Source organism: Reyranella sp. (genome assembly GCF_004297265.1).
Classification (GTDB): Bacteria; Pseudomonadota; Alphaproteobacteria; order Reyranellales; family Reyranellaceae; genus Reyranella.
The window spans coordinates 1-57,020 of sequence record NZ_SCUT01000025.1 but is presented as its reverse complement, the minus strand read 5'-3'; the positions used below and the strand labels follow the sequence as shown (position 1 = coordinate 57,020).

The window sequence follows — 57,020 nt, the reverse complement described above, 5'->3', positions numbered from 1 at the left end:
GCACGCCGCACTGCTTGATCGAGAAGACGAGCGGCGCCAGGTTCCGCGGCGCAAGGCGACCGAGGAGATGCGAGCTCGACGGTGTCGAGACCGCCTGTCCCAGCCCGCCGATGAAGGCGCCGGCTGCGAAGAGCGGCAGCCAGCCCGCGGTCGTGATCGCGAGGCCGATGCCCAGCGCCGCCATGCCGACCTGCGTCATGCGCACCGCTCCGTACCGCAGGATGAATCCGCCGCAGCCCAACGTCGTGAGGAAGGCCGCGACGGAACCGATTGCGAGATAGACCCCGACCAGCGCCGCTTCGATGCCGAGATCGACCACGATGGCGGCGGCAATCAGCGGCACCGTCGACCGTCCCAGGGTGGCGAAGGTCTGCTGTACCGTCATGGCGCCGAGCGCGACGTAGAGTGGACTGGCGATGAGGCGGCTCCGATGAGGCGGTCATCAGAGTGCCGCCCACCGCTCAGAATGCAAACAGATTGTCTCGAAAATGCGCGTGCGCGTACGCAGTGCGAACCAGGCCGCGCCGCTGCAGTTCCGGCACGAGCCCGTCCGTAATCTCGGCGACATAACGGCGGCTGAGCGGGCCGTTGAACATGAAGCCGTCGCCGCCGACCTGCTCCATCGCCTCTTCCATCACGTCGGCGACGCGCTGCACCGTTCCGGCTACGGGATGCTCGAAGCCGAAGCTGTAGTTGCTCGCAACTTCGCGCAAGGTGCGGCCCTGCGCCAGGAAGCGCTTCAGCGTCCCCTGCTGGCCGTTGGTCGTGAGCTCGGCCAGCGGCGCGTCGAGATCGAAGGTCGAGAAGTCGATGTCCGTCAGGCTGCCCATCATGGCCAGCGTGATCTCCGGCGCTGTCGCGCGCTGCGCCTGTCGGCGACGGACACGCTCCTCCGCTTCCGCGTTGGTCTCGCCCAGGGTCGGGGTAACGACGAACAGCACCTTGCAGCTGTCGGGGTCGCGCCCCCGTGCAGAGAGGCGCGCGCGCATGTCGTCGCGAAACGCCTTCATCTCCGCGACCGTGCCGAGGGCTGCGATCACGATGTCCATGTGGCGGGCGGCGAAGGCCTTGCCCTGCGGCGAGCCACCGGCCTGGACGAGCACCGGCCGCCCCTGCGGCGGCTGGGCGGTGTTAAGCGGTCCGCGGGAGGAGAAGAACCGGCCCTTGAAATCGACGGCATGGACTTTCGCGGGATCGACGAAGGTGCCGGACGTCTCGTCCATGACGATCGCGTCGGCCTCCCACGACGACCAGAGCTGCGTCGCCAGTTCGACGAACTCGTCGGCCATCTCGTAGCGCAGGTCGTGTTCGAGATGCGCGTCGAGGCCGAAATTCTGCGCCGCGCGTTCCGCGGTCGAGGTCACGAAGTTGCAGCCGACCCTGCCCTTCGACATCAGGTCGAGCGTCGCGATCAGGCGGGCCAGCAGGAACGGCGGATAGAAGCTGGTCGAGATGGTCGGCACGATTCCGAGATGCTTCGTCGCCTGCGCGATCAGCGGCACCAGCGGCAGCGGATCGTTCTTCGGCGCGCGCAGGGCCCGCTCGAGGTAGAAATCCATCGAGCCGCCGTAGTTGTCCGGGACGAACAGCGAGTCCTCGAGCAGCAGGCAATCGAAGCAGGCGCGCTCCAGCGCCTTCGCCAGTTCGACGTGGAGATCGGGCTGCGCCCATTCGCGTGCATCGATGCCCGACCAGGGCTGGTTCCAGCCGTGCACGCCGAAACTGTTGCCGAGAAACCAGCCGAGATGGAACCGCGACGCCGCCAAGAATTTCCTCCGCCTTCGATCCCGGCGGAGATGCAATCGACGGACCAGCCGACGTGACGGACGATCAATGGAGCGCGCAACTCCAGTTGCGCTCGTACCTTGTCTATCGCCCCTGTTGAGCGCCACTGGAGTGGCGCGCTCCAATGAAGCGTCAGCCCTTCACCGTCATGTCGACGGTGCGTGCCTTGTGGGCGTAGAGGTCGATCTTCGCCCACATGCGGGCGAGCGCGACCTCGTCCGCTTCCTTCTCGGTCGCGTAAGGCCCATGCCAGGCCATCGTCTCGGGCACCGGCCTGTTCCAGTTCGCGCGGCGATCCTCGATCTCATACTCGGCTTCGAACACGAACCACATCCCCGCCATCGTCGGCTCCTGCTCTTTACGCGGCTTCCTTGTCCTTGCCCTCGCCCACGCGGGCGGCGAGCGAGGCGGCCATGAACTCGTCGAGATCGCCGTCGAGCACCTTCTGCGGGTCCGAGCGCTCCACGTTGGTCCGCAGGTCCTTCACCATCTGGTAGGGTTGCAGCACGTAGGAGCGGATCTGGTGACCCCAGCCGATGTCGGTCTTGTTGGCCTCGGCCTCCAGGCGCTCGGCCTCGCGCTTCTGCAGTTCCAGTTCGTAGAGGCGCGCCTTCAGCATCTGGATCGCCTTGGCGCGGTTCTGGTGCTGCGAGCGCTCCTGCTGGACAGCGACGGCAATGCCGGTCGGCAGATGGGTGATGCGCACCGCCGAGTCGGTCTTGTTGACGTGCTGGCCGCCCGCGCCCGAGGCTCGATAGGTGTCGACGCGGAGATCCTTGTCGACCAGTTCGATCTCGATATTGTCGTCAACCTCGGGATAGACCCACACCGACGCGAACGAGGTCTGGCGCCGCGCATTGCCGTCGAACGGCGAGATGCGCACCAACCGGTGCACGCCGCTCTCGGTCTTCAGCCAGCCATAGGCGTTGGGACCCTCGACCTTGTAGGCGCACGACTTGATGCCGGCCTCTTCGCCCGCACTCTCCTCGAGCCAGCTCACCTTGTAGCCGCGGCGCTCGGCCCAGCGCGTGTACATGCGGGCCAGCATCTCGGCCCAGTCCTGCGCCTCGGTGCCGCCGGCACCGGCGTTGATCTCGATATAGGCGTTGTTGGCGTCGGCCTCGCCCGACAGCAGCGTCTCGAGCCGCGCCGCCTTGGCCTCTCCCGTGGCCTCGCGCAGCGCCTTCTCGCACTCGGCGATGGTGGCCTCGTCCTTCTCGGCCTCGGCCATCTCGATCAAGCCGACATTGTCGTCGACCGCCGCGCGCAGGCGCTTGATCGCACCGATCGACGCCTCGAGCCTGGTGCGCTCGCGCATCACCTTCTCGGCTTCCTTCGGATCGTTCCACAGCGCCGGATCCTCGGCGCGCGCGTTCAGCTCATCGAGACGTACGACAGCACGGTCGTAGTCAAAGACGCCTCCTGAGGAGTTCGAGCGACTCCTCGATCTCGTTCACCATCGCTTGGGCTTCGGCGCGCATCACGGATCCGTTTCGAACTGACTAATAGGTCTCGCCGGTGCCCGAGAGACCCGGACGCCGGGGGCTGCCCGCCTGTTGCGGGCCCTGCGTGGGGTCTATAGCGGAATAAGGGGCCGATCCGTCAAGCGGTGTGACCATATAGCCGTCCGATCCCGGCTCGGTGTTCGGCTTGAACACCTCGTCGATCGTGCCGCCCTCGTAGCTGAAGCGGACCATGCGAAGGCCAGGCGGGACGCGGAACGGCGTCGGCGGCTTGCCCTTGAAGATCTCCTTGGCGATCGCTTCGTAGATCGGCACGGCGTTGCCGCCGCCGGTCTCCTGCGCACCGAGCGTTCGCGGCTCGTCGAAGCCGATATAGATTCCGACGGTGATGTCGGGCGTCGAGCCCAGGAACCAGTTGTCGTGCGCGTCGTTCGTCGTGCCGGTCTTGCCGGCGATCGGACGGCCGAGCGCCGCCAGGCGACCCGCCGTGCCGCGGACCGTGACGCCCTGCATCATGCTCACGACCTGGTAGACCGACGCCGGATCATGGAACGGCTTGCGCGAATCGACGAGTTCCGGCGCCGCGAGCGAGGTCCCGCCTGCCGTCTCGCCACAGCCGCGGCAGGTGCGCGGCTCGTGACGGTAAATCGTCTTGCCGTTGCGGTCCTGCACCCGGTCGACCAGCGAGGGGGTGATCTCGAGCGCGCCGTTGGCCAGCATCGCATAGGCCATGGTCATGCGAAGCAGCGTCGTCTCGCCGGCGCCCAGCGCCATCGGCAGGTAGGCACCCATATGGTCGGTGACGCCGAACTCCTTGGCGACATCGACGACGCGCTTCATCCCGATCTGCTGCGCCATGCGCACGGTCATCAGGTTGCGCGACAGTTCGAGGCCGCGGCGGACGGTGGTCGGTCCCAGCATGTCGCCGCCGTAGTTCTTCGGCGTCCACAAGGGCTGGCCGTAGCCCGGATCGTAGACGAACGGCGCATCGAGCACGATCGAGGCCGGCGTGAATCCGGCATCCATCGCCGCGAGATAGACGAACGGCTTGAAGGCCGAGCCCGGCTGGCGTGCGGCCTGGACGGCGCGATTGAACTGGCTGCGACCGTAGGACCAGCCACCCGACATGGCCAGCACGCGGCCGGCCTGGGTGTCCATCACGACGACGCCACCCTCGACGTTGGGCACCTGGCGCAGCGCATAGGTCTTCGGCGGATAGGGCTTGGCGTTGGCACCGGCCGGCTTCTCGACCTTCTCGACGACGATCACGTCGCCCACCGAGACGACGTCGCGCGGGCCGCGCGGCGCGCCGCCGAGCGTCTGGTTCTGCAGGGTCGGGCGCGCCCAGGTCATCTCGGCGAAGGGCACGGTGCCCTCGCCGCCGTCCGGCAGTCCGACCAGCTGGACGGACTGCGCTTCGACCTTGTTGACGACCGCGAGCTGCCAGGTCGCCGGGCCGGCCAGGGGACGGCGCTGGGCGATACGGGCAAACTCCTCCTCCCACACCGTCATGTCGGGGATTTTGGCGTAGGGCCCGCGCCAGCCGTGGCGGCGGTCGTAGGCGATCAGCCCGTCGCGCAGGGCATTGTCGGCGACGGCTTGAATGGCCGGATCGAGCGTCGTGCTGACGGTGAGGCCGCCCTCGTAGAGGCCCTTCTCGCCGTAGGCCGCCATGAGGTTGCGGCGCACTTCCTCGGCAAAGAAATCGGCCTGCGCCACTTCGGTCGTGCTGCGGCGACGATATTGCAGCTTCTCGGCCTTGGCCGCCTGCGCCTCGGCGGCGGTGATGTAGCCGTCCTCCGCCATGCGGTGGAGGACGTAGTCGCGCCGGGCGTAGGCGTCCTTCTCGTTGCGCACGATGTTGTAGCGGTTCGGCGCCTTGGGCAGGGCCGCGAGATAGGCGATCTCGGAGAGCGACAGTTCGTCGAGCGACCGATCGAAGTAGTTGAGCGCGGCCTGGGCCACGCCGTAGTTGCCCGAGCCGAGATAGATCTCGTTCAGGTAGAGTTCGAGGATGCGCTCCTTCGAGTAGGTCTCCTCGATGCGGAAGGCGAGGATGGCCTCCCGGATCTTGCGCGAAAGCGTCGCCTGGTTGGTGAGCAGGAAGTTCTTGGCGACCTGCTGTGTCAGGCCCGACGCGCCCTCGGGCCGCTTGCCCGGATTTGCGACATTGGCGATCACGGCGCGAACGACGCCGATGAAATCGATGCCCGGATGGGTGAAGAAGCGTTGGTCCTCGGCCGCGACGAAGGCCTCGAGCACGCGCTTCGGCATGGCGTCCACCGGAACGAAGACGCGCTTCTCGCGCGCATACTCGGCCAGGAGCTTGCCGTCGGCGGCATAGAGCCGGGTCAGGGTCGCCGGCTGGTAATCGGCGAGCTGCTTGTGGTCGGGCAGCCCGTGGCTGAAGTGCCAGAAGAGGCCTGCAACGGTGCCGGTGCCGACGATGAGGGCGGCGGTGGCGAAAGCCAGACTGATCTTGATGAAATTGAGCACGGTCACTTTCTACGCGGCGCCCGGAAGGCCTTCAATGTCGCAGGATCGCCCCTACTTACGCCTTTCTTGTGGCGCCGGTTCCGAAATAGGCGTCCACCGAGGCCCTGAGTGCCCGGGCGAGCGCCATCTGGTGCTGACGGACAGTCAGCAGCTTTTCGTCCTGTGGGTTCGACAGATAGCCCAGCTCGACCAGCGCGGCCGGAATCTCGGGCGAGGTCAGCACGGCAAACCCCGCCTGCCGGTGCGTTCGCGGCAGCAGGCGGACGCCGTTGCGGGCAAAGGTGGCGACCACCGTGTCAGCCAGCCGCCGGGAATCATTCACCGTGCCGCGCTGGCTCATCGCCACCAGGGTCTGCGCCACGTTGTCCGGCTGCTCCGACAACCTCATGCCCGAAATCACGGCACCGGCGCGATTCTCGCGCGCCGCGAGCGCCGCCGCCTCACGGTCCGTCGCCTCCTCCGAAAGCGTGTAGACCGAGGCGCCTCGCACATCGTGGTCGCCGTGGGCATCGGCATGCAGCGACAGGAACAGATCGGCTCTCGCGGCCTGCGCCCTCGCCACGCGCTCGCGCAAGGGCACGTAGCTGTCGGTGTTGCGCGACAACAGGACCCGGTAGCGATTGCCGGCCAGCAGCTCGCGCTGCAGGTCGCGTGCGATTGCCAGGACGACGGTCTTCTCCTGCGTGCCGCGGCCGCCGAGTGCGCCCGGATCGCGGCCACCATGGCCCGGATCGAGGAAGATCAGCTTCGGCTTGGCCATCGGCACGGCCGGCGTCGGCTTGGCCATCGACTTCGGCCGCCTCTTCGACGGGGCTGCCAGTGCCCCGCCCGAGCCCATTCCAAGCACGCTCACGCCGGCCAGAACGGCGAGCAGGTGACGGCGACGGAAGTCGGACATGGCAAACGCCAAGGATCAAAGAGGGATGAAAATCAATTGAATATGTTAAAGTAATATCAGAAACGCGCCTGTAATTCCAAATATTTTCAATAGCTTAAAAGAACGAATTCAGACGACACAATCTTTTGATTGTCGGCCTGTTTCGAACCCCGTATGTTGCGTTCGCGAGCAGTCGCCGTCGTTCGTAGCGCGCCTTAGGGTCGCGCTCCGACGGCAGTTTCCGAGCCAGGCTGGGTTCGCGCCTTTGCAGAAATGGGGGCGCGGCCGGTCTGCGGAGGGACTGTCAGGCAGGCGGTGGCTACAGGAAACTCGAGGTTGGCAGGACCCTGTCGTGGTCCGGCGGCGCGAAGCTTCCCCGTCTTGGCCGGAGTTGGCCGTTCGACGGGTCGATGACGCACCGCTCCCCTCGCACGACGGAGGCGGCATGGCCGCCGGTCGCTCGCACCGGTAGGGATCGGACGCCTCGGAGCGAGCCCATGGCAAGGCGTATGCTCATCGATGCAAGTCACCCGGAAGAGACCCGGGTCGTTGTGGTCGATGGAACGAGACTTGAAGAATTCGACTTCGAAACCGCGAGCCGCAAGCCCCTCAAGGGCAACATCTACCTCGCGAAGGTCATCCGCATCGAACCGTCGCTCCAGGCGGCGTTCGTCGAGTATGGCGGCAACCGGCATGGCTTCCTGGCCTTCTCGGAAATCCACCCCGACTATTATCAGATCCCCGTCGCCGACCGCGAACGGCTGATCGCCGAGCAGCAGCGGCTGCACGCCGAGGCCGAGGACGACGAGCCGCGCCAGAGCAACCGGGTCGATCGCACCGACATCGAGGAAGCCCGCGCCGACATCATCGAGGCGGCGGCGGACGACATCATCAAGGCTGCTTCCGTCCCTGACGAAGCCCCCGCGGCCGAGGATCCCGCCGTCGAAGCCGTCGCGGCAGAGACGCCCGCCCCCGAGGCCCCGGTCGTCGAGGCGGCGCCCGCCGATCCGATCGTCGCCGAAGCCGCGCCGGTCATTGAGGCGGCGCCGGTACCCGAGCCCGAACCGCAGGCCCAGCCCGCGGAAATCCCGGTCGAGCGCCTCGACGGTCCGGTTCATGTCGAGGCCGCCGAGGCCCCGGTTTCCGAGCCTGCAGCCGCCTCCGCGACTGACGGCGAGACTGCCACCGTTGCCGAAGGTGCCGAGCCGGCTTCCGAACGGCCTGCCGAGTTGAACGGTGAGGACTCCCCGTCCGAATCGACCGATCCGGCCGAGGCACCGCAGCCCGACGTAACCGTCGAGACGTTGGGCGGCGACGAGGTGGTGGTCGAGGAGCGCGAGACGCGCGAACGCCGCCGCCGCAACCCGATCCGCCAGTACAAGATCCAGGAAGTCATCAAGCGTCGGCAGATCCTGCTGGTGCAGGTCGTCAAGGAGGAGCGCGGCAACAAGGGCGCCGCCCTCACGACCTATCTCTCGCTGGCCGGCCGCTATTGCGTGCTGATGCCCAACGCCGGTCGTGGCGGCGGCATCTCGCGCAAGATCTCCAACCCGTCCGATCGCAAGCGGATGAAGGAGATCCTGAGCGACCTCGACGTGCCTCAGGGCATGGGCGTGATCCTGCGCACTGCCGGTCTCGAGCGGTCCAACATCGACATCAAGCGCGACTATGAATACCTGTCGCGCCTCTGGGATTCGATCCGCGAGATCACCATGCGCTCGACGGCGCCGGCGCTGATCTACGAGGAAGGCGATCTCATCAAGCGATCGCTGCGCGACATCTACGACACCGACATCGCGCAGGTCCTGGTCGAGGGCGAGGCGGGCTTCCAGGGTGCTGCCGAGTTCATGCGCCAGCTGGTGCCGCACCAGGCCAACAAGGTCGAATTGTACCGCGAGCCGATCCCCCTCTTCCATCGCTACCAGGTGGAATCGCAGTTCGACGCGATGCATTCGCCGACGGTGCAGCTCCGTTCCGGCGGCTACATCGTGATCAATCCGACCGAGGCGCTGGTCGCCATCGACGTCAACTCGGGCCGTTCGACCAAGGAACGGAACATCGAGGAGACGGCGCTCCGTACCAACCTCGAGGCGGCCGAGGAGATCGCCCGCCAGGTTCGCCTGCGCGATCTCGCCGGCCTGATCGTGATCGACTTCATCGACATGGAGGAGACCCGTCACCAGCGCCAGGTCGAGCACAAGGTGAAGGACTCGATGCGCAGCGACCGCGCGCGCATCCAGATCGGACGCATCTCCGCGTTCGGCCTGCTCGAGATGTCGCGCCAGCGGCTGCGCCCCAGCCTGCTGGAGCACTCGACGGAGGTCTGCCCGCATTGCGCCGGCACCGGCCGCATCCGCTCGCTGGAGTCCGCCGCGCTGCACGCGCTGCGCGCCATCGAGGAGGAAGGCGTGCGTCGCCGGGCCAGCGAGATCGCCGTCAGCGTCCCGCCGAACGTCGCGCTCTACCTGCTCAACCAGAAGCGCCATTCGCTGTCGGAGATCGAACAGCGCTACGGCTTCACGGTCATCGTCGAGGCCGACGAGGATCTTCATGCCGCCGATTGCGAGATCGAGCGCGTGCGCTCGCGCCGCGAGGATCATCGCAACAGCGACCGGCCGGCACCGGAACTGGCGCGCGCCAGCTACGAGGAGACGTCCGGCGACGAGGCGTCGGACGACGAAGCCGAAGGCAGCGAGGCCCGCGAGGGTGACGAGCGCGGCGAACGTGACGAGGAGCGCAACGCCGGCGAGGAAGGCGAAGGTCGCGGCCGAGGCCGCCGCCGCCGCCGCCGCCGCCGCGGTGGTCGCCGTGAGGATGGCGAAGGTTCCGATCGTCCGCAGGAGGCCGGCGAAGCGCGCGAGGGCGACGAGGCCCCGTCCGACGAGCCGCGCATCAATGGCGCTGCCGAGGACGATGCCGACGACAATGCGTCCGAGGGTGACACCGACACGGCCCGAGCCAGCGATGACGGCGCCGAGGGCGATCGTCCCGAAGGCGATGACCGTAACGGAAGCCGCCGCCGGCGCGGTCGCCGCGGAGGCCGCCGCCGCCGCCGCGAACCCGGCGAAGGCGAGGCGATGCAGGGCGATGGCCAGGCCGCGGAAGAATACGCCGACTCCCAGGGCGAAGAGCGGCCCGAGAACGGCCACGATACGAGCGAGCCGAACGGCAGCAGCCACGAGCCGCCGGCCTCGCCGCCGACGCCCCTGGAGAGCATGCCGGTCGAGCACATGCCGGTTGAACAGGCGCCCTTCGATCCGGGTCCGCCGGTGAACGTGGAAGCGGCTCCGCCACCCCCTCCGGCACCGGAGCCCGTGGTCGCCTCGGCACCGCAGCCGATCGCCATTCCCGAACCGGAACCGGTCCCCGCGCCGCCTCCGCCGCCGCCGGTCCCCGTGATCGATGCGCCGCCGGAGAAGCCCAAGCGCGGCTGGTGGCGCCGCTAGGCAGGACGCACGCCATGCGTCGCCGCTCCCTGATCGCCGGCGCCGTTGCGCTGCCGTTCAGCGGCGCGGCGAAGGCGGATGTTTTTCCGAACGGCCCGTTTCGTATCATCGTGCCGTTCGGTCCGGGATCGGCCACCGACCAGAGCGCCCGTAACGTCGCCGATGGCCTCAACAGGGCCTTCGGCGTCCCGGCCGTCGTCGAGAACAAGCCCGGCGCCAACGGCGCAATCGCGGCCGAAGTCGCCGCCAAGGCGAAACCGGACGGCCAGACGATCTTCGTCTGCTCCAACACCGCGGCGGCTTCCAACGTCGCGCTGATGAAGTCCCTGCCCTACGATCCGCTGAAGGATTTTGACCCGGTCACCATCATCGGCCGCGCGCCGGTATTCATGATCGTGAACCCGAAGGTCGAGGCGAAGACGGCCCAGGAATTCGTGGCCTTGTGCAAACGCCAGCCGGGCAGGATCAACTTCGGTTCGGGCAGCGCTTCGACTCGCATCTCGGGCGAGCTGCTCAAGGCCAAGGCCGGCATCGACATGCTGCACGTGCCTTACAAGAGCACGCCGGCGGCGCTGCAGGACACGATGGCCGGGCACGTGCAGATGTGCTTCGCCGACCCGGTGACCAGCCTGCCGCAGGTCAAGGCGGGAACCGTGCGCTGCCTCGGCGTCGGCAGCCGCGGCCGCTACAAGCTTACGCCCGACATCCCGACCCTGATCGAGCAGGGTATCCCCGATTTCGAGTTGATGACCTGGACCGGTATCCTGATGCCGCGTGGCGTGCCGCAGCCCGTCATGGCGAAGCTGCGCGAGGCCATGCTCAAGGCCATCAACGATCCCGCCTATGTCGAGCGCCAGGCCCAGGGCGGCTCGGAGATCGCGCCCTGCTCTCCCGACGAGATGCGCCGGATCATGATCGCCGAGATCGAACTCTATCGCGAGATGATGAAGGTCGCCGGCATCGAGCCGGAGTGACGGCGCGGCCGGGCTTGCCGTGCCCACCATATCGTTGTATTCAAAAAAGCACAACGATATGGCCACATCCCCGATGGACACCACCACGGCCGCAGGTCGTCTCCAGGCTCTCGCCAACCCGGCGCGGCTCAGGATCTACGAAATCCTCTCGCAAGCGGGCGAGGAAGGCCTCACGGTCGGCAGCGTCCAGGATCTCCTCGGGATCAACGCCTCGACGCTGTCGCATCACCTGAAGACGCTGGTTTTCGCCGGTCTGGTCACGCAGACGCGTGCGGCGACCAGCCTGGTCTGCCGTCCCAATCACGATGCGATGGACGGGCTCTTCAGTTATCTCGCCCGCGAGTGCCGCCCCGCGCCCAAGCGCAAGGCCACCTAGCCCGCCGGGCGAGCTCCCATCATCCCCCGGATCGTAAGGCTGGCCTCGGTCAACATTCTCTTCCTCTTCGTTATATTAAAATTTATATATCGAAAGTCGCAAATCGGCGAGCCGTTTCCCAACGAACTTCAAGGGGTCGCACCATGCAGCACGCGAAACAATTCTACATCGACGGCAAGTGGGTCGATCCCCTCAAACCCGCCCTGCTCGACGTCATCGATCCGTCGACCGAGGAGGCCTACGTCCAGATCTCCGTCGGCAGCGCCGCCGACGTGGACCGCGCCGTGGCCGCCGCCAAGGCCGCCTTCCCCGCCTTCTCCCGCACCAGTCGCAAGGAACGCCTCGACCTGCTGCGCGCCATTCTGGCCGAGTACAACAAGCGCCGGAACGACGTGGGCGACGCCATCTCGCGCGAGATGGGCGCGCCGCTCGAATTCGCGCGCACCATCCAGGCCGGCCGCGGCACGGCGCATCTGGAACGCATGATCTCGGTGCTCGAGACCTATCCGTTCGAGACGGTGGAGGGCACGACCCTGATCGCGCGCGAACCGATCGGCGTCTGCGGCCTCATCACACCGTGGAACTGGCCGACCAACCAGATCGCCTGCAAGGTCCTGCCGGCGCTGGCCGCCGGCTGCACCATGGTGCTGAAGCCGTCGGAAGAGGCGCCGATCGACGCCATCGTCTGGACCGAGATCATGCACGCCGCCGGCACGCCCCAGGGCGTCTACAACATGGTCCAGGGCGCCGGCTCGGTGGTCGGCGAGGCGATGTCGAGCCATCCCGACATCGACATGATGTCGTTCACCGGCTCGACCCGCGCCGGCATCCGCGTGGCCCAGGCGGCTGCGGTCACGGTCAAGCGCGTCGCCCAGGAGCTGGGCGGCAAATCGGCCAACATCCTGCTGCCCGACGTCGACTTCCAGATGGCCGTCACCAAGGGCATCAACAGCATGATGGTGAATTCGGGCCAGTCCTGCACGGCACCCAGCCGCATGTTCGTGCCGCAGGACCGTCACGACGAGGTGAAGCAGATCGCCAAGGCGGCGGCCGAGAAGTTCGTGGTCGGCAATCCGCAGGATCCGGCCACCAGGCTCGGCCCCGTCGTCAACGAAGCCCAGTTCAACAAGATCCAGGGCCTGATCCAGAAAGGCATCGAGGAAGGCGCGGAACTGGTGACCGGCGGCCCCGGCCGCCCGGAGAACCTGAACCGCGGTTTCTACGTGCGGCCGACCGTGTTCGCAGGCGTCACCAACGACATGACGATCGCGCGCGAGGAGATCTTCGGGCCGGTCATCTGCATCCTCCCCTACAAGGACGAGGAGGAGGCTATCCGTCTCGCCAACGACACGATCTACGGCCTCGCCGCTTACGTGCAGGGCAGCGATCTCGAGCACGCCCGCAAGGTCGCCGCGCAGATGCGGGCCGGCAACGTCCACGTGAACTATCCGATGGGTGACACCGCCGCGCCATTCGGTGGCTACAAGCAATCGGGCAACGGCCGCGAATACGGCAAGTGGGGACTGGAGGAGTTCCTCGAGACCAAGGCAGTCATCGGCTACAAGGCCGCCTGACACGTCAACGTCGAGCGGGCGGCCGGCGCGAGTCCCTCGCCCGGCCGCTCGGCAGCGCCCAGCGGTCGCACCTCGGTTGCTGGCATTCGCGGCGGACCATCTGCCATACTTCGGCGATGCAGCATTCCGAATCGCCCCCTTCGCCCGTCGATATTGCCATCGTCGGGGGCGGTGCCAGCGGCGTGCTGCTCGCCGCGCAGCTCGTCCGCAAGGCCCGCCTGCGCGTCGCGCTGATCGAGCGCGACGCCCATCCGGGGCTGGGGGTCGCCTATTCGACGCACTGCCTCGGCCACCTCCTCAATGTCCGCGCCAGCGACATGACGGCCCTCGCAGACGAGCCGGACCACTTCGTGCAATGGCTGGCACGCGACGGAAGAGGCTTCGGACGAACGGATTTCGTCCCCCGCGCCATCTACGGCCAGTATCTGCAGGACCTTCTCACCGACGCCGTTCGGCGCGCCGATGGCCGCCTCCAGGTGATCAGGGGCGACGTCGTCGCCATTCGACAGGAGAAGGACAGCGTCGAACTCGACATCGAGGGCCGTGCCCCACTCAGGGCGCACAAAGCCGTCCTGGCGACCGGGCATCGCCCGCCCTCGAGGGATTCCGGCGCCTATCGCGGAAATCCCTGGCGCGAAGACGCCATCGCGGGCCTCGCGCCCGATGCCTCGATCCTGCTGATCGGCACCAGCCTGACAATGATCGACGTCCTGATCTCGCTCCTCGAACACGGACACAAGGGCCCCATCGTCGCCCTGTCCCGGCGCGGCCTGGTCCCACATCACCATCCGACGGCGCCGATCCCCACGCCCGACGCCGACACGCGCGATCTCTTCACCGGCAGCCTGTCCCAACGCACCGCCCGGTTCCGCGCCAAGCTGCGGGCAGGCCTGGGCTGGCCGGGCCTCATGCAGCTGTTACGTCCGCACAACAACGAACTCTGGCATGGGCTCGACCTGGACCAGCGCCGGCGCTTCCTGCGTCACCTGCGCCCATGGTGGGACATCCATCGCCATCGCGTCGCGCCGCACATCGGCGAACAGATCGATGCCGCCCGGGCGCGCGGTCAACTCTCGATCGTCTCCGGGCGGATCGAGATCGGCCGCACGACGGACGACAAGGTCGAAGTCGCCATCATGCGTCGCGGCTCGACCGAGCGCGAACAGCGCAGCTTCGACCGCGTCGTCGACTGCCGCGGCCCGCGCAACGAGGTCGACGTCCGCGTGCCCCTCCACGCGCAACTCGTAAAGGACGGGCTGCTGCGACCCGATCCCCTCAATCAGGGCCTCGATATCGCCGAGGACGAAGCGCTCCTCTCCAAGGAGGGCACTCCCTCGAAGCACCTCTTCGTCCTGGGTCCGCCGACGCGCGGCCGCTACACCGAGATCGTGGCGATTCCCGATATCCGGATCCAGGCGGCCGTCGTGGCCGACCAGCTCATCGCGCAGTTCCGCGAGCCGTCTGGTCTTGCCGCCAGTCCCGCCGCATAATTCCGGAATGGGACGCCGACCAGCCAAAGCCGCAACCAAACCGGCCGACAAGACTTCCTTGCATCTCCGGATCGATTTCGGCGGCGAACGCTCGATCGGGCCCGGAAAGGTCCGCCTGCTCGAGCTGATCAACGAGACGGGATCGATCTCCGCCGCCGGCCGCGCGCTCGCGATGTCCTATCGCCAGGCCTGGCTGCTGGTCGACGAAATGAACCAGATGTTCCGCGATCCCGTGGTATCCGCCCAGACCGGCGGCGGCGGCGGCGGCGGAGCGTCAGTGACCGAGACCGGCAACGACATCGTCCGCCTCTATCGCGAGATGGAGCGGCGGGCCTACGGCGCCTCGTCGCCGGAAATCCGCTCGCTGGCCCGCCTGCTCACCCCGGCCGGCGTGAAGCTGCACTAAGGAATCCTTCCAGGACCGGGGACCGCTTGCGCGTCCTCTCGTTATATCTTATTGGATATAGCGTAGTTCACCATACGGGGTGTCGGTCATGGAGATCGTCGGCAAGGGTCTGACGGATTGTCAGGTGGACCCGACAGGCGTTTCGTTCCGCCTCAACCTCGAAAGCGTCGACGGCCACCCGGCCTCGGTGATCCTGCCAGTCGATTGCCTGCGGTCGCTGCTCATGACCCTGCCGAACGTGATCGAGAAGGCCCTGAAGGCGCGCTACCAGGACGACACGCTGAAGATCGTCTATCCGATGGGCAGTTTTTCGCTCGAGGCTGCGGCCGGCAGCGACAGCACCATCCTCACCATGAAGACGCCCGACGGCTTCATGGTCTCCTTCGCCCTGACGCCTGAGGATGCCGGCGGCCTGGCGACCTCGCTGGTCGGGATCGACGTGGCGCAACCGCGCGCTACTTTCAACTGATGCCGGACGACCAACGGATCGATTTCGGCCAGGCCGCCGAGGTGAGCGGCGAATTGCTGCCGCAGGACAACGCCGTGCTGATCACCCTGGTCGGCCATGATGGCGGGCGGTCCATCCTCACCATTCCGGCGGCGGACCTGCAGCGGCTGGTACCGTTGCTGCTCCTGCTGGGCCGCGCCCTGCCGCCGAACGAGCCATCCGAGTCCGCCAGGCTCTCGCTGGTGCCGACCGATTCGCTGAGCGTCGGCGGCCTGCCCGGCGGCGAGACGCTGCTCGCCGTGGCGGTCGGTCCCGCCACGGTCGGCTTTTCGATGCCTGCCTCTGCCGCCGAGAAGCTGGGACGGTCCCTGCTCCTCGCCGGCAGCGACGCCGCCGAAGCTACTTCAATACAGTGAAGCCCTGCTTTTCGAAGAACGGCCTGGCCGCCGACGTCTTCAGATAGTCGACGAAGGCCTGCGCATCCGGGTTAGTCGAGGTCGTGAGCAGCGCCATCGGATAGACGATCGCGGGGTGCGAGCCGGCCGGGAAGGCGCCGACGATACGCACCGCCGAATCGGAAGCCGCATCGGTCTTGTAGACGATGCCGAGCGGCGCCTCGCCGCGAGACACCAAGGTCAGCGCCATGCGAACATTCTCGGCCTGCGCCACACGGTCGGAGACCGACGGCCAGACGCCGAGATATTCCAGTGCCGCCTTGCCGTACTTGCCGGCCGGTACCGCATCGACGCTGCCCATTGCCAGACGGCCATCATTGCCCAGTGCGCCCCGCAGATTGAATCCCTTGTCGATCTTGAGATCGACCTTGGAATCCCTGGGCGCGATCAGGACGATCTGGTTGCCGAGGTAATCCGAGCGGCTGGCCGGCTTGATGAGCTTGCGCTCCGCGACATAATCCATCCACGGCACGTCGGCCGAAATGAAGATGTCGGCCGGAATGCCGCCCTCGATCTGCTTGGCCAGCGCCGAGCTGGCGGCATAGGAGATCTTGGTCGCCTTGCCGGTCTGCTTGGTCCAGGCGGCCGACGCCTCGTCCAGCGCATTCTTGAGGCTGGCGGCGGCGAGGATGACGACGTCCTTGCCCTGCGCGGCGGCTTGATGCGTGAACCCGCCCGACGCCAAGACGATGGCGGCGGCGGCCAGTGCCGACGTGAATGCCCGACGAGTACCCAGCATGAAAACCTCCATTTGGAAGGGACGATATATCCCATTGAACATATCGTCTTTCCAACGGATTCTTATTTTATCTGAATCGGACCGGATCGATATGGTCGAATGGATATAATGATCTCCTGCCTCTATACTCCAACCGTCAGTCTCAAGGAGGGCTAATGCGAATCAGCGCCAGGAACCGGTTGAAGGGCACCATCGTCGAGGTCACCAAGGGACAGACGACCGCCCATGTCCGGATCGATGTGAAGGGCATCATCGTCACCGCCGCCATCACCAACGAGGCGGTCGATGAACTGGGCCTGAAGGCTGGCCAGGAGGCTTATGCCATCGTCAAGGCGTCCGACGTCATGGTCGGCCTCGACAACTAGCTGGCCATGGTCCGGCTGAACGAAATCCGCCAGGGCGAGCGGTCGGTCGATCTGCCGGACCGCTTCGACGCCTCGCTCTATTTCATCGGGCGCATCCGCACGCCCTGGACGTCGCGGCTGGAGACACCGCGGCAGGGGCGGCTCGACGGGCCGACCTGCCGCCTCGAATTGGATGCCCATTGGGCCGACGGGCTGAGCGGCATCGACGCGTTCGAGCGGCTGGAGGTCCTCTACTGGCTGCACGAGTCACGTCGCGATCTCGTGCACCAGAGCCCGCGCAACGATGGCGAGGCGCGCGGCGTCTTCTCCCTGCGCACGCCGGTACGCCCCAATCCCATCGGCACCTCGATCGTGCGCCTCGTGAAGATCGACGGACCGGTCCTGCTGGTGCGCGGCATGGATTGCCTCGACGGTACACCGCTGGTGGACGTGAAACCCGACCGCACCCTGTTCGAGCCGCTGGCGCCGGCCCAGCCCGGCGACTTCCAAGTGGGCGACACGTGAAGCGCCGCAGCGCGCTCGCCCTGCTCGGCGCCGGCCTGCTGGCCCGGCCGAGCCTTGCGCAAGCCACGCGCACGCTGGTCGATTCGACCGGCCGCAAGATCATGCTGCCGGCCCGTATCGAGCGCGTCTTCGTGGCCGGCCCGCCCGCCTCGGTGCTGGCCTACACCTTGGTCCGCGACGCCATGGTGGGCTGGGTGCGCACGCCCTCGTCCGCCGAGAAGGAGTTCCTGGCCGCCCCCGCGCGCAACCTGCCGGAAACCGGCCGGCTGACCGGGCGCGGCGACACGGTGAGCCTCGAGCGCCTCGTCGCAACCAAGCCCGACATGGTCCTCGACTTCGGCTCGACCTCCGACACGTTCGTGTCGCTGGCCAACCGGGTGCAGGAACAGACCGGCATCCCCTACGCGCTGATCGACGGCCGCTTCGCCGCCACGACGGCCTCGCTCAAGCTCGCCGCCGAGATGCTGGGCAGGATCGAGCGCGGCGCCGCGTTGGCGGCTTATGCCGATGCCGCCTTCGTCCAGGTCCAGGGCGTGCTCGCGCGCGTGCCAGCCGACAAGCGCCCCCGCGTCTATCTCGCGCGCGGTCCCGAAGGACTGGAGACCGGCAGCCGAGGCTCGATCAACACCGAGATCATCGAGCGCGCCGGCGCCGTCAACGTGGCGCAAGGCCTGGGCGGCAGTGGCAACATCTCCAACGCCTCGCTGGAACAGATCATCGCCTGGCAGCCCGACATCGTGGTCACGCTGGATCGCGGCTTCTTCAACGGCGTGGCGACCAAACCCGGCTGGGACCAGGTGCGCGCCGTTACCGACAAGCGCGTCTATCTCGCGCCCACCCTGCCCTGGGGCTGGATTGACGCACCGCCGTCGCTCAACCGGCTGATCGGCCTGCGCTGGCTGCTGTCGATCTTCTATCCCGCCGAGGCCAATCTCGATCTCAAGGCCGAGACGAGGAAATTCTACGACCTCTTCTACGGCGTAAGCGTGACCGACGATCAACTGGCGCGGCTGCTGGGCGGCACGGCAAACTGACGGCGCCATGCGCGCCGGCCTCGTCCTCGCCTTCCTCGCTGTTTGTCTGCTTGCGGCCATGCTGGTCGGCAGCGTGGTCGGCCCCTACCAAATCCCGCCCGGCGAGGTGCTGAAGGCGTTGATCGCGCGACTCACCGGCGCGCCCGTCACGGCGCCCATCGACACGATCCTGTTCCAGATCCGCTTGCCGCGCGTGCTGGCCGCCGCCCTCGTCGGCGGCGCGCTGGCGGCAGCGGGCGCAAGTTACCAGACGCTGTTCCGCAATCCCCTCGTCTCGCCCGACATACTGGGCGTCTCAGCCGGTGCCGGTCTGGGCGCCGTGCTTGGCATCCTGCTGTCACTACCGGTCGTCGCCATCCAGGGGCTGGGATTTGTCACCGGGCTGATCACCGTCGTTATCGTCTACGCATTGGCACGCGCTCTACGCAGCCAGAATGAGGTGCTCGTGCTGGTGCTGGCGGGCATCGTGGTCGGCGCGCTGGCGGGCGCCGGCATCTCGCTGGTGAAGATCCTGGCCGATCCCTACAACCAGCTCCCCGCCATCACCTTCTGGCTGCTGGGCAGCCTGTCCGGAATCAAGGTCTCCGATGTCTGGAGCGCGGCGCCTTTGGTCGTCGTGGGCCTCTTGCCACTGGTCCTGCTGCGCTGGCGGATCGGCGTGCTCTCGCTGGGCGACGATGAAGCCCGAGCACTCGGCGTCAATGTCACGTTGGTGCGCGGCATTGTCATTGCCGCGGCGACGCTCGTGACTGCGGCGGCCGTTTCGGTGTCGGGCGTGATCGGCTGGATCGGCCTGATGATCCCGCACATGGTGCGCCCGCTGGTCGGCCCGCGCTACGACCGCGTATTGCCGGCCTCGGTGCTGATGGGCGCCGCGTTCCTCGTGCTGGTCGACACGCTCGCCCGCTCTGCTGCACGCACAGAGATTCCGCTCGGCCTGCTCACCGCCCTGATCGGCGCCCCCATCTTCGTCTGGCTGCTGGCGCGCGGCCGACGCGTGTGGAGTTGACGATGATCGCCGCGAGCAACCTCGCCATCGGCTACGGCACGACCCAAGTCGCCATGGGAATCGATCTCGCGGTCGCACCCGGAGAAATCCTTTGCCTCCTCGGCCCCAACGGTGCCGGCAAGACGACCCTGTTCAAGACGTTGCTCGGTCTCATTCCCGCGCTTCAGGGTGCGGTTGCAGTGAACGGAATACTGGTCGGTGACATGTCGCGCGCTGCCCTCGCCCGGGCCGTCGCCTATGTGCCACAGGCGCAGGTGATGGAGTTCGCTTACACCGTTCTCGACCTGGTGCTGATGGGCCGCACGGCACATCTGGGCCCGTTCACCTCGCCAAGCGCGGCCGACCACGACCGCGCACGCTCGGCGCTCAACGAACTTGGTATTCTCGATCTCGCGGACCGCGAGGCCAACCGGATCTCCGGCGGCCAGCGTCAGCTCGCCCTGATCGCGCGCGCCCTGGCGCAGGATGCGCCGATGATGGTGATGGACGAGCCGACCGCCAGCCTCGACCTCGGTAACCGTTTCCTGGTGTTGGCCCGGGTGCAGGCGCTGCGCGAACGCGGCTTCGGCGTCGTCTTCTCGACTCACGATCCTGACCAAGCGCGCGAGTTGGCGACCCGCGTCGCCGTCATCGCCGACGGTCGCCTCGCCGCCTATGGCACGCCCGATGAGACGCTGACCGCAGCGACGCTCTCGGATGTCTACGGCGTGCCGGTCGCCTTGGAGCGAACGGATACCGGCCGCACGGTCATTGCGCCCGCGAAGCCAGTCTCCTGACGCAAACGGCGCCCGTGAAGGGCGCCGTTCCGTCATGTCAGGCTTGGACCTTTCAGGCGGCGTAGCGGCTTTCGGTGAGCGCCGGCCACAGCTCGTCCTTGCCGGCCTTGGCGAAGGACTGGCCGATCTTCTCGCCCCAGAAGCTCTCGCTGCCGAAGTCGCGACGCCATACCCAGAGCCTGCGCGTGTAGTGATGCAGGATGTGCTCGTGGGTAAAGCCCATCGCGCCCATCGACTGGTGCGAGATGGCGGCGATGCGGTGGGCGAAGTCGGAGCACTGCGTCTTGGCGGCAGCGATGGAGAAGCTTCCTCCCGTCTCCAGGCCTCCCTCGTCGGCATCGCGCGAAGCGGCCTCTGCCGAGGCAATGGTCGCCGCGGCGTAGCTCGCCAGCTCGGCCAGCATGTGCTGGATCGCCTGGAAGGTCGAGATCGGACGACCGAACTGGACGCGCTGCTTGCAGTATTCCGTTGCCGTCACCAGCACCTTGTCGGCAGCGCCCGCCATCTGCATGGCGCGGGCCAGCGCGGCGAGTTCGAGCGCGCGCTCGGCGCTCACCGCCGAGGCAGCGGAGAACTCCGGCGTCGCGCCGTCGAACGTCACTGTCCCGTAGGGTTCGCCGGCATGGCTGGGCGCATCCTCGACCGCGACCGCATCGCGCGGCACGACGACCAGGGTCGACTTGCCGCCCGCCGTGACGATCGCGACGAATCGCTCGGCGACGCCCGCGAACGGCACGCGCGCAACCTTGCCCGAGACACGGTTGCCCTGGAGCGACAGCTCGCCCAGTGCCAGGGTCGAGGGACCGGTGGCCGGCTTGCCGCCGGCGGCCGCAACCAGCAGGTTGGCGAGCGCCGTCTCGGCGACAGGCACGGGCACCGCGTGCTCGCCGGCGACGCGCAGCATCGCCATCAGGTCCGCCAGGGTGCCGCCCACGCCGTCCAGGTCCTCGGGAACGGCAATCAGCGGCAGGCCCATCTCCTCGATCTCCTTCCAGAGATCGGCGGGCCACACGCCCTTCTCGACGCCGTTCACGACGTCCTTGCCGGCGCGCTCGGCGAAGAAGCGGCCAGCGGTCTCCAGCAGCATGTCACGGGTTTCGCGGTCCATGATCCTTCTCCTTCAGCGCAGACCGAGGCCGCGGGCGACGATACCGCGCAGGACCTGGGTGGTGCCGCCCTGGATGGTGTAGCTCGGCGCCATCATCGACGCGTACTGGGCAATGTCGAGGAAGTCGGCGAGATCGTCCTCGGTGGTGGCGTCGGATTCCGCCAGTGTGCGCGCGATCTCCGGCAGGTCCTGCTGGTAGATCGTACCGAGATCCTTCACCAGCGACGCCTCGATGGCCGGCGATTTGCCGCCCTGCATCATGCCGGCGACGGCCGTCGACATCTGGCGCAGGGTCCACAGGCGCGCGATCAGGCGGCCGAGGATGGCGCTGGCGCGCTTGGCCGGCTGGCGGCCGAGCACGCGCACCAGCTCACGCAGCACATAGAAATTCTGCATGAAGCGCTCGGGGCCGGAGCGCTCGAAGGCGAGCTCGCTGGTGACCTGCAGCCAGCCATCGCCCTCGTTGCCGATCAGGCAATCCTCGGGAATGAAGGCGTCGGAGAAGGTCACTTCGTTCCAGTCGTGGCGGCCGGCCAGATTGATGATCGGCCGGATGGTGACGCCGGGCGTCTTGAGGTCGACCAGGAGCTGACTGAGCCCCTTGTGACGATCGCCATGCTGGCCGGACGTGCGCACCAGCGTGATGCAGTAGTGGTTGCGATGCGCACCCGAGGTCCAGACCTTGGTGCCGTTGACGCGGAAGCCGCCCGGAACCGGTTCGGCGCGCGTGCGCACCGAGGCGAGGTCGGAACCGGAATCGGGCTCGCTCATGCCGATGCTGAAATAGCATTCGCCGCGCGTGATGCGCGGCAGGATCGCCTGCCGCTGCTGTTCCGTGCCGAACTTGAGCAGCAGCGGACCCGACTGACGATCCGCGACCCAATGCGAACCCGCCGGAGCGCTGTTGCCGAGCAGTTCCTCGGTCACGACGAAGCGGTCGAGGAAGGAACGTTCGCCACCGCCATATTGCTTGGGCCAGGTGATGCCGAGCCAGCCCTTGGCGCCCAGCGCCTTGCTGAATTCCGGCGACGGCGTGTTCCAGCTCGCGAAGCGATCCTCGGATTTGATCCTGGGCAGCGTTTCCTTGAGGAACGCGCGGACCTCGCCGCGCAGCGCCTCGGCCTCGGCCGGCAGATGGAACGGCGGAAATTCGAGCTTTGGAATGGACATCATGATCTCGACGGTTGGATGCCTCTTCTCTGTCGGCTAATCCTGTGCCGCGCAACCCGGGAGTTTCGAGGGTCGAATGCCCCGCCGTCCACCACGCCTGCCGCCGCTCTTGGCGGAATTCGACGATGACGAACGCGACGCGGTCCTGGCCGCGAACCGCGCCTTCTACAAAGCCTTCAACGATCGCGACGCCGCCGCCATGGATCAGGTCTGGGCTCCGACAGGCTCGGTGATCTGCCTGCATCCTGGCCAAGCCGCCCTCTACGAGCGCGCCGAGATCATGGCAAGCTGGCGGGCCATCATGAAGCACCCGGAGGCGCCGCGCGTACGCTGCACCGAGGAATGGGTGGTCGGCCGGCCGGGCCTGGCGCTCGTCATCTGTCGCGAAGTCCTGCCGAACGGCCAGCTCATGGCGAGCAACCTCTATGTTCGCCTGAGCGACGGCTGGCATATGACCAGCCATCATTCCGGTCCGGTGCCACCGGTCGCGACCGAGCGCGCGGCACAAGCCTCAGCGGTTCCGGCGCGGGACCGTCGCAAGCTGCACTAGCGGGAGATCGGGCCGCCGGCGCGCAGCAGCGGCTTCAGCCGGCTGTAGGGAATGTCGACCGTGTAGGGCCCGGCCGAGTAAGGCCCGACCTCGTACTGGTTGAAGTAAATCTGCAGCTTGTCGGCCTGCCAGCAGAAATGGCCGCTGGTGTTGACCGTCTTGGTCAGCTTGTTGGGCTGCAGCGCATCCTCGAAGCCGGGATTGTCGACGAACTGCTTCTTGAGATCGGCGCCGACGATCGCGACGACTTCCTTCAGCCACGGCGTATCCGGCGCGAACACGCCATCGGGCGTCACGGTCTTGCCGGTCCGCAGATCGACCAGCGTGCAGCTCGTGCTGCCATAGCCGTGGGCGCCGCCAGTATAGGCCCAGAAGGTCAGCGCCACGGTGATGACATTCGGGTCGGGGCGAAAGAGCGAATAGCCCTGCTCGGCCTGCCATTCCTGTTCGCGATCGACTCCGGCGTCGGCCGTCGGCGTCGTTTCGCGCGCAGCCTTCGACGCCGCGTCGGCATACGACCGATTGATCGCCGTGAAGTCGGCGGTCGTGCCCGCGAAGCGCGGATAGCGCAGGTCGATCGCGTAGCTCACCTTGCCGACCTTCCCGGCCCGCTCGATCGACTGCTCTTCGATGAAGGGATAAGGACCCGCGGCCGATGCCTTGAGGTCGGCAATGCGATCGGCGTAGCGCGTCTTGAGGCAGCGCAGGATGACATCCGGATCGTCGTTGGGGACACAGGCGCGGTTGCGGCCGACGATCCAGCGGACCTGGCTCTTCTCCAGACTTTCCTTGGCCGGTCCGCTCAGCCTGGCCATGAGCGCCGTATAGAGGCCGGACAACTCACGGTCGGCTTTTGCCATGACCGGGTCCTTGCAGATCGCACGCTCCGCGCCGTTGGAGGCCTTCGCACAATCGAAGCTCGGACCGGTTTGCGCCAGGGCGGCAACCGGACAAAGCGCAACCAGAGCCGCGACAACAAGCGCTCTCATAGCCGCCTCCATTGCTTCAGGCGGCGCACCGCCTCCTCCATCTCCGCGGTCGAACCCGCGAAGGATATCCGCAAGGTCCCAGCGCCTCGCGCGCGGTCGAAGTCGATTCCCGGCGTCGTCGCCACGCCGGCTTCCCGCAGCATGCGACTGCAGAAGTCGCGGCTGTCGTTGGTGAGGTGCGAGACGTCGGCGTAGATGTAGAAAGCGCCCTGGGCCGGCGTCAGCCGGTCGAGGCCGGCCGCCGGCAGGCCGGCCGTCAGCAGGTCGCGGTTGGTGCGATAGCGCTGCACATGGCCATCGAGTTCGTCCCGGCATTCGAAGGCCGCTAGGGCCGCGTGCTGGCTGAGCGTCGGCACGGAAATGAAGAAATTCTGCGTCAGCCGCTCGATCGGCCTCACCATGTCGGGCGGCACGACCAGCCAGCCCACGCGCCAGCCGGTCATGGAGAAATACTTGGAGAAGCTGTTCACCACGATCGCCGTGTCGGACACCTCGACCGCCGAGTGGGTTTCGCCTTCGTAGACGATGCCGTGATAGATTTCGTCCGAGATCAGCCGCACGCCATTGGCGTTGCACCAGTCGGCTAACGCCTTCAGCTCCCCGCGCGTCACCATCGTACCGGTGGGATTCGAGGGACTCGCCACGATCAGCCCGTCGAGAGGGCCGGCCTTCTCCAGCGCCGCGACCGTCGGCTGGAAGCGGTCTTCCGCCGAGGTCGGCAGGTCGACGGCTTCGAGATTGAGCGCTGCCAGGATGTTGCGATAGGCGGGATAGCCCGGCGCCGCCAGCGCCACCCTGTCGCCGGCGTCGAAGCTCGCAAGGAAGGCCAGAGGAAAGCCGCCGGAGGAGCCCGTCGTGACGATGACGCGGTCCGGCGCAACCTCGGCGCCGTAGGTCTCTCGGTAGTGACGGGCAATGCGCTCGCGCAGCGCCGGCATTCCCAGCGCCGCGACATAGCCGATCCTGTCCGCGTCGAGGGCGGCATGCGCGGCCTCGAGCGCCTTCTTCGGGGCCGGCGTGCTCGGCTGCCCGACCTCGAGATGGATGACCACGTCACCCGCCGCTTCCTTGTCGGCGGCGGCGGCCATCACGTCCATGACGATGAATGGATCGACGCCGGCGGAGCGGCGCGAAAGCTTGCCTGCCATGTCGTAGTCTATTGAGCGATCGTCGAGAGGCCGGCGCCAGCGGGATCCGCGCCCGTCCGGCAGGTTTCGGCGCTGCCGCGTAGCCCCGAGGGGCAGGCGATGGCGTTCACGAAGCCACCCTGTGCTCGGCGGTTTGCGAGGACGGTCGCGAGGTTGCGACCGTTGTCGATGACCTCACGCGCCACGTAGCCAACGGCCTGGGCGGCGGTCGGTGCGCCACCGCCTGCCCCGGCAAAGGTGAATTCGCCATTGCCGGGATTGGCGATGATCATGGGACTGACCGAGGCCGCCTCGGGATTGGGCGAGCCGAGCAGGATGCCGCTGCCGGGGACCACGACGCGGGCGCCGAAGAGCTGCCCCATCGAAACCGCACAGGCGGCCGCCCCACCCTTGCTGTCGACGGCGGCGAATCCCGCGAAGCCACCGGAATCGACCGCGGAGCCGCCGGCCGGCTGCTGACCGTTCCAGCCCGCGAGGACCGATGGGCCGGCAGCAGGCGATGGCGCCACATAGACGCGGCTGCGATAGTGGCTCACCGACATCGGTTCCGACGCGATCGGCACGGCCGCGCGCAACGCATCGACGGGGAGGCTGCCGCCGGCCTGCGAGACCTGCTCGGAAAAGGTGCGTGCCAAGGCGCCCTGGAAGAACTCCGCCCCGCCGCGCTGGCGAATGCTTCCCAACACCGTGGCGAGTTCGGACTGGGTGAGAAGCGCGCCCTCCGAGACGTTGCCGAAGATCCGCCGCGCCTCGGCGTCTGAGCCGAGCAGGGCCCCACCCGCCTGCAGATCGCGCGACAGCGCGCGCGACACCTGGAAACCGAAGCGGGCCAGCCGCTCAGCCGGCGACACCGTCTGCTCCCAGCGCAGCTGGCCGTGACGGACATGCATCAGGGTGATGGCGCGCACACCCGCCGGCACGGAAAAGGGCGTACCCTTTACCGCTCCCGGGGCGGCGACGGGCGGAAACACGAAAGCTTCGGATTTCTTCGTCTTGTCATTGTGGACAATGCATGCACCGGATGCGCCCAGCGACGCCGCAGACGGCAGCGTCACGGAGAGTGCAAAATACATCGCAACGGCGGCATCGGTGGCATTTCCGCCCGCTTCCAGGATTTCGCGCCCGACCTCGGCGGCCCGCCCTTCCTCGGCCGTGGTCGCCGCAAAACGGCTGCCCCGCGTTACCTTCGACAGGCCCCTTGTGTTATCCGGCAGGTTGGCGGGATTGGCGGCATTATCGGCGCGATCCCGCGCGCGGTCCGTCTCACTAAAGCCACAACCGGCCAGCAAAAAAACGCCGATCAGGGCCACGTTGCACAATTGACGCGGTCGCCACCCGTTTCTAGCCTGCCTGAGCTCCGTGCCGACCTTGTTCAAACGCATCACCACCCTCTTATGTCTGGCGCTCTTCGCGCTGGCACCGTTTCGTGCCGCGACGGCCCAGCAAGGTCAACGCCTCAATCTGATCCGTGACGCCGAGATCGAGAGCACGATCCGCACCTTCACGATCCCGATCTGGAAGGCGGCCGGCCTCGACCCCAACGGCGTCGAAATCATGCTCGTCCAGGATGGTTCGCTCAACGCCTTCGTCGCCGGTGGCCAACGCATCTTCATCAACACCGGACTGATCATGCGGACCGAAAGGCCGAACCAGCTGGTCGGCGTCATGGCCCATGAAAGTGGACACATTGCCGGCGGGCACCTCGCCCGCATGCAGGAGGAACTGCGCAGCCTGTCCACCATGCAGATCCTGGAGACTATCCTTGCCGGCGGCGCCATGGCGGGAGGAGTGGCGGGCGGCGCCGGCGCCGGGGGCAGCGGCGGCGGCCATGGCGGCGGCACCGGGCGCCCGATGGCGCCGGGATCGCTGATGTCGTTCCTCAAGTACACGCAAACCCAGGAAAGCGCGGCCGACCAGGCGGCGATCACCTACCTGCAGCGCACCGGCCAGTCGCCCAAGGGCACTGTCGAATTCCTTCGCTACCTGCAGCGCGAGGAGAAGCTCGCGATCAACCGCCGCGACCCCTATCTCACCACCCATCCCCTGACTCCTGAGCGCATTTCCGCCTTCGAACAGGCCGCGGCGAACTCCCCCTACGCCAACACGCCGGATACACCGCAATTCCTGATGCTGCACCAGCGCATGGTGGCGAAGCTCTATGGCTTCGTCGCTCCCGACGCGGCGTTGCAGCGCTACGCCGAAGCCGACCGGTCGCTGCCGGCGCGCTATGCCCGCGCCATCGCGCTCTATCGCAAAGGCGCGCTCGGCTCGGCCCTGCTGACCATCGACGGATTGCTGAAGGAGTATCCCAACGATCCGTACTTCCACGAAGTGCGGGCCCAGATGCTCTACGAGAACGGCCGCGCCGCCGAATCCATCCCGTCATACCGCCGTGCCGTGCAACTCGCGCCTTCGGCGGCGATCCTGAAGATCGACCTTGCCCGCGCCCTGCTCGACGTCAGCAATCCCGACAATATCCGCGAGGCGATGCGCAACCTCGATCTGGCTTCGCAGCAGGAGTCCGGAAACTTCGAGCTCTGGCGCCTCATGGCGTCGGGCTACTCCCAGCTCAATGATCAGGGTATGACGTCCCTCGCCCGCGCGGAGATGGCGGCGCTCCGCGGCCAGCGTGCCGAAGCCCAGGCCCATGCCGAGGCAGCGGCGCGCCAGCTTACCGCCGGGACACCGGCCTGGCAGCGAGCGCAGGATCTCAAGGCCTATATCAACAGCCGGCCCCGCAAGTAACCGGCTCTGGAGAACACACGATATGCGTTCCATCCTATTGGCTCTCATCGGCGGCCTGATCGTCGTCGGCGCCGTCGTCGCGAACCGCACGAGCCTGTCCCGTGTCGGGGCTGCACCTGCTGCATCGAGTGCGCCGACCGCTTCCGCCGACGCGCCCGTTCCGTCCGATCTCGGCAAGAGCATCCGGGCCTATCTGATGGCCAATCCGGAAGTCCTGGTCGAGGCCATGCAGGAACTCGAGCGCAAGCAGGACTCGCAGCGCGATGCCGTCGCGATCAAGGCGATCGGCCAGAACGAGGCCGAGCTGTTCCGTGATCCCGACAGCCCCGTCAGTGGCAATCCCGCGGGCGACGTCACCATCGTCGAGTTCAACGACTACCAGTGCCCCTACTGCAAGCGCGCCTACCAGGCGGTGAAGTCGGTCACCGGCGCCGACGGCAAGGTGAAGATCATCTACAAGGACCTGCCGATCCTGGGCGAGCCGTCGCGCATTGCTGCCCTCGCCGCGCTCGCCTCGCTGAAGCAGGGCAAGCACCAGGCGCTGCACAACGCGCTGATGGAGTTCAACGGCAAGCTCGACCGCGAGAAGATCCTCCAGACTGCGGCCTCGGTCGGCATCGACGTCGCCCAGCTCGAGAAGGACATGGAAGATCCCAAGCTGAAGCAGATCATCGACCGCAACATGGCGCTTGCCGCCGCGCTCGGCGTGCGCGGCACGCCGGCCTTCGTCATCGGCAAGCAGTTCGTGCCGGGTGCGGTCGACTCCGAGTCCCTGAAGGCCCTGATCGCCGACGCCCGCAAGAGCTAGCGTGCCACCGTCGCGGTGAGGCCGAGGGCGTTCACGAGGTCGGCGCCCGGCTTCAGGAGGTAATCGAGCTTTTCCAGACCCAGCGCCGGTTGCGGCGCAGCGTCGAAGGTGAGCGTGCCGCCCTGCTCGACGAAGCGGGCGACCGCATCGAGCAGCTTCGACATATCCTGCGTGATCAGCACGCCGGGCGGCTGATAGCGCCGGATCTCGGCCGCCAGAGCCGTGCGCTCAGCCGCCACCGGCTGGCCGCTGAGCCGCGCCTTCGCCTGCAGGCTGCGCTGCAGGAGGCTCTTGTCGACGATCACCAGCCTGGCCGAGGCCAGCGCCGCCTTGGTCCCCAGCAGGCCAAGGATGTCGGCTTCGTCAACCGATCGCCAGAACTCGTCGTCCGTGTCGATGATCCGCGCCGCCAGAGAGATATCGATCAGGTCCGGATCACCCAGCTTGCAGTCCTCGACCTTCAGCGCGTGGCGTGCGCGATCCTCGACGGTGCTGCAATCGAACCCCAACCGCACCTCCTTCAGGTTCATCGACTGCAGGACCATGCGCATCCCGAGAGCCTCGACGCTACGCAGCGACGGCGCCAGCACGAAATCCTCGATGCGCATGCGCGACCGGCTGACGTCGCCGCTTTCACGCTTTGTCTCGGTCGAGACGCTGCCCAGCGACAGGCCGTAGCGCATCAGGAGATCGCCGCCAAAACCCGACATCCGGCCCTCGGCCACGGGAACCCGGCCGATCGGCATCCCCGGCTCCCAGTCGAGCGACGAGGCCAGGGCAATGGGCCGCCGAAGGTCGATGCCGCGCGCCTTCGTGTCCGCAACCGTGACTCCGGCCATGCGCGCACCCGCGGGCTTGACCTGCAGGTCCCTGATCTCCAGCGCGTCGATCAGTCCCCGCGCATACCCCGTCACGGAGAGCCGGGCCATGCTCCGGGTCATCTGCTCCAAAGACGTATAGGTGAAATCGCTCTGCTCCAGGCGGTCCACCGAAAGCGCCCCCAGCAGGCGGGCCAGCATCACTTCGTTGCGGAACGGCCCATCGTAAGCCGAATCGTAGCGGGCCAGGTCGATATTGGTGCCGGTCAGCTCGCCGATCGCCCACGAATTGCCGGCGTCGGGCTCGGCCAATCGGAAATTGCGCATGTGAAGATGCGCCACATGCAACGGATCGCCCCAGTTCAGGCCGCGGAACGGCAAGCGTCCCTTCAGCAGTTCGTCCAGCGGCCAGGCGAGCCCGGATGCCTGCCACTCGTCGATCTTCAATTCGCCGTTCGGTCCGCCCGCCACGCCGCGCAATGCTATAGTGCGGTCGAGCAGCCCTACCTTCACCGCATCGACCTGAACGCCATTCTGCGCCAGTCCGGTCTTGAGGCGGGAAGCGGCCAAGTCTTCGGCGAACGGGATTGCGGCAACGCCGATCGCGATCAGGGCAATGACGGCGCCGAGAGCGATGACGGATTTTCTCACGGTTCGGCATCCGGCTGCTTCGAGGGCTGCGCGGCGTCGAAGGCGGGATGCTTCATGCAGGCGTCGTAGATGCGCTGGATGGTCGGATAGCGCTTCATGTCGACCTTGAAGCGCGTGGCGTTGAACACCTGGGGCACCAGGCACATGTCGGCCATGGTGGGCTGGTCGCCATGGCTGAACGAACCGGTGCCAACCTGCTTCAGTGTCGCCTCATAGGCGTCGAACCCCGTTTCGATCCAGTGCCGCGACCAGGCGAATGCGCTTTCCTCGGTCTGGTCGAACTTCTGGCGCAGGTAGGCCATCACGCGCAGGTTCTGGATGGGATGGATGTCCGCGCTCACGATCAGCGACAGGGAGCGCACGCGCGCCCGGCCAACGGGGTCCCCGGGCAGCAGCGGTGGCTCCGGATGCGTCTCCTCGAGATACTCCATGATCGCCAGCGACTGCGTCAGGACCGCCCCATCGTCCAGCACCAGCGCCGGCACGAGCTTCTGGGGATTGAGCGCGGCATAGTCGGCCGACGACTGCTCGCCCTTCCGCAGATGCCGTGATGCATGCTCCACGGCAATGCCCTTGAAATTGAGCGCGATGCGCACGCGATACGCCGCCGAGGACCGAAAATAGCCGATGAGCTTCATGACCGCCTCCACGGCCACTCTAGCACGGCTCAGGCGGGCGGCGTGTAGCGCACGACCTTCTGGTCGATGGCCCCGAAGATCGACTTGCCCGAACGGTCGAACATCTCGATGCGGATGTGATCCCCGAAGCTCATGAACGGCGTCACCGGCTTGCCGCCCTCGATCGTCTCGCGCACGCGGCGCTCGGCGATGCAGGAGCAGCCGACGGCCGCATCGCGGTTCGCCACCGTCCCGGAGCCGACGATCGTCCCCGCTTCGAGGTGCCGCGTGCGCGCAGCGTGCGCAATGAGCTGGCCGAAGTCGAAAGTGAGGTCCGTCGCTGCGTTCGGATGCCCGAACTCCTTTCCATTGAGCGTCGAGATCAGCGGCCGGTCGAGCCGCGCCCCGTTCCAGTCGTCGCCGAGTTCGTCCGGCGTCACGGCAACGGGGGCGAAGGCCGTCGCGGGCTTGCCGTGGAAGAAGCCGAAGCCCTTGGCCAGCTCGCCGACGATGACGTTACGCAGCGACACGTCGTTCAGGATCGTCACCAGCTTGATGTGCTTGCGGGCTGCCTCGGGCGAGATGCCCATCGGCACGTCGTCCACGATCACGCCGATCTCGCCCTCGAAATCGATGCCCCAGGCCTCGTCAGCCATCTCGACCTCGTCGTTGGGCCCGATGAAGGAATCCGAGCCGCCCTGGTACATCAGCGGATCAGTCCAGAACGACGGCGGCATCTCGACGCCGCGCGCTTTGCGCACCAGCTCGACATGCACGACATAGGCCGAGCCGTCGGCCCACTGATAGGCGCGCGGCAGCGGCGCCGCCAGCGCCGTCGTGTCGAGCTCGAACGAGCCCACGGCCTTGTCGTCCTCGAGCTGCTCGGCCAGCGCCCGCAACTTGGGCGAGATGGTAGCCCAGTCGTCGAACGCCTTCTGCATCGTCGGCGCCACGGTCGTGGCCCGGACGCCGCGCGTCAGGTCGCGGTTCACCACGATCAGCGTGCCGTCGCGGCCGCCTTCCTTGAGCGATCCCAGTTTCATCGGGGCGTCTTCCCTATTCCGCTGCCTGCTTCATGTCCTGTGGCCGCCAGGACCTCACGTAGCCTTCGAATTCGACACCGGCCGGCATCTCCGCGACGTCGATCGCATCGCGCGTATCGATCATCACCGCGACCTCGTCGGTTTCGGTCTTGCCGCCCTTGGTGGCGGCGTTGAAAGCCTTGGGATGCGGGCCGTGCGTGAAGCCGGTGGGATGCACCGTCATCATGCCGGGATGGATGTTGTCACGGCTGAAGAAGCTGCCCTTGTGATAGAAGATCACTTCCTCGAAATCGTCGTTGTTGTGGAAGAACGGCAGGCGCAGCGCCTCCGGATCGCTCTCCAGGGGTCGCGGCACGAAGGTGCAGACGACGAAGCGACTGGTGACCCAGGTCGTGTGCGCCGATGGCGGCAGATGCACGCGATGGCTCATCAACGGCCGCAGGTCGCGCCAGTTGATGCGGACGACGCTGAGATCGCCGTGCCAGCCCACCGCATCGAGCGGATTGAAGGGGTACGTCACGGTCGAAAGCGCATTGCGCCGCTTCACCGAGACCTTCCAGGTGCGCTCGTCCTGCTGGGCGCGGAAGGCCTCGTCGATGCGCGGCGTGTCGAGCACCGCCGGATCGAAGATGGCATGGTGGCCGACCAGGCCCTTCTCCGGCAGCGTGAAGTGATCGTTGGTCGCCTCGATCATCAGCGACACGGTGGGCTTCACGGGCTCCAGGCGCCACATCGTGCCCCGCGGGATGACGAGATAGTCGCCCTCGACATAGTCGAGATGCCCGTAATCGCAGAAGAGCGCGCCGTTGCCCTCGTGGATGAACAGCAGCTGGTCGCCGTCACTGTTGCGAACCAGCTCCCGCATCGGCTCCTCCAGCCGCCAGAAGCGCATCTGCAGGTGGCTGTTGGCCATGACGAGTTCGGCCTCCCAAGGATTGGTCCGGGGCGTCGCCAGCTTGTTGAGGTCGAGCGCACGCGGCCGGATCGGGCCGTCGAACTCGATCCAGTCGGTCGGCTTGTGCCTGTGGTGGAACTGCGCGGAGGGTCCGAAGAAGCCTTCCTTGCTGATCTCGCGTTCGTAGGTGCCCTCGGGCAGCCGGACATGGGCCTGGCGCGAGGCTGTGCCCTCGACCTGGCGCAGCGGAATCCAGTTCTTGGCCATGGTTCCCTCCGTCGTTTTTCCGTTTCGTTCGATTCGTTTATCTCGTCTATCTAGGCCTTCAACACACCGCGGCGGATCTGGTCGAGTTCGATCGATTCGAACAGCGCGCGGAAGTTGCCCTCGCCGAAGCCCTCGTTGCCGCGGCGCTGGATGATCTCGAAGAAGATCGGGCCGATCACGGTCTGCGTGAAGATCTGCAGCAGCAGCCCGCCGCCCTTGGTCGGCGCGCCGTCGATCAGGATGCGGTCCGCGCACATCCGCTGGAGGTTCTCGCCGTGGCCCGGCAGGCGAGTATCGACCTGTTCGTAATAGGTATCCGGCACGTCCTGGAACGGCACGCCGTTGACCTTGAGGGACTCGACCGACTCGTAGATATCGCCGGTGCCCAGTGCGATGTGCTGGATGCCCTCGCCATGATAAGCGGAGAGATATTCCTGGATCTGGCTCTTGTCGTCCGAACTCTCGTTGATCGGAATGCGGATCTTGCCGCACGGGCTGGTCATCGCCTTGGACTTGAGGCCGGTGAGCTTCCCCTCGATGTCGAAGTAGCGGATCTCGCGGAAATTGAAGAGCCGCTCGTAGAAATCGGCCCACTCGGCCATCCGGCCGCGATGCACGTTGTGGGTCAGGTGGTCGATGTAGGTGAGGCCCACGCCCTCGGGATTGCGGTCGACGCCCGGCAGATACTCGAAATCGACATCGTAGATCGAGCCGCGATCGCCGTAGCGATCCACGAGATAGAGCAGCGAGTCGCCGATGCCCTTGATGGCCGGGATGTTGAGCTCCATCGGCCCGACCTTGCCCTCGACACCCCAGGCGCCCAGCGACAGAGCACGCTTGTAGGCGGCGCCGGCATTCTTCACGCGGAACGCGATGGCACAGACGCTGGGCCCGTGCACGCGCGCGAAGCCCTGGGCGAAGCTCTCCTTCTCAGCGTTGACGATGAAGTTCACACCGCCCTGTCGATAAAGCGAGACGTCCTTGGAGCGATGCTTCGCCACCTTGATGAAGCCCATGCTCTCGAACAGGGCGCCGAGCGCCGCGGGATCGGGGGCGGCGTATTCGACGAACTCGAAGCCGTCCGTGCCCATCGGGTTCACTTCGTCGATCTCCAGGGTCTTGGCTTCGCTGACACTTGCCATGTTTGACCTCCCGGCTGAATTAGTTTCAAATGTAACTATTATGTCGACCAAAGCGCAAGCCCTCGAACTGGAGAAATTTCTCCCCTACCGGCTGTCGGTGCTCGCTCAGCTCGTGAGCGAATCCTTGCACGACCTCTATTCCGAGCCGTACGGGCTGAGCGTCACCCAGTGGCGGGTGATGGCGGCCTTGGGGCGGTTCGCTCCCCTCACTGCCTCCGAGGTGGGACTGCGCATCGTCATGGACAAGGTGGCGGTCAGCCGTGCCGTCGCCGGCCTGATGAAGCGCAGCCTGGTCGAGCGCGCGACCGATCAGGAAGATCGCCGGCGGGAGCCTCTCAGGCTGACGGCCAAAGGGCGCACGATGCATGACGAGATCGTCCCCCTGGCCCTGAAATACGAGTCCGAACTCTACCAGGCCCTGTCCGCCGAGGAGCGCCAGACCCTCAACGGCTTGTGTGACCGCCTGTTCGCTCATGCCAAGCTGTTGAGAAACCGTCCCTGAGGCCGCCTTGTGGCCCCGACTCCCCATGCTATAACGCCGGCCTCTTGTGATTCTTGGAGGCAGGATTGGCTAAGGCCGCCCAGCGCCCACCGGCCAAGCCGGTGCTGGTGCTCAACGGGCCCAACCTCAACATGCTGGGCAAGCGTCAGCCGGAGATCTACGGCCGCGAGACGCTGGCGGACGTCGAGGCGGCGTGCCGCGCCGAGGCGGCGCGCCTCGGCCTCGATGTCGAATTCGCCCAGAGCAACCATGAGGGCGTGCTGGTCGACCGCATCCAGGCCGCGCGCGAGGGCAATTCCGGTATCGTCATCAATGCTGGCGCCTATACCCATACGTCGGTGGCCCTGCTCGACGCGCTGAATGCCGCCGAGCTGCCGGCCGTCGAGGTCCATCTTTCCAACATCTACAAGCGTGAGAGCTTCCGCCATCATTCGTACATCAGCCCGGCCGCGGTCGGCGTGATCGCGGGTCTCGGCACTCAAGGCTACCTGCTGGCCCTCCAGGCGCTGGCGCGCCTGCTGGCACGCTGACAACATCGGGAGCATTTCTCCATGGCAAAGTTCGAGCTGGATACTGAGTTCGTCCGCAAGCTGGCGGCGATCCTGGAGGAAACCAAACTCGGCGAGATCGAGCTGGCCGATGGCGAGCGGCGCGTCCGCGTCGCCCGCCCCACCGCACCCCTTACGCAGGCGGCACCCGTCGTGATGGCCGCGGCACCCGCCGCAGCTGCGGCTCCCGTAGCCGCCGCTGTGCCGGCAGCCGGAGACCTCTCCAAGCATCCCGGCGTCGTCAAGTCGCCAATGGTCGGCACCGCCTACCTGGCCCCCGAACCCGGCAAACCCAACTTCGTCGCCGTCGGCGACAAGGTGACGGCCGGCCAGACCCTGCTGATCATCGAGGCCATGAAGACCTTCAATCCGATCAAGGCGCCCAAGGCCGGCACGGTGATGCAGATCCTGATCGAGAATGCCCGGCCGGTGGAGTTCGGCGAACCGCTGATGATCGTCGAGTGAGGGCCCCGGCGCCGATGTTCGACAAGGTCCTCATCGCCAATCGCGGCGAGATCGCGCTCCGCATCCACCGCGCCTGCCGCGAGATGGGCATCCAGACGGTCGCGGTCCATTCGACGGCCGACAGCGACGCGATGCATGTGCGGCTGGCCGACGAATCGGTGTGCATTGGACCGCCGCCGGCGCGCGACAGCTACCTCAACATTCCCGCGATCCTGTCGGCCGCGACCATCGCCGGCGCCGATGCGATCCACCCCGGCTACGGCTTCCTGTCGGAGAATGCCCGCTTCGCCGAAGCGGTCGAGGCGCACGGCTTCACCTTCATCGGCCCGACGCCGCAGCACATCTCCATGATGGGCGACAAGATCGTGGCCAAGCAGACCGCCAAGGAACTCGGCCTGCCACTGGTGCCGGGCTCGCCCGGTCCAGTCGAGTCGGTCGAGGAAGTGATCGAGCTGGGCGGCAAGATCGGCTGGCCGGTGCTGATCAAGGCCGTTGCCGGCGGCGGCGGACGCGGCATGAAGGTCGTGGAGAATGCCGAGGCGGCCGCGGAGGCCTTCTCGCTGGCCCGCGCCGAAGCCAAGGCGGCCTTCAGTAACGACGCGGTCTATCTCGAGAAGTATCTCGCTCGGCCGCGCCATATCGAGATCCAGGTGCTGGGCGACGGGCTGGGGGCCGGCATTCATCTCGGCGAGCGCGACTGCTCGCTGCAGCGGCGCCACCAGAAGGTGCTCGAGGAAGCTCCCTCCCCCGCACTGAATGCCGAGCAGCGCAACAGGATCGGCGAGCTGGCCGCCGATGCCGTGCGCAAGCTCAAGTATCGCGGCGCCGGAACGATGGAGTTCCTGTTCCAGGACGGCGAATTCTACTTCATCGAGATGAATACCCGCCTCCAGGTTGAGCATCCGATCACCGAGGCGGTGACCGGCATCGACCTGGTGCGCGAGCAGATCCGCATCGCCTCCGGTTCGCCCCTGGCGCTCACGCAGCAGGATATCGTGATCCAGGGCCATGCCATCGAATGCCGGATCAACGCCGAGAATCCCGAAACTTTCGTGCCCTGCCCCGGCCTCGTCACCGACTATCACGCGCCCGGCGGGCTGGGTGTGCGCGTCGATTCGGGCCTCTATGCGGGCTACTCGATCCCGCCCTACTACGATTCGATGGTCGCCAAGCTGATCGTGAACGGCAGCAGCCGCAACGAATGCCTGATGCGCCTGCGCCGCTCGCTCGAGGAGTTCGTGATCGGCGGCATCGACACAACGACCCCGCTGCACCAGCGCATCATCGGCGAGCAGGCGTTCATCGACGGCGACTACGACATCCACTGGCTGGAGAAGCTGGTCGGCCTGAAGAAATAGTGCCGCGATGCTGGAGATCACCCCCGACCTCCTGCTCCAGGCCTATCGCATCGGCGTCTTTCCCATGGGAGAGAGCCGCGACGACCCCAAGCTCTACTGGCTCGATCCCCGCCTGCGCGCGGTGCTGCCGCTCGACGGCTTTCATCTCTCGCACCGGCTGGCGCGCACGGTCCGCAGCGGCCACTTCGAGGTGAGCGCCGACACCGCCTTTGCCGAGACGGTGCGGGCCTGTGCCGAGCCGCGCCCGGGCCATCCGGAAAGCTGGATCAACGAGCCGATCGTCGACCTCTACACGGCGTTGCACGCGCGCGGCCATGCGCACAGCCTGGAGTGTCGCGTGGACGGTCGGCTGGTCGGCGGTCTCTACGGCGTCTCGATCGGCGGCGCCTTCTTCGGCGAGAGCATGTTCAGCCGCGAGCGAGACGCCTCGAAAGTGGCGCTGGTCCACTTGGTGGCGCGGTTGATCAAGGGAGGATTCGCCCTGCTCGACTGCCAGTTCATGACCGAGCATCTGCGCAGCTTCGGCGCGATCGAGATCCCGCGCGACGACTTCAAGGCACTGCTGGCCGAGGCGATCGATCGGCCGGCGACCTTTCAGCGCGAGCTGGGCGGCGAGGATCCCTGCGCCATCGTGCAGGAGAGCACGCGCAGATCGTAGACGCCGTGGTCGAGCGCCGACAGCGACGGCGTCGATGCGAACATCCAGCCGGCGAACAGCTTCTCCTCCGCCTGACCGGGCTTGTGGTCGACGATGGTCAGATAGGCCACGGATTCAGGGGGCGCCTCGGGCACGTTCACGAGGCAATCGCCGACCGTGATCTCGAGGGTGCCGAAGCGCGTCGACTTTCCGACCGGCACGTAGAAGCGCTGGGTGCGGGCGGTCACCTTGTCCAGCCCCTGCAATTCGGCCGACCGTGTGCCCGGACCGTCCGGCACCGGCCGCAGGTTGCTGTTGCCCGGCCGTTGCGGCGGCTGTTGCGACTGCTGCGGTGGAGGCAGCGGCGTCTGCGCCGATGCCGCGCCGATGCCGGCCGCCAGGACGGCGAGCACGATCATGCCGTGCATGCTCACCCCTTGGTGCGGGGCGGCGTCAACCCGTCGATCAACTCGTGAAGCGCCTGCTTGATCTGCGCGGCATCGCATCCCATCAGAACTCCGTCCTCGAGCGCATCGGCGCAGAGGGTTTCGATTTCCTGGATGTTCTGGTTCAGGACTTTGATCTTTTCGAGGCACGACACCGGCTTGCCGTCGGGCTGCCGCCAGACCGTCGGTTCCTTCGGGGAATGGGCGCCCATCACTTGCTTCCCGTGCTGCCGAACATGAACTTGGCAATCAGCTCCGTAAGCGGGATCGAATCCTGCGTCTGCTCGATCTCACCCCCGCTCTTCAGCATCGTCTTGTCGCCCCCCGGCTCGAGCACGACCACCATGCCGCCCAACAGCGACTCGCTCACGATCTTGGCGTGTGTGTCGGACGGCAGGTTGACGTTCGACGCAATGCCGAGGCGTACGACGGCCTGATAGGTCTTCGGATCGAGACTGAACCCAGTCACGCTGCCGACCTTCACGCCGCTCAACGTCACGTCCGCTCCAGGCTTCAGCCCGTCGATGCGGCCAAATCGGGCGACGAGTTCATAGCCACCCGGGCCGGCGCGGTCGGACTTGGAAAAGGCATAGACGACGAAGGCACCGGCCACCACCAGCACCAGCGCGCCCACGATCGTCTCGACAATGTTACGGCCCACGCTCTTGCCCTCTGCTCGCTACCTGTAGCGTCAGCCTGGCCGCCAGGCCTCGTAAACCGGCTTCGGCTTCTCGCCTTCGGACAACGAGTGGCCCGGGGGCCTGTAGGCATGGTCGGTGCCGGTGAGATTGGGCAGATGTTCCTTCTGCCACGGCTTGCGCGGCACGCCGCCAGCGGGCGGCGGTTCGGCGAGCGTGTGATGCAGCCAGCCATGCCATTCGGGAGGAACACGCGAGGCCTCGGCCACACCGTTATACATGACCCAGCGCTTGCGTCGCATTCCAGGTACGACGCGCTTGTCCTGGAAGTAGCGGTTGCCTTCCGCATCCGTGCCGACGAGTTCGCCGCGCATCTTCGTGAAGAGCCAGGTGCCGATGATCATGAACCAACCACTTCTTGGATGATGCGCCGCTTGTACGCGGCCACTCTACTACGTGCAACGCGACGCGAACGACACGCGATTCATGTCGTTCGAGGACATGCATTCGAAGCGCTTCGATCGACTGTTGCGTTCTTGCATCATCTAGTATCATCAACACCCCGGTCTACAAAATATAGTTGCGCACACAAGATTTTGTAATTTACTATTGTCGCGTGCCCATATGTGCGTGTTCGATTTAGGATCGAACACCCCCCGCGACAGGGAACCAAATTGACGGGATCGGGCACGGGGGATCGTCGATGCGCTTCGAGCGTCGGTATACGCAAGCTGGAAAATCACCATTCACGGGAGTGGGCTTTCGGGCTGCCGACTCGGAAATCCGTAATCCCGACGGCTCGATCGTTTTCCAGTTGAAGAACATCGACGTGCCGGCCGAGTGGTCCCAGGTCGCGTCCGACGTTCTCGCCCAGAAGTATTTCCGTCGCGCCGGTGTTCCTGCGCGCATGATCCGCGTCGCCGAAGCCGACCTGCCCGAATGGCTGTGGCGGTCGATTCCCGACGAGGCCGCTCTCGCCGTGCTGCCGGAAGCCGATCGCTTCGGCAGCGAGACCAGCGCACGCCAGGTTTTCCATCGCATGGCCGGCGCCTGGACCTATTGGGGCTGGAAAGGCGGTTACTTCGACAGCGAGGAGGACGCCCGCTCGTTCTACGACGAGCAGTGCTACATGCTCGCGGCGCAGATTTGTGCGCCGAACTCGCCGCAATGGTTCAACACCGGACTGCACTGGGCGTACGGGATCGACGGGCCGGGCCAGGGCCACTGGTTCGTGGATCATCTCGATGGCGAGGCGCATCTCTCTGCCTCCGCCTATGAGCGGCCGCAGCCACATGCCTGCTTCATCCAGAGTGTCTCCGACGATCTGGTGAACGAAGGCGGCATCATGGATCTGTGGATCCGCGAGGCTCGTCTCTTCAAGTATGGCTCGGGTACCGGTTCCAACTTCTCGCGCGTGCGGGGTGAGGGCGAGAAGCTCTCCGGCGGCGGCGCCTCATCCGGCCTGATGTCGTTCCTCAAGATCGGCGATCGCGCGGCGGGCGCCATCAAGTCCGGCGGCACGACGCGTCGCGCGGCCAAGATGGTGACGGTCGACATCGACCATCCCGACATCGAGGACTTCATCTCCTGGAAGATGCTCGAGGAGCAGAAGGTTGCGGCCCTGGTCGCCGGCTCCCGCCTTGCCAATCGTCACCTGAACGCCGTCATGCAGGCCTGCGTCGACGGCGGCGATGGCGAAGCGGCGTTCGATCCGCGGCAGAATCCGAAGCTCCGCCGTGAGGTCATCGCGGCCCGCCAGGCCGAGCTGCCCGAGAACTATATCCAGCGGGTCATCCAGTTCGCCCGGCAGGGTTACCGCCATATCGACTTCCCGATCTTCGACACGGATTGGGAGTCGGAGGCGTATGCCTCGGTAGCCGGCCAGAACGCCAACAACTCGGTGCGCGTCACCGACGCATTCCTCCGCGCGGTCGAGGATGACCGCCCGTGGGCGCTGACCGCGCGCACGACCGGCGCGGTCACCCGGACGATCGGCGCCCGCCTCCTGTGGGACCAGGTCGCCGAGGCTGCCTGGCATTCCGCCGATCCGGGCGTCCAGTTCGACACCACGATCAACGACTGGCACACCTGCCCGGAGTCGGGACGCATCAACGCCTCGAACCCGTGCTCGGAATACATGTTCCTCGACGACACGGCGTGCAACCTCGCCTCGCTGAACCTCATGCGGTTCCGGCGCGAGGACGGCTCGATCGACGTCGAGGCGCTGGAGCATGCCAGCCGCCTGTGGACCGTGGTCCTCGAAATCTCCGTGATGATGGCGCAGTACCCATCGCGCCGGATCGCCGAGCTTTCCTACCGGTACCGCACATTGGGGCTGGGCTACGCCAATCTTGGGGCCCTGCTGATGGCTTCGGGCCTGGGTTACGACAGCGCCCGGGGCCGGGCCATCGCCGGCGCCGTCACGGCGATCATGACCGGTACCGCCTACGCCACCTCGGCCGAGATGGCGGGCCTGATGGGCGCGTTCCCCGGCTTCGCGGCCAACCGCGAGTCCATGCTGCGGGTCATCCGCAACCATCGCCGGGCCGCCCACGGTGCGAAGGGTGCCTATGAGAGCCTGTCGATCGCGCCACAGGCTCTCGACGCAGCCAATTGCACGGACAGCCGGCTCGTCGCCGCAGCCCGCCGGGCCTGGGATCGCGCGCTGGAACTGGGCGAGCGGCACGGCTATCGCAACGCCCAGGTTTCCGTCATCGCCCCCACCGGCACGATCGGGCTGGTGATGGATTGCGACACCACCGGCATCGAACCCGATTTCTCGCTGGTGAAGTTCAAGAAGCTGGCCGGCGGCGGCTACTTCAAGATCATCAACCAGACCGTTCCCCTCGCGCTGCGCACCCTGGGCTACGACGAAGAGGCGATATCGCGGATCGTCGGCCATGCCGTGGGCCACGGCTCGCTCGCTACAGCACCGGCCATCAACCATGAGAGCCTGTCGGCGCGCGGCTTCGACGCCGCCACACTGAAGCGGATCGACAAGGCGATCACCACGGCCTTCGACATTCGCTTCGCCTTCTCGCGCTACACGCTGGGCGATGCCTTCTGCCGCGAGGCGCTCGGCCTCGACGACGAGACGCTGGCCGATCCGAAGCTCGACATCCTCTCGCAGCTCGGTTTCTCGCGAAGCGATGTTGAGGCGGCGAACATCCACGCCTGCGGCACGATGAGCGTCGAAGGCGCACGCGATCTCAGGAGCGAACATCTTTCCGTGTTCGATTGTGCGAATCCCTGTGGACGAGATGGCACACGCTTCTTGTCTGCGGAGAGTCACATACGCATGATGGCTGCAGCACAACCCTTCGTATCGGGCGCCATCTCCAAGACCATCAACATGCCAAACGCGGCGACGGTCGAGGATTGCCGCAAGGCCTATGAGACCTCCTGGAAGCTCGGATTGAAAGCGAACGCCCTCTATCGTGACGGTTCCAAGCTGTCGCAGCCGCTTTCCGCGATGGCGCTGGGCGACGACGTCGCCGCCAACGACGATCTTGCCGACCTGTCGCCGGCCGCGCGTGCGCCGATCATTGCCGAGCGGATCGTGGAGCGCATCGTCGAGCGCGAAGTCCGGGCAGGCCGCGAACGGATGCCGCAGCGCCGCAAGGGCTATACGCAGAAGGCGATCGTCGGCGGCCACAAGGTTTATCTCCGGACCGGCGAATACGAGGACGGTCGCGTCGGTGAGATCTTCGTCGACATGCACAAGGAAGGCGCGGCGTTCCGCAGCCTCATGAACAACTTCGCCATCGCGATCTCGATCGGATTGCAGTACGGCGTGCCGCTCGAGGAATTCGTCGAGGCCTACACCTTCACGCGCTTCGAGCCGTCGGGCCTGGTCGAGGGCAACGACGCCATCAAGATGTCGACGTCGGTGCTCGACTACATCTTCCGTGAACTCGCGATCTCCTATCTGGGGCGCAACGACCTCAGCCACGTCGAGCAGGCGGACCTTCGTCCCGACGGAGTCGGCCGCGGCGAAACCCAGGGCGAGCTGCCGCCGCCCGGCACGAGTGCCGCGGAAGCGGCGGCCGCCGCGGTGAGCCGGATCGCCAGCGTCGGCTATGTGCGCAGCAACCTTTACGTATTGAATGGCAGGACTGCCGGCAATGCCGCGATCGCCGACGAGGCGATTGCCGGTGCCGCCCTGCCCAACGGACTGACGGACGGACCAGCCGTCGCTTCGGCGCCCATCGCCAAGGCGGCCGTCGTCAGCGTCGCGCTCGGAGAAGCCTCCTCCTCCCCCCTGGGACTGGCCCTCGAGGCCAGGCTCAAGGGCTTTGAAGGGGATGCGTGTCCGGAATGCGGCAACTTCACCATGGTTCGCAACGGGACGTGCCTCAAGTGCACGACCTGCGGTGGGACCACCGGCTGCAGTTGAGCATGCGTGGCGTAGCGTACCGGCGTACCCCGGGGGCCTCGCGGTTGGGGACCCTATAGCTAACCATAGGAGACAGTTATGGCTGCTAAGAAGAAAGTTGCGAAGAAGAAGGCTGTTAAGAAGAAGAAGCAGTAACTAGGAAAGGGCGGAGGTCAAAGGCGACTTTGACCCCTCTAACAACGCCTTTCGGCTTCCGTGTGGGTGCCTCTTTCGGGGCCCCACCGGAAGCCCCCTAAATAGAAGACGAGCCTGAAGCCGATCCGACGCTTTCGTTTTCGGAAGTGGAAAGGCGAAACTAGACAAAGCGTCCGGCGACTTCGGTCTGCCGGACTTTTTTCTTTCTGGCTTGAACCCGGTCGGCTTTCGCATTACATGCCGAAACATGGATACTGACCGGTCAGTCAACAGAAACTCAGCCGCGTCGCCACGTGTGCGACGACCGGAAGATCGCGCGGCAGAGATTGCCCGCGCCGCCCTCGAACTCTTCGTCACCCGCGGATTCGCCGCGACCAAGCTCGAGGACGTCGCCAGGCAGGCCTCGGTGAGCAAAGGCCTCCCCTATCTCTACTTCAAGAACAAGGAAGAGCTCTTCAAAGCCGTCATCGCGGAAGCCATCGCCGGTCCGCTGGCGCAGGCCAATGACGTGATCGACCGCTTCGAGGGAACGAGCGAGGAGTTGCTTCGCGCCCTGGTGGCGGGCTTCCGCGCCTTCGAAGAAACGCCGGCCGGTGGGGTCGTGAAGCTGATCCTGGCCGAGGCCGGCAACTTCCCCGACGTCGCCAAATTCTACTGTACGCATTTCGACGTGCGCGGCCGCGATCTCTTTATCCGCACCTTGCGCCGTGGCGTGGAAAGCGGCGAATTCCGCCCCCTGCCCGACCTCGAAACGACGGCCATCGTCATCCTGCAGCCGCTCGCCATGTTCTCCGTCTGGAAGCGCTCCCTGGCTCCGTTCGATCCCAGCGAGGTCGACGGCGACCGCTTCTACACCGCCTATCTCGATTTCGTTCTCAAAGGGCTACGGCCATGAAGACCAGCGTCAAGATCATCCTCGCCATCGTCGGCGCCGCCGTCGTTCTGGGTGGCGGCGCCTTTGCCTGGAAGAACGGCAAGGGGACGACGCCGGCCGGGAATGGTCCGGTCGCCGCCAAAGTTGCCGACCGTCCCCTGGAACTGATCCCGGCGGAACTCCATACGATCAAGCCGCGCGGTCTCGTCGACGTGGTCCGCTTCACCGGCACCACCCAGCCGATCGACCAGACCATCGTGAAGAGCCGTGTTTCCGGCCGCCTCGCCGAGGTGCTGGTCCGCGAAGGCGACCGGGTCACCGAAGGCCAGGTGCTGGCACGCTTCGAGACGACCGAGTTGCAGGCCAAGTTGAACGAGCGGCAGTCAGCCCTCGAGGCCGCGCGGGCCGACGCGCGCTGGACCGCGCGTGACCGGTCCGACAAGGAGACGCTGGCCAACCGCAACATCGTCTCGCAGTCGGCGGCCGACCAGGCGCGCGCGACAGCCGAGAATCGCGCCTCCATGGTTGCCGTTGCCGAGGCCCAGCTCGATGTCGCACGCAAGAACCTCGCCGATGCCGAGGTCCGGGCGCCCTTCGACGGTGTCGTGGGCGAGCGCATCGCCAATCAGGGCGAGTCGCTGCCGATCGACGGCAAGATCCTGGCCCTTCTCGATACCAGCCACGTCGAGATCGCGGCTCAGATGCCCGCCGCCGACGTCATCCGCATGAAGGTCGGCCAGACCGCCCAGGTCAATCTCGAAGGCTTCGGCGATCGCGTTTTCGACGGCAGGATCACGCGTATCAGCCCTACCACGCAGCCGGGCTCGCGCTCGATCCCCGTCTATGTCGAGATCGTCGACCGCCATGAGGCGCTGCGCGGCGGCCTGTTCGGCACCGGCACCGTCACCGTACATGAGAAAGGTCACGCCCTGGCGGTGCCGGCCTCGGCGATGCGCAAGGACGAGCTGGGCGATTACGTGCTGGTCGTCGAGAACGGCACACTCGTACGCAAGCCGGTGGGCGCCGTCCGCACTTGGTCGCGCGGCGAGCTGGTCGAGGTGAAGGGCCTGGAATCGGGCATGACTGTGGTTTCCGCCCCGCTGCCCGGCCTGCAGGCCGGACAGAAGGTCAAGCTCGTCGAAACCCGCTAGGAGACGCGGCCGTGAAACTCACCCAGATCGCGGTCGACAATCCGGTCTTCGCCACCATGATGATGGTGGCGTTGCTGGTGATGGGCCTGTTCTCCTATCGCCAGCTCGGTATCGACCAGTTCCCCAACGTCGACTTCCCCATCGTCGTGGTCACGACCGACTATCCCGGCGCCTCGCCGGAAACCGTCGAGAGCGAGATCAGCCGCAAGATCGAGGAATCGGTCAACGCCATCGCCGGCCTGAAAACGCTCACTTCGCGCTCGCTCGAGGGCAAGTCGATCGTCATCGCCGAGTTCGAACTGTCGGTTCCCTCCGCCGTCGCCATGCAGGACGTCCGCGAGAAGGTCCAGATGGTCCGGGCGTCCTTCCGGCCGGAGATCAAGGAGCCGCTGATCCAGCGGTTCAATCCCGACGACCAGCCGATCGTGTCGATCGCCGTGCGCTCCGACGTCCGGTCGGTGCGCGACCTCACGACGCTTGCCGACCAGATCATCATCAAGCGCCTGCAGACCGTTCGGGACGTCGGTCGCGCCACTATCGCCGGCGGGCTGAAGCGGCAGATCAACATCGAGCTGGATCCCGGCCGCATGCACGCCCTGCGCGTCGGCGTGAACGACATCATGCGGGCCATCAAGGACGAGAATCAGAACTTTCCCGCGGGCAATGTCCAGCGCGGCAACGACGACCGCGTGATCGAGGTCACCGGGCGTGTTGTCGAGCCCGGCGACTTCGCCGACCTGATCGTGGCCCGCCGCGGCCAGGCGCCGGTCTATCTCCGCCAGGTCGCCAACGTCGTCGACGGCCAGCAGGAACTGGAGAACGTCGCCACCCTGAACGGCGAGCGCGCGCTTGCCATCGACGTCGTGAAGACACAGGGTTCCAATACGATCGAGGTGGCCCGAGGCGTCCGTCGTGCGGTGGCCGAGCTGCAGTCCTCCCTGCCCCCGGACGTTAAGCTGGAAATCGTGCGGGACAGTTCGCGCGGCATCCAGAACTCGGTCGACAACGTCCAGCAGACCATGGTCGAGGGCGGTCTTCTGACGATCGCCATCGTCTTCCTGTTCCTCCATTCCTGGCGCAGCACCGTCATCACCGGCCTCGCGCTGCCGATCTCGGTGTTCGGCGCCTTCATGGTGATGGCGGCCTTCGGCTTCACCCTGAACGTGCTGACCCTAATGGCGCTCAGCTTGGCCATCGGCATCCTGATCGACGATGCGATCGTGGTGCGCGAGAACATCATGCGCCACATCGGCTTCGGCAAGACCCACCGCCAGGCCGCCATCGACGGCACCAACGAGATCGGCCTGGCCGTGCTCGCCACCACCTTCTGCATCGTGGCGGTGTTCCTGCCCGTCGCCTTCATGGGCGGCATCATCGGTCGCTTCTTCTTCCAGTTCGGCGTCATGGTCTCGGCCGCCGTACTGATCTCCCTGTTCGTGTCCTTCACCCTCGATCCGATGCTGTCGTCGGTCTGGTACGACCCGCAGGCCCATGGCAACGGCCGCTTCGCCCGGATCGTCAACGCAACCCAGGAAAAGGCCAACGGCGTCTATCGCGTCGTGCTGGGCTGGGCGCTGCGCTGGCCCAAGCTCACCCTGCTGATCGCACTGGCGACCTTCGTCGGCAGCTTCGCCTTGCCGAAATACATCGGCTTCGAGTTCGTGCCGCAGGCCGATCTCGGGGAACAGGTCGTGAGCATCGAAACGCCTGTCGGTTCCTCCCTGGAGTATACCGAGGCCAAGCTGCGGCAGGTCGACGCCGCGCTGCGCGAGTTTCCCGAGATCGATTACACCTACGGCACGGTCAACACCGGCTATGCCAACGGCAAGAACCAGGCGAGCCTCTATCTCAAGCTGAAGCCACTGAAGGAGCGCAAGCGCTCGCCCGAGCAGCTCGCCCAGCCGATCCGCGAACGGCTGGCCGGCATCCCGGGCATCCTGGTCTCGATCAACATCCCCGGCGGGCCGGGCGGCGGCGTCCAGAAGCAGCTCCAGCTCTCGCTGCAGGGGCCCGACACCAACGTGCTCGACACGATCTCGCAGGACGTGATGAAGCGGGCCGCCGGCATCCGCGGCCTGGTCGATCTCGATCGCAACCTCAAGGCCGCCAAGCCGATCCTGTCCGTCCGCCTGCGCCGCGATGCCGCCTCCGACCTCGGCCTCGGCACCGCCGCGGTCGCCCAGTCGCTGCGTCCCCTCTTCGCAGGCGACGAGACCAGCCTGTGGCGGGCGCCCGACGGCGAGAACTACATGGTAATGGTCCGCCTGCCGACCGACGACCGCACCGGCATCGCCGACCTGCACCGCGTCTGGTTCACCGCGGGGACCGAGCCCAACGGCCTGCCGCGCATGGTCCATATCGCGCAGATCGCCGACGTCGTGACCGATGTCGGCGCCTCGCAGATCAACCGCCGCGACCTCAATCGAGAGGTCCAGATCACCGCCAACGTCTATGGCCGCTCGGCCGGCGAGGTGTCGAGCGACCTGCAGCAGGTCCTCACCGAGATCAAGCTGCCCCCCGGCTACCGTTTCGTGTTCGGCGGCTCGACCAAGGACATGGCCGAGAGCGCCGCCTATGCCGGCCAGGCGCTGCTGATGGCGGTCATCCTCATCTACCTGATCCTGGCCTCGCAGTTCGGCAGCTTCCTGCAGCCCATCGCCATCATGATGTCGCTGCCGATGTCGCTGATCGGCGTGTTTCTCGGCCTGCTGGTCGCCGGCACGACGCTCAACATCTTCTCGGCCATCGGCTTCATCATGCTGATGGGCCTCGTCACCAAGAACGCCATCCTGCTGGTCGACTTCTTCAACCAGGCGCGGGAGCGCGGAACGCCGGTCCACGAGGCCCTTCTCGAGGCCGGCTCGATCCGGTTGCGCCCCATCCTGATGACCACGCTCGCCATGGTGTTCGGCATGCTGCCGCTGGCGCTGGGCCTCGGCGAAGGCGCCACCCAACGCGCGCCGATGGCCCATGCCGTGATCGGCGGCCTGATCAGCTCGACCCTCCTCACCCTGGTCGTGGTGCCGGTGGTGCTGGTCTACATCGACCGGGTCGGCCTGTGGGCAACCCGGCGCTTCAGCCGCTCGGCCGACGAGGTGGCCCGCGGACACAAGCCTGCCGAGTGAAACGGCGGCACCGATTGGCCATCGTGCTGGCACGATTCGCGCTATGCTGGGGATATGCCGGATGATGCCCCGACGGTCGGTCTGCGCGTCGTCGATTCGCTCACCGCGGTCGACGCCACCCAGTGGGATTCCTGCGCGCTCGCGCCGGGCTCGGCGGGGAACCCGTTTCTCAGCTACGGTTTCCTGAAGGCGCTGGAAGACTCGAAGTCGGTCGGACGGCGCACCGGCTGGCAGCCGCAGTATCTGCTGGCGGAGTCCGACGATGGAATGCTGCAGGGTGCTGCGCCACTCTACGTGAAGAGCCATTCCCAGGGCGAGTATGTGTTCGACCACGGCTGGGCGCAGGCCCTGGAGCGCGCCGGCGGCCGCTACTATCCCAAGCTTCAGGTCGCGGTGCCCTTCACGCCGGTGCCGGGTCCGCGCCTCTTCGCCCGCCCCGGTCCGCTGGCCGACGCCGTCCGCGATGCCCTGATCGACATGCTGGCCAAGATCGCCGACGACAACAACATCAGCTCGGTCCATGCCACCTTCTGCACCGAGGACGACTGGAAGCGCTTCGGCACCCGGGGTTGGCTGCTGCGACTGGGGCAGCAGTATCATTGGAGAAACGACGGCTATCGTACCTTCGACGATTTCCTGGCGGCGCTTTCGTCTCGCAAGCGCAAGGCGATCCGCAAGGAGCGCGAGTCCGTGAAACGTGAAGGTATGGCCATCCGGACGCTGAGCGGCGACGACATCGGGCCCGAGCACTGGGACGCCTTCTTCGCCTTCTACATGGATACCGGCGGCCGCAAGTGGGGCACGCCCTACCTGACGCGTTCCTTCTTCGACATCCTGGGCGCGACCATGGCCGACAAGGTCGTGCTGGTGATGGCCGAAGCAGACGGACGGCCCGTCGGCGGCGCGCTCAACCTCAAGGGCGACGACACGCTCTACGGTCGCTACTGGGGCTGCCTCGAAAGCCACGCCTTCCTGCATTTCGAGGCCTGCTACTACCAGGCCATCGACTACGCGATCGCCCATGGGCTGGCGCGAGTGGAGGCCGGCGCGCAGGGCGACCACAAGATCCAGCGCGGCTACCTGCCGGTACCGACCTACTCCGCCCACTGGATCTCCGATCCGAATTTCCGCCGCGCCGTCGACGACTATCTCAAGCGCGAGCGGCCCGCCGTTCAGCAGGAGATCGAAGGGCTGATGCAGTATTCCCCGTTCCGGAAAGAGAACGAGGCCTGACGGCCTACTTGGCCATCAGCACCCCGAAGAAGAAGACCACGAAGAAGGCAAGCTGCTCGGTGAGCCCGAGTGGCGCCTGCCAGCCGGTCTTGTCGATGATGAACAGGACCACCCAGAACACCGCGGTGGCGAGCACCGCGGCGCGAAAGGCGATCCAGAGTGGCTTGAAGGCGCTCACTAGCTGGCGAGCACCGGTTCCTGGCTGGCCGGCGGCAGCGCGCCACGCTCAGGCGGCAGGAAGGTGAAGACGAGCTTGCCGGCCTCGCCCGGCACATCGACGTCGACGCGCACCGTGCCGCCGTCGGAGAGCTTGCCGAACAGCACCTCCTCGGCCAGCGGCTTCTTCACGTATTCCTGGATCACACGGGCAAGGGGCCGGGCGCCGAACAGCTTGTCGTAGCCCTTCTCCGCCAGCCAGCGGCGCGCACCGTCGGTCAGCTCGATGAAGACCTTGCGGTCGGCGAGCTGGACCTCGAGTTCGGCCACGAACTTGTCCACCACCTTGCCCATCGATTCCGGGCCGAGGTTGGCGAACTTGATGATGGCATCGAGCCGGTTGCGGAACTCCGGGGCGAACATGCGGTTGATCGCCTCGTTGTCCTCGTCGTGCCGCTGCTCGCGGCCGAAGCCCAGCGCGGGCTTGGCGATGTCGGCCGCGCCGGCATTGGTCGTCATGCACAGGATGACGTTGCGGAAATCGACCGTCCGGCCGTTGTGGTCGGTGAGCTTGCCGTAGTCCATCACCTGCAGCAGGACGTTGAACACGTCCGGATGCGCCTTCTCGATCTCGTCGAACAGGACGACGCAATGCGGATGCTGGTTCACCTTGTCGGTGAGCAAGCCGCCCTGGTCGAAGCCGACATAGCCCGGCGGGGCGCCGATCAGCCGCGAGACGCTGTGGCGTTCCATGTATTCCGACATATCGAAGCGGATGACTTCGAGACCCAGCAGGCGCGCAAGCTGACGCGTCACCTCGGTCTTGCCGACGCCGGTGGGCCCGGCCAGCAGGTAGCTGCCGATCGGCTTCTCCGGCGAACGCAGGCCGGCGCGGGCGAGCTTGATCGATGCGGCGAGCTGGTCGATCGCATGATCCTGGCCGAACACGACGGTCTTCAGGTCGCGGTCGATGGTGCGCAGCAGCTCGGTGTCGTCCTTGGAGACCGACTTCGGCGGGATGCGCGCGATCTTGGCGACGATATCCTCGATGTCGGCCACCTCGATCGTGGTCTTGCGCTTGTCGGGCGCCCGCAGCATCTGGGCCGCGCCGACCTCGTCGATCACGTCGATCGCCTTGTCCGGCAGCTTGCGGTCGTGGATGTAGCGCGCCGACAGTTCGACCGCCGCCTTGATGGCATCGTCGGTGAAGCTCACGTGATGGTGTTTCTCGTAGACCGGCTTCAGCCCCATCATGATCTCGACGGCGTCGCCGATCGTGGGCTCCGGCACGTCGATCTTCTGGAAGCGGCGGACCAGCGCGCGATCCTTCTCGAAGTAGTTGCGGTACTCCTTGTACGTGGTCGAGCCGATGCAACGCAGGTCGCCCGACTGCAGCGACGGCTTCAGCAGGTTCGACGCGTCCATCGAGCCGCCCGAAGTCGCGCCGGCGCCGATGATCGTGTGGATCTCGTCGATGAAGAGAACCGAGTTGGGCTTCTTCTTGAGTTCGCCCAGGACGGCCTTGAGACGCTCCTCGAAGTCGCCGCGGTAGCGGGTACCGGCCAGCAGTGCGCCCATGTCGAGCGAATAAATGACCGCTTCCTTGAGGACTTCCGGCACCTCGCCGTCGACGATCTTGCGGGCAAGTCCCTCGGCGATGGCCGTCTTGCCGACGCCGGGCTCGCCGACATAGAGCGGATTGTTCTTGGTGCGGCGGCACAGGACCTGGATGGTGCGCTCGACCTCGTGGTCGCGGCCGATCAGCGGATCGACCCGGCCCTCGCGGGCCTTCTGGTTGAGATCGACACAGTAAGCGGCCAACGCCTCGTTGCCCTGCTTGGCCGAGCTTTCGCCGCCCGCCTCTTCCTCGGAGCCGGCCACACGCCGCGTACGGGAGCGACCGGGCACCTTGGCCTTGCCGTGACTGATGTAGTCGACGGCATCGAGGCGCGTCATGCCCTGGTTCTCAAGGAACGAGACGGCATGGCTGTCGCGCTCGGAGAAGAGCGCCACCAGCACGTTGGCGCCGGTCACCTCGTTGCGGCCCGATGACTGCACGTGCACGGCGGCACGCTGGACGACGCGCTGGAAGCCCGCGGTCGGCAACGGTTCGCTCGGGTTCTGCGTGATGATGCCCTTGAGGCGATTGTCGACGAAGGTTTCGAGGTCATGGCGCAGCCGGTCGATGTCGACGCCACAGGCCTTGAGGACGGGGACGGCATCCTCATCCTCCGTCATCGCCAGCAGCAGGTGCTCCAGCGTCGCGTATTCGTGGCGGCGCTCACCGGCAAGTCCGAAGGCGCGATGCAGGGACTTCTCGAGGTTCTTGGACAGCATGGACATCGAAACACCTCGACAGGAAAAAAGAACTACTCTCGGTCGCCGTTACTCTTTCTCCAACGTGCACTGGAGAGGGTGCTGGTTCTTGCGGGCGTAATCCACCGTTTGCGTCACCTTGGTCTCGGCGATCTCGTAGGTATAGACCCCGCAGATCCCCACGCCCTTCTGATGGACGTGAAGCATGACCTCGGTCGCCTCTTCGCGATTTTTCTGGAAGATGTTCTGCAGAACGTCGACCACGAACTCCATCGGCGTGTAGTCGTCGTTCAGCATCAGGACCTTGTACATCGAAGGCTTCTTCGTGCGCGTGCGCGTGAGCGTCAGTGCGCCGGTGCGACCATCGTCCCCACCTTCGCCATCGTCCCGTCGCGGCGGCTGCTGGGGCGGCTGTTGGGGAGGTTCGCCCGCCCCGCCGAGCCGCCAATCGCCTACGTTACGCACAAAGTCCATCGCTATCGTCGCGCTCCCAAACCAAGGCACCCGTGAATTATATAGGTAGCGTTACGGGTTCCGCTACCTCGGCCGGAGACCGTCCTTTCCCACGACCAGCATCCAGCGGTCGGCGCGTGCGCGGTCAATCGGAGCGTTCCAGTCGCGGCGCAGTTCCGCGGGCTCCAGCTTGCGGGGCGGATTGACCGGTATCGGCACCTTGTCCCACGAGAACAGCCTGGCCGAGAATTTCACATTCACGAAGCCGTCGGTCGGATAGTGGTAGGCTTGAAAGCCCCAGACGCCATTGCGGCACGAGGCGACGGTCCACCAGAAGTCGTTGTCCGGCAGTCGCATTCCGTCCCGCGGTGGGCCGAAGGCGCGGCTCTCCTCCAGCAACCCGAGGAGTTCACGGGTTTCGTCCACGGTCAGAATGCGCTGCCCGCCCTTCATGCTCCAGGGCGCGAAAATGTCCTTCGGGTTGGAGATGAGCATGTTGGTGATGCCGGGCGTGGCATAACCTTGTCCCTCCAGCACGCCGATGTTCATGCCGGCCGTGCCGTCGGGCTGCAGATAGATGTCGTAGGCGCGGACCTGCTCCTCCCAGAGAGCATTGTAGATGAGCCTGAGGCGGTTCCGGCCGCCCGGCGCACAAGCCTCCCGGATGTCGCTGGCCGCGACGAAGTCGAACCAGTGGAAACTACGCACGACCGGCAGTTCGACGTTGCGATCCGGCCGCTGCGCCATTGCCGGCGCCGCCGATAGGGCGGTCAGGGCGGCCAATGCCGCCAAAAAAGCCTTCATCACGCCTCCCAAAAGGGTGCCCGCATAATCCGAGCCAACTAGGGCAGCAGAGCGGCACGAGCAAAGTTGCACCGCCCTACAAACTTTAGTAAAGTTCAAGCAATCGCTCATAACCTATTGGATGAGCATAAGAATCAGATTTCGCGTGTGGCGTATTCGCAATGATTTTTCCCCTCAGGCGAATTGCGGTCGGCTTTTCTTGGGTCGCCGTCAGCATTCTTTTTCTAGGTGCGTCGCTCGCGCCGTCCCCCGTTGACGCCCAGACCCAGGCGAAGTCGGTCAAGCGCGCTGCTCCGCCTGCCAAGGCTCGCGCCAAGGCCTCCTCGCGCAACACGTCGTCTTCCTGGGTGGCCAATCCAGCGGTCTCCGGAAAGGAATCCTACCTGATCGTCGACGCGACCAGCGGCCGCGAACTGGCCTCCGATCGCGCCGATGAACTTCGTCATCCGGCATCGCTCACCAAGCTGATGACGATCTACCTCACCTTCTCGGCGCTCGATTCGGGCCGGCTGTCGCTCGGCGACGGTCTGCCGGTGTCGATCAATGCCTTGAACGCGCCGCCCACCAAGATGGGCATGACCCCGGGCGGCACCGTGAACGTGCGCGATGCCACGATGGCGCTGGTGACGCGCTCGGCGAATGACGCGGCCGTGTTGCTCGCCGAGGGTCTTGCCGGCAGCGAGGAGGCCTTCGCGCGCCTGATGACGCAGAAAGCTCGCCAGCTCGGCATGAGTTCGACGGTGTTCCGGAACGCGTCGGGCCTGCCGAACAGCGAGCAGGTCACCACGGCCCGCGACCTGGCGAAGCTCGCCAACGCGCTGCTGCGCGACTACCCGCATTACTACGCGATCTTCTCGGTGCAGAGCTACGCCTATCGCGGACGCACTCTCGAGAACCACAACCGCATGCTCGGCAACTACGATGGCGCCGACGGGTTGAAGACCGGCTATACCAACGCCTCGGGCTTCAACCTCGTGATGTCGGCGATGCGCGACAACCGCCGCCTGATCGGCGTCGTCATGGGAGGCACCAGCGCCGCCCAGCGCGACCGCACGATGGCTGCCCTGATGGATCGTGGCTTCACGCTTGCGGCGGCCATGCAGCTCTCGCCTTGGACGTCGGTGCGCAAGCCCCCGTCGGCGCGTTACACCGCGGCCCAGTTCGATCCCGGCGCCAGCTTCGCCGAAGCCTATCGTCCGCCCGCCGCAGCGCAGCCGCAGCAGGGACAACAGCAGCAGGTCAGTCCGAAGTACGCGGGCTTCGTGGCTCCCGCGCCTGCCAAGCCCGCGACCACGGCGGCTTTTGCGGCCGCTCCTCCAGCCGCGCCGCCCGTTGCTTCGGACACGCCCGCTCTCGGAAGCTGGGTGATTCAGGTCGGCTCGTTCAGTGAGCCGCAGGCCGCCCAGGCAGCCCTCGAGCGCGCAACCGCGGCACTACCGGACGCGCGCTCGGCCTCGGCGATCGTCGACGAGGTCCAGATGGCGAACCGCGTCTTCCATCGCGCGCGACTGATCAACCTGTCGCAGGAACAGGCCGTCGAAGGCTGCAAGCGCCTCGAAAAGCGGAAAGTCTATTGCTCGGCGCTCCAGGTCACGTCCTGGAATACGCCGGGTGCACGCTGAGGGCCCGCCTGAGCCGGTCCACGAACGATCGCTTGTGACGACGCTGCCAGACCGTCAGGTCCCATAATTCCCGGCTGGGCTTCAACCGGGACTGGATGGGTTCGAAAACCGACACCTCGACCATCCGTCCCTGCACCTTCACCCTGAGCGGCACGACCCGATAGCCCGGTCCCTCGTAGGCAGCGAGGTGCGCAACGTCACGGGCACTGAGACCGCCCACGATCGCGCCCGGCACCTCGCCGCACGGATCCGCGATGACGATGGGATAGGTCGCGCCCTGCACCCGCCGCCGCGCATGTCCCGGCAGGCTTGCTTCCGTATAGGCCCGGGGCGGCAGCCGCCGCCCCAGTACCAGTGCCGTCACGTCGCGATCGAGCAGCGTGCCATAGAAGAAGAACCGCATCAGTGATGGCCGGACGAGGCGTCGTCCGGAAGCTCCACGCCGCACGCCGCCAGGGCGGCCTTGAGGTCTGTCATCAGCCGTTCCAACCCCGCATCGTCGGCCGCTTCGCAGCGCGCCACCAGCACGGGCTGGGTGTTCGACGCGCGCAGGAGCCACCAGCCATCCTTGGTACTGACTCTCACGCCGTCGATATCGGAGAAGGTGGCGCCGTCCTTCTGCAGCTTCGCCTTGACCTTCTCGACGACGCCGAACTTCTGGTCGTCCGGGCAATCGAAGCGCAGCTCCGGCGTGTTGACCGGCTGGGGTAGCCCGTCGCGCATCTCCGCCAGGCTCTCCTTCGCGTTCGCCACGATGTTGAGCAGGCGCAGGCCGCAGTACAGCGCGTCGTCGAAGCCGTAGAAGGTGTCGGCGAAGAACACATGGCCGCTCATCTCGCCCGCGAGCGGCGCACCGATCTCGGCCATCTTGCTCTTGATCAGCGAATGGCCGGTCTTGAACATCATCGGCTGGCCGCCGGCCTTTGCGATCTCGTCGAACAGGACCTGGCTCGCCTTCACATCGGCGATGATGGTGGCGCCGGGATTGGTCTTCAGCACGTCGCGCGCCCACAGGACCAGGAGCTGGTCGCCCCACAGGATGCGGCCCTTGCCGTCGACCGCGCCGATCCGGTCGCCGTCGCCGTCGAAGGCGATGCCGAGGTCGCAGCCCCTCTTCTCCACCTCGGCGATCAGCTGCTCGAGGTTCTTCGGGACCGTCGGGTCGGGATGGTGCGCCGGGAAGGTGCCGTCGACCTTCTCGTTCAGCACGAAATGCTCGCCTTCGAGCTTGTCGACGATCGCACGGATCGAGACGCCGACCGCGCCGTTGCCGGTGTCCCAGGCGACCTTGAGCTTCTTGCCCGGCTTCACGTCGCGCAACAGGCGCGCGGCGTAGTCGGCAAGGATCGAGCGCTTCTCGACCTTGCCCTGGCCTGTCTCCCAGTCGCCCTTGCCGGCCATCGCCCCCAGCGTCTGGATGTCGGCGCCGAAAAACGACTTCTTGCCCATCATCATCTTGAAGCCGTTGTAGTCCGGCGGATTGTGCGATCCGGTGATCTGGATGCCGCCGTCGGCTTCGAGGTGATAGACCGCGAAATAGAGCATCGGCGTCGCGGCGAGGCCGATGTCGACCACGTCGATTCCCGCCGCGGTCAGTCCCTCGATGCAGGCGGCCGCGAGTTCAGGAGAACTCAGCCGGCCATCGTAACCCAGCGCCACCCGCTTGCCGCCCTTGCGCCGCACGAGCGTGCCCAAGGTTCGCCCGATCGCCCGCGCATCCGCGGCATGGACGGTCCCGCCCACGATGCCGCGGATGTCGTACTCACGCAGGATGCTCGGATCGAACTTGTGCGCCGTCTGGCTCATGCAATGAACTCCGGAAGAATTTGTCGTCGGGAATGATCAGGAACGCGGACCGGGCCGGCCAATGCCTTCGTAGGCAAAGCCGAGGGATCGCATTTCGTCGGGATCGAAGATGTTGCGCAGGTCGACGATGCGGGGCTGCCGCATCGCCTCCTTCAGCCGGCGCGGGTCGAGGCCGCGGAACTCGTGC

Annotated in this window: 55 protein-coding genes (1 of these 55 running past the window's edge); 27 read left to right on the top strand and 28 right to left on the bottom strand. The window is 66.3% G+C overall.

All coding sequences use genetic code 11. The annotated features are described in order from the left end of the window. From EPO41_RS10870 to EPO41_RS10845, 6 genes are all read right to left on the bottom strand, one after another. Positions 1-385: the beginning of an MFS transporter gene (locus tag EPO41_RS10870; RefSeq protein WP_296324603.1), read on the bottom strand. 773 nt of this gene lie to the left of the window's left edge; 385 of the gene's 1,158 nt are visible here — the first part of the coding sequence; its start codon is at positions 383-385; the stop codon falls past the left edge of the window. 76 nt (positions 386-461) lie between these two features. Beyond that, positions 462-1,766, bottom strand: coding sequence for an NtaA/DmoA family FMN-dependent monooxygenase (locus tag EPO41_RS10865; protein ID WP_296324600.1), 1,305 nt, complete (start codon positions 1,764-1,766; stop codon positions 462-464). A 151-nt stretch (positions 1,767-1,917) separates the two neighbouring features. Then, a complete protein-coding gene (locus EPO41_RS10860) occupies positions 1,918-2,127 on the bottom strand; it encodes a hypothetical protein (RefSeq protein WP_296324597.1) in 210 nt (69 codons plus the stop codon). Positions 2,128-2,143: 16 nt separating this feature from the next. After that, positions 2,144-3,266, bottom strand: a protein-coding gene (gene prfB, locus EPO41_RS10855) for a peptide chain release factor 2 (RefSeq protein WP_296324594.1) whose coding sequence is annotated in 2 segments (ribosomal slippage) — positions 2,144-3,196 and positions 3,198-3,266 — 1,122 coding nt in all. Because the reading frame shifts where the segments join, the coding sequence is not laid out codon by codon here. 21 nt (positions 3,267-3,287) lie between these two features. Continuing rightward, positions 3,288-5,744 (bottom strand): penicillin-binding protein 1A, encoded by a 2,457-nt coding sequence (locus tag EPO41_RS10850; protein ID WP_296324591.1) that lies wholly within the window; start codon positions 5,742-5,744, stop codon positions 3,288-3,290. Positions 5,745-5,799: 55 nt separating this feature from the next. Further along, entirely contained in the window at positions 5,800-6,642 is an 843-nt protein-coding gene (locus EPO41_RS10845) for an N-acetylmuramoyl-L-alanine amidase (protein WP_296324587.1), read from the bottom strand. Between the two features lie 476 nt (positions 6,643-7,118). Between EPO41_RS10845 and EPO41_RS10840 the strand changes: the two genes are divergently transcribed. The 8 genes from EPO41_RS10840 to EPO41_RS10805 all read left to right on the top strand — a co-directional run bounded on the left by EPO41_RS10840 (position 7,119) and on the right by EPO41_RS10805 (position 15,751). Beyond that, positions 7,119-10,067, top strand: a complete 2,949-nt coding sequence (locus tag EPO41_RS10840) for an Rne/Rng family ribonuclease (protein ID WP_296324584.1) — start codon at positions 7,119-7,121, stop codon at positions 10,065-10,067. Positions 10,068-10,081: 14 nt separating this feature from the next. Continuing rightward, complete coding sequence (locus EPO41_RS10835) at positions 10,082-11,041, top strand: tripartite tricarboxylate transporter substrate binding protein (RefSeq protein ID WP_296324579.1); 960 nt, start codon at positions 10,082-10,084, stop codon at positions 11,039-11,041. 58 nt (positions 11,042-11,099) lie between these two features. After that, positions 11,100-11,417: a metalloregulator ArsR/SmtB family transcription factor gene (locus tag EPO41_RS10830; RefSeq protein ID WP_296324575.1), complete on the top strand. Its 318-nt coding sequence runs from the start codon at positions 11,100-11,102 to the stop codon at positions 11,415-11,417. A 143-nt stretch (positions 11,418-11,560) separates the two neighbouring features. Next, entirely contained in the window at positions 11,561-12,991 is a 1,431-nt protein-coding gene (locus tag EPO41_RS10825) for an aldehyde dehydrogenase family protein (RefSeq protein ID WP_296324573.1), read from the top strand. A gap of 116 nt (positions 12,992-13,107) precedes the next feature. Next, positions 13,108-14,481, top strand: a complete 1,374-nt coding sequence (locus tag EPO41_RS10820) for an FAD/NAD(P)-binding protein (RefSeq protein ID WP_296324571.1) — start codon at positions 13,108-13,110, stop codon at positions 14,479-14,481. A 58-nt stretch (positions 14,482-14,539) separates the two neighbouring features. Further along, positions 14,540-14,887, top strand: coding sequence for a LysR family transcriptional regulator (locus EPO41_RS10815; RefSeq protein ID WP_296324569.1), 348 nt, complete (start codon positions 14,540-14,542; stop codon positions 14,885-14,887). Positions 14,888-14,975: 88 nt separating this feature from the next. Further along, a complete protein-coding gene (locus EPO41_RS10810; RefSeq protein WP_296324566.1) occupies positions 14,976-15,356 on the top strand; it encodes a hypothetical protein in 381 nt (126 codons plus the stop codon). Beyond that, a complete protein-coding gene (locus EPO41_RS10805; RefSeq protein ID WP_296324563.1) occupies positions 15,356-15,751 on the top strand; it encodes a hypothetical protein in 396 nt (131 codons plus the stop codon). The genes EPO41_RS10810 and EPO41_RS10805 overlap by 1 nt, the downstream gene beginning before the upstream one ends. Here the strand turns inward: EPO41_RS10805 and modA are convergent. Further along, on the bottom strand, positions 15,735-16,526 hold the full coding sequence (gene modA, locus EPO41_RS10800) for a molybdate ABC transporter substrate-binding protein (RefSeq protein WP_296325018.1): 792 nt from the start codon (positions 16,524-16,526) through the stop codon (positions 15,735-15,737). The genes EPO41_RS10805 and modA overlap by 17 nt on opposite strands. A gap of 158 nt (positions 16,527-16,684) precedes the next feature. On the opposite strand from modA, the gene EPO41_RS10795 reads away from it, so the two are divergent. From EPO41_RS10795 to EPO41_RS10775, 5 genes are read left to right on the top strand one after another with little or no spacing between them, the layout of a single operon-like run. Next, on the top strand, positions 16,685-16,894 hold the full coding sequence (locus tag EPO41_RS10795; RefSeq protein ID WP_296324560.1) for a molybdopterin-binding protein: 210 nt from the start codon (positions 16,685-16,687) through the stop codon (positions 16,892-16,894). 6 nt (positions 16,895-16,900) lie between these two features. After that, positions 16,901-17,398 (top strand): tRNA (N6-threonylcarbamoyladenosine(37)-N6)-methyltransferase TrmO, encoded by a 498-nt coding sequence (gene tsaA, locus EPO41_RS10790; RefSeq protein ID WP_296324556.1) that lies wholly within the window; start codon positions 16,901-16,903, stop codon positions 17,396-17,398. Then, positions 17,395-18,432 (top strand): ABC transporter substrate-binding protein, encoded by a 1,038-nt coding sequence (locus EPO41_RS10785; protein WP_296324554.1) that lies wholly within the window; start codon positions 17,395-17,397, stop codon positions 18,430-18,432. Before tsaA ends, EPO41_RS10785 begins: the two co-directional genes overlap by 4 nt. A gap of 7 nt (positions 18,433-18,439) precedes the next feature. After that, positions 18,440-19,441 (top strand): iron ABC transporter permease, encoded by a 1,002-nt coding sequence (locus EPO41_RS10780; protein WP_296324552.1) that lies wholly within the window; start codon positions 18,440-18,442, stop codon positions 19,439-19,441. Between the two features lie 2 nt (positions 19,442-19,443). After that, the gene (locus EPO41_RS10775; protein WP_296324549.1) at positions 19,444-20,217 is read left to right on the top strand and encodes an ABC transporter ATP-binding protein; all 774 of its coding nucleotides are present in this window, start codon (positions 19,444-19,446) and stop codon (positions 20,215-20,217) included. A 52-nt stretch (positions 20,218-20,269) separates the two neighbouring features. On the opposite strand, the gene EPO41_RS10770 is transcribed toward EPO41_RS10775, so the two are convergent. Then, positions 20,270-21,325, bottom strand: a complete 1,056-nt coding sequence (locus tag EPO41_RS10770; protein WP_296324546.1) for an acyl-CoA dehydrogenase family protein — start codon at positions 21,323-21,325, stop codon at positions 20,270-20,272. Between the two features lie 12 nt (positions 21,326-21,337). Continuing rightward, the gene (locus tag EPO41_RS10765; RefSeq protein WP_296324543.1) at positions 21,338-22,498 is read right to left on the bottom strand and encodes an acyl-CoA dehydrogenase family protein; all 1,161 of its coding nucleotides are present in this window, start codon (positions 22,496-22,498) and stop codon (positions 21,338-21,340) included. Positions 22,499-22,571: 73 nt separating this feature from the next. On the opposite strand from EPO41_RS10765, the gene EPO41_RS10760 reads away from it, so the two are divergent. After that, on the top strand, positions 22,572-23,045 hold the full coding sequence (locus EPO41_RS10760) for a nuclear transport factor 2 family protein (protein WP_296324541.1): 474 nt from the start codon (positions 22,572-22,574) through the stop codon (positions 23,043-23,045). Here EPO41_RS10760 and EPO41_RS10755 read toward each other — a convergent pair. Genes EPO41_RS10755 through EPO41_RS10745 form a run of 3 tightly spaced genes read right to left on the bottom strand, consistent with a single transcriptional unit; the run spans position 23,042 to position 26,492 of the window. Next, on the bottom strand, positions 23,042-24,034 hold the full coding sequence (locus EPO41_RS10755) for a DUF3298 domain-containing protein (protein ID WP_296324537.1): 993 nt from the start codon (positions 24,032-24,034) through the stop codon (positions 23,042-23,044). The two genes, EPO41_RS10760 and EPO41_RS10755, sit on opposite strands and share 4 nt — an antisense overlap. Then, a complete protein-coding gene (locus tag EPO41_RS10750; protein WP_296324534.1) occupies positions 24,031-25,182 on the bottom strand; it encodes a pyridoxal phosphate-dependent aminotransferase in 1,152 nt (383 codons plus the stop codon). Before EPO41_RS10750 ends, EPO41_RS10755 begins: the two co-directional genes overlap by 4 nt. An 8-nt stretch (positions 25,183-25,190) precedes the next feature. After that, the gene (locus EPO41_RS10745; protein ID WP_296324531.1) at positions 25,191-26,492 is read right to left on the bottom strand and encodes a gamma-glutamyltransferase; all 1,302 of its coding nucleotides are present in this window, start codon (positions 26,490-26,492) and stop codon (positions 25,191-25,193) included. 49 nt (positions 26,493-26,541) lie between these two features. Here EPO41_RS10745 and EPO41_RS10740 point away from each other — a divergent pair, with 49 nt between their 5' ends. Then, positions 26,542-27,927: a M48 family metalloprotease gene (locus EPO41_RS10740; protein WP_296324526.1), complete on the top strand. Its 1,386-nt coding sequence runs from the start codon at positions 26,542-26,544 to the stop codon at positions 27,925-27,927. 22 nt (positions 27,928-27,949) lie between these two features. Beyond that, the gene (locus tag EPO41_RS10735; RefSeq protein WP_296324524.1) at positions 27,950-28,735 is read left to right on the top strand and encodes a DsbA family protein; all 786 of its coding nucleotides are present in this window, start codon (positions 27,950-27,952) and stop codon (positions 28,733-28,735) included. Here the strand turns inward: EPO41_RS10735 and EPO41_RS10730 are convergent. From EPO41_RS10730 to hppD, 5 genes are read right to left on the bottom strand one after another with little or no spacing between them, the layout of a single operon-like run. Then, on the bottom strand, positions 28,732-30,204 hold the full coding sequence (locus tag EPO41_RS10730) for a hypothetical protein (protein ID WP_296324521.1): 1,473 nt from the start codon (positions 30,202-30,204) through the stop codon (positions 28,732-28,734). The genes EPO41_RS10735 and EPO41_RS10730 overlap by 4 nt on opposite strands. Then, a complete protein-coding gene (gene maiA, locus EPO41_RS10725) occupies positions 30,201-30,842 on the bottom strand; it encodes a maleylacetoacetate isomerase (protein WP_296324518.1) in 642 nt (213 codons plus the stop codon). The genes EPO41_RS10730 and maiA overlap by 4 nt, the downstream gene beginning before the upstream one ends. A gap of 29 nt (positions 30,843-30,871) precedes the next feature. Continuing rightward, on the bottom strand, positions 30,872-31,864 hold the full coding sequence (locus EPO41_RS10720) for a fumarylacetoacetate hydrolase family protein (RefSeq protein ID WP_296324515.1): 993 nt from the start codon (positions 31,862-31,864) through the stop codon (positions 30,872-30,874). Between the two features lie 13 nt (positions 31,865-31,877). Further along, on the bottom strand, positions 31,878-33,026 hold the full coding sequence (locus EPO41_RS10715; protein ID WP_296324512.1) for a homogentisate 1,2-dioxygenase: 1,149 nt from the start codon (positions 33,024-33,026) through the stop codon (positions 31,878-31,880). Positions 33,027-33,076: 50 nt separating this feature from the next. Continuing rightward, the gene (hppD, locus tag EPO41_RS10710) at positions 33,077-34,168 is read right to left on the bottom strand and encodes a 4-hydroxyphenylpyruvate dioxygenase (protein WP_296324510.1); all 1,092 of its coding nucleotides are present in this window, start codon (positions 34,166-34,168) and stop codon (positions 33,077-33,079) included. A gap of 40 nt (positions 34,169-34,208) precedes the next feature. On the opposite strand from hppD, the gene EPO41_RS10705 reads away from it, so the two are divergent. From EPO41_RS10705 to aat, 5 genes are all read left to right on the top strand, one after another. Then, complete coding sequence (locus EPO41_RS10705) at positions 34,209-34,670, top strand: MarR family transcriptional regulator (protein ID WP_296324507.1); 462 nt, start codon at positions 34,209-34,211, stop codon at positions 34,668-34,670. Positions 34,671-34,735: 65 nt separating this feature from the next. Further along, complete coding sequence (gene aroQ / locus EPO41_RS10700; protein ID WP_296324504.1) at positions 34,736-35,200, top strand: type II 3-dehydroquinate dehydratase; 465 nt, start codon at positions 34,736-34,738, stop codon at positions 35,198-35,200. 21 nt (positions 35,201-35,221) lie between these two features. Continuing rightward, a complete protein-coding gene (gene accB, locus EPO41_RS10695) occupies positions 35,222-35,683 on the top strand; it encodes an acetyl-CoA carboxylase biotin carboxyl carrier protein (RefSeq protein WP_296324501.1) in 462 nt (153 codons plus the stop codon). A 14-nt stretch (positions 35,684-35,697) separates the two neighbouring features. Continuing rightward, positions 35,698-37,041 (top strand): acetyl-CoA carboxylase biotin carboxylase subunit, encoded by a 1,344-nt coding sequence (gene accC / locus EPO41_RS10690; protein WP_296325016.1) that lies wholly within the window; start codon positions 35,698-35,700, stop codon positions 37,039-37,041. 7 nt (positions 37,042-37,048) lie between these two features. Next, positions 37,049-37,699 (top strand): leucyl/phenylalanyl-tRNA--protein transferase, encoded by a 651-nt coding sequence (aat, locus tag EPO41_RS10685; protein WP_363246963.1) that lies wholly within the window; start codon positions 37,049-37,051, stop codon positions 37,697-37,699. On the opposite strand, the gene EPO41_RS10680 is transcribed toward aat, so the two are convergent. From EPO41_RS10680 to EPO41_RS10665, 4 genes are read right to left on the bottom strand one after another with little or no spacing between them, the layout of a single operon-like run. Continuing rightward, a complete protein-coding gene (locus EPO41_RS10680; RefSeq protein ID WP_296324497.1) occupies positions 37,636-38,106 on the bottom strand; it encodes a DUF2155 domain-containing protein in 471 nt (156 codons plus the stop codon). The two genes, aat and EPO41_RS10680, sit on opposite strands and share 64 nt — an antisense overlap. Before the next feature lie 2 nt (positions 38,107-38,108). Continuing rightward, a complete protein-coding gene (locus EPO41_RS10675; RefSeq protein WP_296324493.1) occupies positions 38,109-38,336 on the bottom strand; it encodes a hypothetical protein in 228 nt (75 codons plus the stop codon). Beyond that, entirely contained in the window at positions 38,336-38,785 is a 450-nt protein-coding gene (mlaD, locus tag EPO41_RS10670; protein ID WP_296324490.1) for an outer membrane lipid asymmetry maintenance protein MlaD, read from the bottom strand. Before mlaD ends, EPO41_RS10675 begins: the two co-directional genes overlap by 1 nt. A 30-nt stretch (positions 38,786-38,815) precedes the next feature. After that, complete coding sequence (locus tag EPO41_RS10665) at positions 38,816-39,166, bottom strand: NADH:ubiquinone oxidoreductase subunit NDUFA12 (protein ID WP_296324487.1); 351 nt, start codon at positions 39,164-39,166, stop codon at positions 38,816-38,818. Between the two features lie 299 nt (positions 39,167-39,465). Between EPO41_RS10665 and EPO41_RS10660 the strand changes: the two genes are divergently transcribed. The 5 genes from EPO41_RS10660 to EPO41_RS10640 all read left to right on the top strand — a co-directional run bounded on the left by EPO41_RS10660 (position 39,466) and on the right by EPO41_RS10640 (position 49,676). Further along, the gene (locus tag EPO41_RS10660) at positions 39,466-43,158 is read left to right on the top strand and encodes a vitamin B12-dependent ribonucleotide reductase (RefSeq protein ID WP_296324484.1); all 3,693 of its coding nucleotides are present in this window, start codon (positions 39,466-39,468) and stop codon (positions 43,156-43,158) included. Between the two features lie 430 nt (positions 43,159-43,588). Then, a complete protein-coding gene (locus EPO41_RS10655) occupies positions 43,589-44,188 on the top strand; it encodes a TetR/AcrR family transcriptional regulator (RefSeq protein ID WP_296324480.1) in 600 nt (199 codons plus the stop codon). Further along, positions 44,185-45,318 carry an efflux RND transporter periplasmic adaptor subunit gene (locus EPO41_RS10650; protein ID WP_296324476.1) on the top strand — a complete coding sequence of 378 codons (1,134 nt, stop codon included), beginning with the start codon at positions 44,185-44,187 and terminating at the stop codon, positions 45,316-45,318. The genes EPO41_RS10655 and EPO41_RS10650 overlap by 4 nt, the downstream gene beginning before the upstream one ends. Positions 45,319-45,329: 11 nt before the next feature. After that, positions 45,330-48,443: an efflux RND transporter permease subunit gene (locus EPO41_RS10645; RefSeq protein WP_296324473.1), complete on the top strand. Its 3,114-nt coding sequence runs from the start codon at positions 45,330-45,332 to the stop codon at positions 48,441-48,443. A gap of 54 nt (positions 48,444-48,497) precedes the next feature. Beyond that, positions 48,498-49,676, top strand: coding sequence for a GNAT family N-acetyltransferase (locus EPO41_RS10640; protein WP_296324470.1), 1,179 nt, complete (start codon positions 48,498-48,500; stop codon positions 49,674-49,676). Between the two features lie 4 nt (positions 49,677-49,680). Here EPO41_RS10640 and EPO41_RS10635 read toward each other — a convergent pair whose 3' ends face one another. The 5 genes from EPO41_RS10635 to EPO41_RS10615 form a co-directional block, all read right to left on the bottom strand. Continuing rightward, positions 49,681-49,854, bottom strand: coding sequence for a hypothetical protein (locus EPO41_RS10635; protein ID WP_296324467.1), 174 nt, complete (start codon positions 49,852-49,854; stop codon positions 49,681-49,683). Then, entirely contained in the window at positions 49,854-52,175 is a 2,322-nt protein-coding gene (clpA, locus tag EPO41_RS10630) for an ATP-dependent Clp protease ATP-binding subunit ClpA (RefSeq protein WP_296324464.1), read from the bottom strand. Before clpA ends, EPO41_RS10635 begins: the two co-directional genes overlap by 1 nt. A gap of 42 nt (positions 52,176-52,217) precedes the next feature. Continuing rightward, on the bottom strand, positions 52,218-52,622 hold the full coding sequence (gene clpS / locus EPO41_RS10625) for an ATP-dependent Clp protease adapter ClpS (protein WP_296324462.1): 405 nt from the start codon (positions 52,620-52,622) through the stop codon (positions 52,218-52,220). 63 nt (positions 52,623-52,685) lie between these two features. Further along, positions 52,686-53,405 carry a hypothetical protein gene (locus tag EPO41_RS10620; protein WP_296324459.1) on the bottom strand — a complete coding sequence of 240 codons (720 nt, stop codon included), beginning with the start codon at positions 53,403-53,405 and terminating at the stop codon, positions 52,686-52,688. A gap of 85 nt (positions 53,406-53,490) precedes the next feature. Further along, entirely contained in the window at positions 53,491-53,760 is a 270-nt protein-coding gene (locus tag EPO41_RS10615; protein WP_296324456.1) for a hypothetical protein, read from the bottom strand. Here EPO41_RS10615 and EPO41_RS10610 point away from each other — a divergent pair. Further along, entirely contained in the window at positions 53,753-55,027 is a 1,275-nt protein-coding gene (locus EPO41_RS10610) for a D-alanyl-D-alanine carboxypeptidase family protein (protein WP_296324453.1), read from the top strand. The two genes, EPO41_RS10615 and EPO41_RS10610, sit on opposite strands and share 8 nt — an antisense overlap. Here the strand turns inward: EPO41_RS10610 and EPO41_RS10605 are convergent. Continuing rightward, positions 54,996-55,430: a gamma-glutamylcyclotransferase family protein gene (locus EPO41_RS10605; protein ID WP_296324450.1), complete on the bottom strand. Its 435-nt coding sequence runs from the start codon at positions 55,428-55,430 to the stop codon at positions 54,996-54,998. The genes EPO41_RS10610 and EPO41_RS10605 overlap by 32 nt on opposite strands. Then, positions 55,430-56,833, bottom strand: a complete 1,404-nt coding sequence (gene pgmG / locus EPO41_RS10600; protein ID WP_296324446.1) for a phosphoglucomutase/phosphomannomutase PgmG — start codon at positions 56,831-56,833, stop codon at positions 55,430-55,432. The genes EPO41_RS10605 and pgmG overlap by 1 nt, the downstream gene beginning before the upstream one ends. Positions 56,834-57,020 lie beyond the last annotated feature (187 nt).

Coding starts and splice junctions, on each gene's coding strand:
- EPO41_RS10860 (WP_296324597.1), bottom strand. CDS start 2,127: ATGGCGGGGATGTGGTTCGTGTTCGAAGCCGAGTATGAGATCGAGGAT.
- EPO41_RS10845 (WP_296324587.1), bottom strand. CDS start 6,642: ATGTCCGACTTCCGTCGCCGTCACCTGCTCGCCGTTCTGGCCGGCGTG.
- EPO41_RS10840 (WP_296324584.1), top strand. CDS start 7,119: ATGGCAAGGCGTATGCTCATCGATGCAAGTCACCCGGAAGAGACCCGG.
- EPO41_RS10835 (WP_296324579.1), top strand. CDS start 10,082: ATGCGTCGCCGCTCCCTGATCGCCGGCGCCGTTGCGCTGCCGTTCAGC.
- EPO41_RS10830 (WP_296324575.1), top strand. CDS start 11,100: ATGGCCACATCCCCGATGGACACCACCACGGCCGCAGGTCGTCTCCAG.
- EPO41_RS10825 (WP_296324573.1), top strand. CDS start 11,561: ATGCAGCACGCGAAACAATTCTACATCGACGGCAAGTGGGTCGATCCC.
- EPO41_RS10820 (WP_296324571.1), top strand. CDS start 13,108: ATGCAGCATTCCGAATCGCCCCCTTCGCCCGTCGATATTGCCATCGTC.
- EPO41_RS10810 (WP_296324566.1), top strand. CDS start 14,976: ATGGAGATCGTCGGCAAGGGTCTGACGGATTGTCAGGTGGACCCGACA.
- EPO41_RS10805 (WP_296324563.1), top strand. CDS start 15,356: ATGCCGGACGACCAACGGATCGATTTCGGCCAGGCCGCCGAGGTGAGC.
- EPO41_RS10795 (WP_296324560.1), top strand. CDS start 16,685: ATGCGAATCAGCGCCAGGAACCGGTTGAAGGGCACCATCGTCGAGGTC.
- tsaA (WP_296324556.1), top strand. CDS start 16,901: ATGGTCCGGCTGAACGAAATCCGCCAGGGCGAGCGGTCGGTCGATCTG.
- EPO41_RS10780 (WP_296324552.1), top strand. CDS start 18,440: ATGCGCGCCGGCCTCGTCCTCGCCTTCCTCGCTGTTTGTCTGCTTGCG.
- EPO41_RS10775 (WP_296324549.1), top strand. CDS start 19,444: ATGATCGCCGCGAGCAACCTCGCCATCGGCTACGGCACGACCCAAGTC.
- EPO41_RS10770 (WP_296324546.1), bottom strand. CDS start 21,325: ATGGACCGCGAAACCCGTGACATGCTGCTGGAGACCGCTGGCCGCTTC.
- EPO41_RS10765 (WP_296324543.1), bottom strand. CDS start 22,498: ATGATGTCCATTCCAAAGCTCGAATTTCCGCCGTTCCATCTGCCGGCC.
- EPO41_RS10760 (WP_296324541.1), top strand. CDS start 22,572: ATGCCCCGCCGTCCACCACGCCTGCCGCCGCTCTTGGCGGAATTCGAC.
- EPO41_RS10755 (WP_296324537.1), bottom strand. CDS start 24,034: ATGAGAGCGCTTGTTGTCGCGGCTCTGGTTGCGCTTTGTCCGGTTGCC.
- EPO41_RS10750 (WP_296324534.1), bottom strand. CDS start 25,182: ATGGCAGGCAAGCTTTCGCGCCGCTCCGCCGGCGTCGATCCATTCATC.
- EPO41_RS10735 (WP_296324524.1), top strand. CDS start 27,950: ATGCGTTCCATCCTATTGGCTCTCATCGGCGGCCTGATCGTCGTCGGC.
- maiA (WP_296324518.1), bottom strand. CDS start 30,842: ATGAAGCTCATCGGCTATTTTCGGTCCTCGGCGGCGTATCGCGTGCGC.
- EPO41_RS10720 (WP_296324515.1), bottom strand. CDS start 31,864: ATGAAACTGGGATCGCTCAAGGAAGGCGGCCGCGACGGCACGCTGATC.
- EPO41_RS10715 (WP_296324512.1), bottom strand. CDS start 33,026: ATGGCCAAGAACTGGATTCCGCTGCGCCAGGTCGAGGGCACAGCCTCG.
- hppD (WP_296324510.1), bottom strand. CDS start 34,168: ATGGCAAGTGTCAGCGAAGCCAAGACCCTGGAGATCGACGAAGTGAAC.
- EPO41_RS10705 (WP_296324507.1), top strand. CDS start 34,209: ATGTCGACCAAAGCGCAAGCCCTCGAACTGGAGAAATTTCTCCCCTAC.
- accB (WP_296324501.1), top strand. CDS start 35,222: ATGGCAAAGTTCGAGCTGGATACTGAGTTCGTCCGCAAGCTGGCGGCG.
- accC (WP_296325016.1), top strand. CDS start 35,698: ATGTTCGACAAGGTCCTCATCGCCAATCGCGGCGAGATCGCGCTCCGC.
- aat (WP_363246963.1), top strand. CDS start 37,049: ATGCTGGAGATCACCCCCGACCTCCTGCTCCAGGCCTATCGCATCGGC.
- EPO41_RS10680 (WP_296324497.1), bottom strand. CDS start 38,106: ATGCACGGCATGATCGTGCTCGCCGTCCTGGCGGCCGGCATCGGCGCG.
- EPO41_RS10675 (WP_296324493.1), bottom strand. CDS start 38,336: ATGGGCGCCCATTCCCCGAAGGAACCGACGGTCTGGCGGCAGCCCGAC.
- EPO41_RS10665 (WP_296324487.1), bottom strand. CDS start 39,166: ATGATCATCGGCACCTGGCTCTTCACGAAGATGCGCGGCGAACTCGTC.
- EPO41_RS10660 (WP_296324484.1), top strand. CDS start 39,466: ATGCGCTTCGAGCGTCGGTATACGCAAGCTGGAAAATCACCATTCACG.
- EPO41_RS10650 (WP_296324476.1), top strand. CDS start 44,185: ATGAAGACCAGCGTCAAGATCATCCTCGCCATCGTCGGCGCCGCCGTC.
- EPO41_RS10640 (WP_296324470.1), top strand. CDS start 48,498: ATGCCGGATGATGCCCCGACGGTCGGTCTGCGCGTCGTCGATTCGCTC.
- clpA (WP_296324464.1), bottom strand. CDS start 52,175: ATGTCCATGCTGTCCAAGAACCTCGAGAAGTCCCTGCATCGCGCCTTC.
- clpS (WP_296324462.1), bottom strand. CDS start 52,622: ATGGACTTTGTGCGTAACGTAGGCGATTGGCGGCTCGGCGGGGCGGGC.
- EPO41_RS10620 (WP_296324459.1), bottom strand. CDS start 53,405: ATGAAGGCTTTTTTGGCGGCATTGGCCGCCCTGACCGCCCTATCGGCG.
- EPO41_RS10605 (WP_296324450.1), bottom strand. CDS start 55,430: ATGCGGTTCTTCTTCTATGGCACGCTGCTCGATCGCGACGTGACGGCA.
- pgmG (WP_296324446.1), bottom strand. CDS start 56,833: ATGAGCCAGACGGCGCACAAGTTCGATCCGAGCATCCTGCGTGAGTAC.